At 60.9% G+C, this 54,152-nt stretch carries 55 protein-coding genes, 2 tRNA genes and 1 riboswitch; of the genes, 28 read left to right on the top strand and 29 right to left on the bottom strand.

From position 1 onward, the window contains the following. Window positions 1-77 precede the first annotated feature (77 nt). On the bottom strand, window positions 78-2,588 hold the full coding sequence (locus tag FHT28_RS27685; protein WP_047556063.1) for a ligase-associated DNA damage response DEXH box helicase: 2,511 nt from the start codon (window positions 2,586-2,588) through the stop codon (window positions 78-80). 250 nt (window positions 2,589-2,838) lie between these two features. On the opposite strand from FHT28_RS27685, the gene FHT28_RS27680 reads away from it, so the two are divergent. Further along, entirely contained in the window at window positions 2,839-3,342 is a 504-nt protein-coding gene (locus FHT28_RS27680) for an Rrf2 family transcriptional regulator (protein WP_168597959.1), read from the top strand. 29 nt (window positions 3,343-3,371) lie between these two features. Continuing rightward, window positions 3,372-3,833 (top strand): carboxymuconolactone decarboxylase family protein, encoded by a 462-nt coding sequence (locus FHT28_RS27675; protein ID WP_037203170.1) that lies wholly within the window; start codon window positions 3,372-3,374, stop codon window positions 3,831-3,833. Window positions 3,834-4,064: 231 nt separating this feature from the next. Here the strand turns inward: FHT28_RS27675 and FHT28_RS27670 are convergent, their stop codons facing one another. Further along, window positions 4,065-5,105, bottom strand: a complete 1,041-nt coding sequence (locus FHT28_RS27670; RefSeq protein ID WP_037203169.1) for a glutamine synthetase beta-grasp domain-containing protein — start codon at window positions 5,103-5,105, stop codon at window positions 4,065-4,067. A gap of 440 nt (window positions 5,106-5,545) precedes the next feature. Here FHT28_RS27670 and FHT28_RS27665 point away from each other — a divergent pair, with 440 nt between their 5' ends. Continuing rightward, the gene (locus FHT28_RS27665) at window positions 5,546-5,737 is read left to right on the top strand and encodes a DUF2735 domain-containing protein (protein WP_047641204.1); all 192 of its coding nucleotides are present in this window, start codon (window positions 5,546-5,548) and stop codon (window positions 5,735-5,737) included. A 12-nt stretch (window positions 5,738-5,749) separates the two neighbouring features. On the opposite strand, the gene FHT28_RS27660 is transcribed toward FHT28_RS27665, so the two are convergent. Both FHT28_RS27660 and FHT28_RS27655 read right to left on the bottom strand, forming a co-directional pair. Next, a complete protein-coding gene (locus tag FHT28_RS27660; RefSeq protein ID WP_047556068.1) occupies window positions 5,750-6,385 on the bottom strand; it encodes a YitT family protein in 636 nt (211 codons plus the stop codon). 106 nt (window positions 6,386-6,491) lie between these two features. After that, window positions 6,492-7,436: a methyltransferase domain-containing protein gene (locus FHT28_RS27655; protein ID WP_168597958.1), complete on the bottom strand. Its 945-nt coding sequence runs from the start codon at window positions 7,434-7,436 to the stop codon at window positions 6,492-6,494. 167 nt (window positions 7,437-7,603) lie between these two features. On the opposite strand from FHT28_RS27655, the gene FHT28_RS27650 reads away from it, so the two are divergent. From FHT28_RS27650 to FHT28_RS27640, 3 genes are read left to right on the top strand one after another with little or no spacing between them, the layout of a single operon-like run. Next, window positions 7,604-7,870 (top strand): DUF6460 domain-containing protein, encoded by a 267-nt coding sequence (locus FHT28_RS27650; protein WP_037203165.1) that lies wholly within the window; start codon window positions 7,604-7,606, stop codon window positions 7,868-7,870. 1 nt (window position 7,871) lies between these two features. Next, window positions 7,872-8,375 carry a CAP domain-containing protein gene (locus FHT28_RS27645; protein WP_037203163.1) on the top strand — a complete coding sequence of 168 codons (504 nt, stop codon included), beginning with the start codon at window positions 7,872-7,874 and terminating at the stop codon, window positions 8,373-8,375. 17 nt (window positions 8,376-8,392) lie between these two features. Further along, window positions 8,393-9,742, top strand: a complete 1,350-nt coding sequence (locus FHT28_RS27640; protein WP_168597957.1) for an MATE family efflux transporter — start codon at window positions 8,393-8,395, stop codon at window positions 9,740-9,742. Here FHT28_RS27640 and FHT28_RS27635 read toward each other — a convergent pair. Further along, window positions 9,718-10,806 (bottom strand): quinone-dependent dihydroorotate dehydrogenase, encoded by a 1,089-nt coding sequence (locus FHT28_RS27635; RefSeq protein ID WP_168597956.1) that lies wholly within the window; start codon window positions 10,804-10,806, stop codon window positions 9,718-9,720. The two genes, FHT28_RS27640 and FHT28_RS27635, sit on opposite strands and share 25 nt — an antisense overlap. Beyond that, window positions 10,803-11,159, bottom strand: coding sequence for a DUF952 domain-containing protein (locus FHT28_RS27630; protein ID WP_092575096.1), 357 nt, complete (start codon window positions 11,157-11,159; stop codon window positions 10,803-10,805). Before FHT28_RS27630 ends, FHT28_RS27635 begins: the two co-directional genes overlap by 4 nt. Before the next feature lie 109 nt (window positions 11,160-11,268). Between FHT28_RS27630 and FHT28_RS27625 the strand changes: the two genes are divergently transcribed. The 4 genes from FHT28_RS27625 (at window position 11,269) to FHT28_RS27610 (ending at window position 14,145) form a co-directional block, all read left to right on the top strand. Continuing rightward, a complete protein-coding gene (locus FHT28_RS27625) occupies window positions 11,269-11,697 on the top strand; it encodes a hypothetical protein (protein ID WP_168597955.1) in 429 nt (142 codons plus the stop codon). A 141-nt stretch (window positions 11,698-11,838) separates the two neighbouring features. Beyond that, the gene (locus FHT28_RS27620) at window positions 11,839-12,492 is read left to right on the top strand and encodes a helix-turn-helix transcriptional regulator (protein WP_047641046.1); all 654 of its coding nucleotides are present in this window, start codon (window positions 11,839-11,841) and stop codon (window positions 12,490-12,492) included. A gap of 15 nt (window positions 12,493-12,507) precedes the next feature. Then, window positions 12,508-13,653 (top strand): thermonuclease family protein, encoded by a 1,146-nt coding sequence (locus FHT28_RS27615; protein WP_168597954.1) that lies wholly within the window; start codon window positions 12,508-12,510, stop codon window positions 13,651-13,653. A gap of 78 nt (window positions 13,654-13,731) precedes the next feature. Continuing rightward, window positions 13,732-14,145 carry a tellurite resistance TerB family protein gene (locus FHT28_RS27610; protein WP_034513789.1) on the top strand — a complete coding sequence of 138 codons (414 nt, stop codon included), beginning with the start codon at window positions 13,732-13,734 and terminating at the stop codon, window positions 14,143-14,145. On the opposite strand, the gene FHT28_RS27605 is transcribed toward FHT28_RS27610, so the two are convergent. Then, a complete protein-coding gene (locus FHT28_RS27605; RefSeq protein WP_244655111.1) occupies window positions 14,146-14,955 on the bottom strand; it encodes a transporter substrate-binding domain-containing protein in 810 nt (269 codons plus the stop codon). Between the two features lie 493 nt (window positions 14,956-15,448). Here FHT28_RS27605 and FHT28_RS27600 point away from each other — a divergent pair, with 493 nt between their 5' ends. Beyond that, window positions 15,449-17,461 carry a methyl-accepting chemotaxis protein gene (locus FHT28_RS27600; protein WP_168597952.1) on the top strand — a complete coding sequence of 671 codons (2,013 nt, stop codon included), beginning with the start codon at window positions 15,449-15,451 and terminating at the stop codon, window positions 17,459-17,461. 84 nt (window positions 17,462-17,545) lie between these two features. On the opposite strand, the gene FHT28_RS27595 is transcribed toward FHT28_RS27600, so the two are convergent. Both FHT28_RS27595 and FHT28_RS27590 read right to left on the bottom strand, forming a co-directional pair. Further along, the gene (locus FHT28_RS27595) at window positions 17,546-18,133 is read right to left on the bottom strand and encodes an acyltransferase (protein WP_168597951.1); all 588 of its coding nucleotides are present in this window, start codon (window positions 18,131-18,133) and stop codon (window positions 17,546-17,548) included. Between the two features lie 118 nt (window positions 18,134-18,251). Beyond that, window positions 18,252-18,431 carry a hypothetical protein gene (locus FHT28_RS27590; RefSeq protein ID WP_047641048.1) on the bottom strand — a complete coding sequence of 60 codons (180 nt, stop codon included), beginning with the start codon at window positions 18,429-18,431 and terminating at the stop codon, window positions 18,252-18,254. On the opposite strand from FHT28_RS27590, the gene FHT28_RS27585 reads away from it, so the two are divergent. Next, window positions 18,430-18,669: a hypothetical protein gene (locus FHT28_RS27585; protein ID WP_246704968.1), complete on the top strand. Its 240-nt coding sequence runs from the start codon at window positions 18,430-18,432 to the stop codon at window positions 18,667-18,669. The two genes, FHT28_RS27590 and FHT28_RS27585, sit on opposite strands and share 2 nt — an antisense overlap. An 11-nt stretch (window positions 18,670-18,680) precedes the next feature. Here FHT28_RS27585 and FHT28_RS27580 read toward each other — a convergent pair. After that, window positions 18,681-18,754: transfer RNA gene (locus FHT28_RS27580), tRNA-Gly, on the bottom strand. Between the two features lie 58 nt (window positions 18,755-18,812). Further along, the gene (locus FHT28_RS27575; RefSeq protein WP_037203141.1) at window positions 18,813-19,907 is read right to left on the bottom strand and encodes a 2'-deoxycytidine 5'-triphosphate deaminase; all 1,095 of its coding nucleotides are present in this window, start codon (window positions 19,905-19,907) and stop codon (window positions 18,813-18,815) included. Window positions 19,908-20,079: 172 nt separating this feature from the next. Beyond that, window positions 20,080-20,158: riboswitch (SAM riboswitch) on the top strand. 43 nt (window positions 20,159-20,201) lie between these two features. Here FHT28_RS27575 and FHT28_RS27570 point away from each other — a divergent pair. Continuing rightward, window positions 20,202-21,389: an O-succinylhomoserine sulfhydrylase gene (locus tag FHT28_RS27570; protein ID WP_047641049.1), complete on the top strand. Its 1,188-nt coding sequence runs from the start codon at window positions 20,202-20,204 to the stop codon at window positions 21,387-21,389. Between the two features lie 82 nt (window positions 21,390-21,471). On the opposite strand, the gene FHT28_RS27565 is transcribed toward FHT28_RS27570, so the two are convergent. Further along, window positions 21,472-22,185: a DNA helicase gene (locus FHT28_RS27565; RefSeq protein WP_037203136.1), complete on the bottom strand. Its 714-nt coding sequence runs from the start codon at window positions 22,183-22,185 to the stop codon at window positions 21,472-21,474. A 609-nt stretch (window positions 22,186-22,794) separates the two neighbouring features. Between FHT28_RS27565 and apaG the strand changes: the two genes are divergently transcribed. After that, a complete protein-coding gene (gene apaG, locus FHT28_RS27560) occupies window positions 22,795-23,187 on the top strand; it encodes a Co2+/Mg2+ efflux protein ApaG (RefSeq protein ID WP_047641050.1) in 393 nt (130 codons plus the stop codon). Window positions 23,188-23,193: 6 nt separating this feature from the next. On the opposite strand, the gene FHT28_RS27555 is transcribed toward apaG, so the two are convergent. The 3 genes from FHT28_RS27555 to FHT28_RS27545 all read right to left on the bottom strand — a co-directional run bounded on the left by FHT28_RS27555 (window position 23,194) and on the right by FHT28_RS27545 (window position 26,421). After that, complete coding sequence (locus FHT28_RS27555) at window positions 23,194-24,183, bottom strand: Hsp33 family molecular chaperone (protein WP_047556104.1); 990 nt, start codon at window positions 24,181-24,183, stop codon at window positions 23,194-23,196. A 47-nt stretch (window positions 24,184-24,230) separates the two neighbouring features. Then, a complete protein-coding gene (argF, locus tag FHT28_RS27550; RefSeq protein ID WP_037203131.1) occupies window positions 24,231-25,148 on the bottom strand; it encodes an ornithine carbamoyltransferase in 918 nt (305 codons plus the stop codon). Between the two features lie 73 nt (window positions 25,149-25,221). Then, entirely contained in the window at window positions 25,222-26,421 is a 1,200-nt protein-coding gene (locus tag FHT28_RS27545; protein ID WP_047641052.1) for an aspartate aminotransferase family protein, read from the bottom strand. A gap of 424 nt (window positions 26,422-26,845) precedes the next feature. Between FHT28_RS27545 and FHT28_RS27540 the strand changes: the two genes are divergently transcribed. Further along, window positions 26,846-27,379 (top strand): GcrA family cell cycle regulator, encoded by a 534-nt coding sequence (locus FHT28_RS27540; protein WP_037203127.1) that lies wholly within the window; start codon window positions 26,846-26,848, stop codon window positions 27,377-27,379. 191 nt (window positions 27,380-27,570) lie between these two features. On the opposite strand, the gene phoB is transcribed toward FHT28_RS27540, so the two are convergent. The 7 genes from phoB to phoR all read right to left on the bottom strand — a co-directional run bounded on the left by phoB (window position 27,571) and on the right by phoR (window position 35,171). Further along, entirely contained in the window at window positions 27,571-28,254 is a 684-nt protein-coding gene (gene phoB / locus FHT28_RS27535; RefSeq protein ID WP_004128368.1) for a phosphate regulon transcriptional regulator PhoB, read from the bottom strand. 32 nt (window positions 28,255-28,286) lie between these two features. Beyond that, entirely contained in the window at window positions 28,287-29,000 is a 714-nt protein-coding gene (gene phoU / locus FHT28_RS27530; RefSeq protein WP_037203126.1) for a phosphate signaling complex protein PhoU, read from the bottom strand. Window positions 29,001-29,051: 51 nt separating this feature from the next. Further along, window positions 29,052-29,867, bottom strand: coding sequence for a phosphate ABC transporter ATP-binding protein PstB (gene pstB, locus FHT28_RS27525; protein WP_047641053.1), 816 nt, complete (start codon window positions 29,865-29,867; stop codon window positions 29,052-29,054). 14 nt (window positions 29,868-29,881) lie between these two features. Continuing rightward, window positions 29,882-31,216, bottom strand: coding sequence for a phosphate ABC transporter permease PstA (gene pstA / locus FHT28_RS27520; RefSeq protein WP_168597950.1), 1,335 nt, complete (start codon window positions 31,214-31,216; stop codon window positions 29,882-29,884). Next, on the bottom strand, window positions 31,213-32,694 hold the full coding sequence (gene pstC, locus FHT28_RS27515) for a phosphate ABC transporter permease subunit PstC (RefSeq protein ID WP_037203120.1): 1,482 nt from the start codon (window positions 32,692-32,694) through the stop codon (window positions 31,213-31,215). Before pstC ends, pstA begins: the two co-directional genes overlap by 4 nt. 62 nt (window positions 32,695-32,756) lie before the next feature. Next, complete coding sequence (locus FHT28_RS27510; protein WP_037203119.1) at window positions 32,757-33,791, bottom strand: substrate-binding domain-containing protein; 1,035 nt, start codon at window positions 33,789-33,791, stop codon at window positions 32,757-32,759. A gap of 186 nt (window positions 33,792-33,977) precedes the next feature. Then, window positions 33,978-35,171, bottom strand: coding sequence for a phosphate regulon sensor histidine kinase PhoR (gene phoR, locus FHT28_RS27505; RefSeq protein ID WP_037203117.1), 1,194 nt, complete (start codon window positions 35,169-35,171; stop codon window positions 33,978-33,980). Window positions 35,172-35,477: 306 nt separating this feature from the next. Here phoR and ppk2 point away from each other — a divergent pair, with 306 nt between their 5' ends. Beyond that, a complete protein-coding gene (gene ppk2 / locus FHT28_RS27500; protein WP_037203115.1) occupies window positions 35,478-36,362 on the top strand; it encodes a polyphosphate kinase 2 in 885 nt (294 codons plus the stop codon). Window positions 36,363-36,380: 18 nt separating this feature from the next. Here the strand turns inward: ppk2 and FHT28_RS27495 are convergent, their stop codons facing one another. After that, on the bottom strand, window positions 36,381-37,631 hold the full coding sequence (locus tag FHT28_RS27495; RefSeq protein WP_037203113.1) for a hypothetical protein: 1,251 nt from the start codon (window positions 37,629-37,631) through the stop codon (window positions 36,381-36,383). 315 nt (window positions 37,632-37,946) lie between these two features. Here FHT28_RS27495 and FHT28_RS27490 point away from each other — a divergent pair, with 315 nt between their 5' ends. The 3 genes from FHT28_RS27490 (at window position 37,947) to FHT28_RS27480 (ending at window position 39,788) form a co-directional block, all read left to right on the top strand. Beyond that, window positions 37,947-38,906: a nitronate monooxygenase family protein gene (locus tag FHT28_RS27490; protein WP_168597949.1), complete on the top strand. Its 960-nt coding sequence runs from the start codon at window positions 37,947-37,949 to the stop codon at window positions 38,904-38,906. Window positions 38,907-39,041: 135 nt separating this feature from the next. Beyond that, window positions 39,042-39,117: transfer RNA gene (locus tag FHT28_RS27485), tRNA-Thr, on the top strand. 188 nt (window positions 39,118-39,305) lie between these two features. Beyond that, on the top strand, window positions 39,306-39,788 hold the full coding sequence (locus tag FHT28_RS27480; protein WP_168597948.1) for a hypothetical protein: 483 nt from the start codon (window positions 39,306-39,308) through the stop codon (window positions 39,786-39,788). Window positions 39,789-39,848: 60 nt separating this feature from the next. Here FHT28_RS27480 and FHT28_RS27475 read toward each other — a convergent pair whose 3' ends face one another. Continuing rightward, on the bottom strand, window positions 39,849-40,454 hold the full coding sequence (locus FHT28_RS27475; RefSeq protein ID WP_037203110.1) for a class I SAM-dependent methyltransferase: 606 nt from the start codon (window positions 40,452-40,454) through the stop codon (window positions 39,849-39,851). A gap of 310 nt (window positions 40,455-40,764) precedes the next feature. On the opposite strand from FHT28_RS27475, the gene FHT28_RS27470 reads away from it, so the two are divergent. Together FHT28_RS27470 and FHT28_RS27465 are read left to right on the top strand one after the other, a co-directional pair. Beyond that, on the top strand, window positions 40,765-41,643 hold the full coding sequence (locus FHT28_RS27470) for a glycosyltransferase family 2 protein (protein WP_168597947.1): 879 nt from the start codon (window positions 40,765-40,767) through the stop codon (window positions 41,641-41,643). A 132-nt stretch (window positions 41,644-41,775) separates the two neighbouring features. Next, window positions 41,776-42,075, top strand: coding sequence for a putative quinol monooxygenase (locus FHT28_RS27465; protein WP_037203333.1), 300 nt, complete (start codon window positions 41,776-41,778; stop codon window positions 42,073-42,075). 78 nt (window positions 42,076-42,153) lie between these two features. Here the strand turns inward: FHT28_RS27465 and FHT28_RS27460 are convergent, their stop codons facing one another. From FHT28_RS27460 to FHT28_RS27450, 3 genes are all read right to left on the bottom strand, one after another. Further along, the gene (locus FHT28_RS27460; RefSeq protein WP_210255892.1) at window positions 42,154-42,519 is read right to left on the bottom strand and encodes a hypothetical protein; all 366 of its coding nucleotides are present in this window, start codon (window positions 42,517-42,519) and stop codon (window positions 42,154-42,156) included. A 301-nt stretch (window positions 42,520-42,820) separates the two neighbouring features. Continuing rightward, window positions 42,821-43,051 carry a hypothetical protein gene (locus FHT28_RS27455; protein WP_131511987.1) on the bottom strand — a complete coding sequence of 77 codons (231 nt, stop codon included), beginning with the start codon at window positions 43,049-43,051 and terminating at the stop codon, window positions 42,821-42,823. Between the two features lie 104 nt (window positions 43,052-43,155). After that, on the bottom strand, window positions 43,156-44,382 hold the full coding sequence (locus tag FHT28_RS27450; protein WP_168597946.1) for a LysR family transcriptional regulator: 1,227 nt from the start codon (window positions 44,380-44,382) through the stop codon (window positions 43,156-43,158). 446 nt (window positions 44,383-44,828) lie between these two features. Between FHT28_RS27450 and FHT28_RS27445 the strand changes: the two genes are divergently transcribed. The 4 genes from FHT28_RS27445 to FHT28_RS27430 all read left to right on the top strand — a co-directional run bounded on the left by FHT28_RS27445 (window position 44,829) and on the right by FHT28_RS27430 (window position 48,717). Next, window positions 44,829-45,737, top strand: coding sequence for an ABC transporter substrate-binding protein (locus tag FHT28_RS27445; RefSeq protein ID WP_037203099.1), 909 nt, complete (start codon window positions 44,829-44,831; stop codon window positions 45,735-45,737). Window positions 45,738-45,860: 123 nt separating this feature from the next. Further along, the gene (locus tag FHT28_RS27440) at window positions 45,861-47,027 is read left to right on the top strand and encodes an ABC transporter permease (protein ID WP_168597945.1); all 1,167 of its coding nucleotides are present in this window, start codon (window positions 45,861-45,863) and stop codon (window positions 47,025-47,027) included. 5 nt (window positions 47,028-47,032) lie between these two features. Beyond that, window positions 47,033-47,971 (top strand): ABC transporter ATP-binding protein, encoded by a 939-nt coding sequence (locus FHT28_RS27435; protein WP_244655110.1) that lies wholly within the window; start codon window positions 47,033-47,035, stop codon window positions 47,969-47,971. Further along, window positions 47,968-48,717 (top strand): ABC transporter permease, encoded by a 750-nt coding sequence (locus FHT28_RS27430; RefSeq protein WP_047556135.1) that lies wholly within the window; start codon window positions 47,968-47,970, stop codon window positions 48,715-48,717. The genes FHT28_RS27435 and FHT28_RS27430 overlap by 4 nt, the downstream gene beginning before the upstream one ends. Window positions 48,718-48,784: 67 nt before the next feature. On the opposite strand, the gene FHT28_RS27425 is transcribed toward FHT28_RS27430, so the two are convergent. Next, window positions 48,785-49,168 carry a YciI family protein gene (locus FHT28_RS27425; RefSeq protein WP_047556137.1) on the bottom strand — a complete coding sequence of 128 codons (384 nt, stop codon included), beginning with the start codon at window positions 49,166-49,168 and terminating at the stop codon, window positions 48,785-48,787. Window positions 49,169-49,382: 214 nt separating this feature from the next. On the opposite strand from FHT28_RS27425, the gene FHT28_RS27420 reads away from it, so the two are divergent. Then, window positions 49,383-49,778, top strand: a complete 396-nt coding sequence (locus tag FHT28_RS27420; protein ID WP_037203092.1) for a VOC family protein — start codon at window positions 49,383-49,385, stop codon at window positions 49,776-49,778. 63 nt (window positions 49,779-49,841) lie between these two features. Here FHT28_RS27420 and FHT28_RS27415 read toward each other — a convergent pair whose 3' ends face one another. Continuing rightward, the gene (locus FHT28_RS27415) at window positions 49,842-50,234 is read right to left on the bottom strand and encodes a PRC-barrel domain-containing protein (protein WP_037203090.1); all 393 of its coding nucleotides are present in this window, start codon (window positions 50,232-50,234) and stop codon (window positions 49,842-49,844) included. Window positions 50,235-50,581: 347 nt separating this feature from the next. Between FHT28_RS27415 and FHT28_RS27410 the strand changes: the two genes are divergently transcribed. Beyond that, window positions 50,582-52,279 carry a long-chain fatty acid--CoA ligase gene (locus tag FHT28_RS27410; protein WP_168597943.1) on the top strand — a complete coding sequence of 566 codons (1,698 nt, stop codon included), beginning with the start codon at window positions 50,582-50,584 and terminating at the stop codon, window positions 52,277-52,279. A gap of 174 nt (window positions 52,280-52,453) precedes the next feature. Next, window positions 52,454-54,079, top strand: coding sequence for a glucose-6-phosphate isomerase (gene pgi, locus FHT28_RS27405; protein WP_168597942.1), 1,626 nt, complete (start codon window positions 52,454-52,456; stop codon window positions 54,077-54,079). Window positions 54,080-54,152 lie beyond the last annotated feature (73 nt).

Below are 54,152 nucleotides of genomic sequence, written 5' to 3'. Positions count from 1 at the left end.
ACCCTAATACTCTACCTTTGTCGTCTGTTTCGCATGATCTCATCCAATAACCGCTTCACACTTTTTGGGATCATGCTTCATTCCATGGCCTCGCGGATCAGGTCGTCGGCAGCCTCCGCAAGCACGGCATCGTGGGCCTCGCCAGGCACCGGCACCTTGCCGATTTCCAGCATCACCGGCACGGCGAGCGGCGAGATGTGATCCAGCGCCCGGTGGGTGATATGGCCTTTGATTCGTCTCAGCATATCTCCAAGTCGGCCGATATCCAAAAGTCCCGTCGCGGCATCCTGCCGGGTCGCCTGCAGCAGGATATGATCCGGCTCGTGGCTGCGCAGCACGTCATAGATCAGGTCGGCGGATACCGTCACCTGACGGCCGGTCTTTTCCTTGCCGGGATGCCGGCGCTCGATCAAGCCGGCAATCACGGCACAATTGCGGAAGGTGCGTTTCAACAGGAAGGATTCGTCGAGCCAGGCCTCGAGATCATCGCCGAGCATGTCCTCGTCGAAGAGATCGGAGAGGCTGAGACGGCGATTGGCGATCATCATCCCCATATCCTCCAATCCCCATATGCCAAGGGAATAATCGGTGGCGACAAAGCCCATCGGCTTGGCCCCGGCCCGCTCCAGCCGGCGGGTCAAGAGCATGCCGAGCGTCTGGTGCGCCAAACGCCCCTCAAAGGGATAGGCGACCATGTAGGCGCGGCTGCCGCGTGGGAAAGTCTCGATGAGAAACTCGTCGCGCCGTGGCAGCAGCGATTTTTCCTTCTGGAGTTCCAACCAGTCACGCACCTGATCCGGCAGGCGATGCCGTCGGTCGGGATCGGCGATCATCGCCCGCACCTGATCGGCGAGATAGGTTGACAGCGGAAACTTGCCGCCGGCATAGGATGGGATTTTCGGGTCCATGGAGAAAGCCTGCGACGCCAGGCATTCGTTCTCTCGGATGCCTTCGAAGCGCAGCACCTTACCGGAGAACAGAAACGTATCCCCGGGCGAAAGCTGTTCGAGAAAATACTCCTCGACCTTGCCGAGCGGCGCTCCCCCTCGCCCGAGCGAGCCGAGCGCATTACGCTTCACCATGCGGATATTCAGCATCGCCTCTTCGACGATGGTGCCGAGGTTGAGACGGTATTGTTGGGCGACCTGCGGATTGGAAACGCGCCAGCGCCCTTCCGGCGTCTTGCGGATGCGGGCATAGCGCTCATAGGTCCGGAGCGCATAGCCGCCAGTGGCGACGAAATCGACGATGCGCTCGAAGGTTTCCCAGGAGAGATCGGCATAGGGAGCGGCGCTCTGCACCTCATCATAGAGCTCCAGCATGTCGAAGGGCTCGGCGCAGGCCATGCCGAGCACATGCTGGGCGAGAACATCGAGCGCGCCGGCGCCGATCGGCGGCGTATCCTGCGCGCCGATATAATTGGCGTCGAGGGCTGCCTGGCATTCCATGACCTCGAAGCGATTGGCCGGCACCAGGATTGCCTTGGAAGGCTCATCCATGCGGTGATTGGCGCGGCCTATACGCTGGGCGAGGCGGCTTGCGCCTTTGGGCGCACCGACATGGATGACGAGATCGACATCGCCCCAGTCTATGCCGAGATCGAGCGTCGAGGTGGCGACGACAGCGCGCAGGCGGTTGGCGGCCATGGCCGCCTCCACCTTGCGGCGCTGGCCGACATCGAGCGAGCCATGGTGCAGGGCGATCGGCAGGTTGTCGTCATTGGCGGACCACAGCTCCTGAAACAGCATTTCTGCCTGCGAGCGCGTGTTGACAAAGAGCAGCGTGGTGCGATGGGCCTTCAGCTCGCGATAGATATCGGGGATCGCATACTTCGCGGAATGGCCGGACCAGGGGATGCGCTCTTCGGTTGATAGTATCGATATGTCAGGCTTGGCGCCGCCATCGACCAGAACCAGGCCGGCATGTTGCTCCTTCCCTTGCTCTTGCGCCACCAGCCATTTCTGCAGGTCCATCGGCTGGGCGACGGTGGCCGAAAGGCCGATGGTCCGGACGCTTGGCGCGAGCCTGCGGATGCGGGCGAGACCAAGTGAGAGCATGTGACCGCGCTTGGAGGTGACCAGCGAATGCAGCTCGTCGAAGACGATATATTTCAGATCCTTGAAGAAGCGCTCGGCCTCGCGATTGGCGAGCAAAAGCGCCACCTGCTCTGGCGTCGTCAGAAGAATATCGGGCGGATTGAGTTTCTGGCGCTGCCGCTTGCCGGCAGGCGTATCGCCGGTGCGGTTTTCGACCGAAACAGGCAGACCCATTTCGGTAACGGGCTTCATCAGGTTGCGCTCGATATCGACGGCGAGCGCCTTCAGCGGCGAGATGTAGAGCGTATGGATGCCGGTGAAGGCCGAGCCGGGCGGGACTTTGCCGCGGCGGGTGAGATCGGTGAGCGACGGCAGGAAGCCCGCCAGCGTCTTGCCCGCGCCCGTCGGTGCGATCAATAGCGTGCTTTCGCCGGCCTCGGCGCGAGCTAACAGTTCGAGCTGATGGGCACGCGGCTGCCAGCCCTTTTCCGCAAACCAGCGGATGAAGGGGGCAGGCAGGGCAAGAGGGTGCTCCGGGTCGATCTGGTCCACGCGGGCAAATGTAATGGATATGCGGCGGATGAGAAGCGGGGATGTTTGACTTCGCATCGTTGGTTTTGGAGTTCGTAGAAAGTGTGCACCCCCCTCTCTCATTGTCGTGACATCTCCCCCACAAGGGGGGTGTCGGGCGCGCAGCATATCGACAGCCACCTTTCAGGCTACATACCGCCCCAATTAAAAAAACAATTGACTCCGAGAATAATCGCGGATAAAAAATATCCATGATTAGAGAGGCAGAGACATGAAACTCGGAGACGGCGTCGAACAATCCATCCATTGCGTCAGCATGCTGGCTGGATTGTCGGATGGAGGTGTGCTTTCGGCCGCTGCCCTTGCCGAATTTCATGGCGTCTCGGTCAGCTACCTTCTGAAGCATCTGCAGGCGCTTTCGGGCGCGGGCATTCTCGATACGGTTCCAGGGCCGAAAGGCGGCTATCGGCTGGCGCGCAAGCCCGAGGCGATCAGCCTGCTTGATATCGTGCTGGCCGCCGAGGGTCCGGCGCCCGCCTTCCGCTGCGCGGAAATCCGCCAGCGCGGCCCGAGCCCATTGCCGGGGCGCTATTTCGCCAAGCCCTGCGGCATCAACGCCGCCATGCTTGCGGCTGAACGCGCCTATCGGGCCGAACTGGCCAAAACCAGCATCGCCGACGTGCTGACCGACCTCAGCCAAACGGACACGGACGGCGGCATAAACGCGAGGGGCTGCGCCTTTCTCGCGATCCATGAACGTAAGACCAAAAGCTGAACCAAGAACTTGCACCCAAGGAGAAGACCATGCATCCCCGTTTCAATTTCGCCAAAGCCTCGCCCGACTCCTACAAGGCCATCGTCGCACTGGAAAACTTCGTCCAGAGCTCGGGTCTGGAGCGCCGCTTCATCCACCTGATCAAGCTTCGCGCCTCGCAGATCAATGGCTGCGCCTATTGCGTCGACATGCATGTGAAAGAAGCCCGGCACGACGGACTTAGCGAACAATGGATCAACCTGATGTGCGTCTGGTGGGAATCGCCTGTTTATGACGACCGCGAACGCGCCCTGCTTCGCTGGGTCGACTCCGTCACCAAGATTGCACAGACGGGCATACCGGATGCCGACTACGAACCGCTGAAACAGCATTTCAGCGAAGAGGAGATCGTCAAGATCACCGTGGCGATCGGCGCGATCAATATCTGGAACCGGCTCGCCGTCGGCTTCCGCGCGCTGCATCCGGTCGATGCGGCAAACAAGGCGGCCTAAGTTTCCTTTTCCTAAACATGCTGTGCGTCTCCGCTCGCCACTGGACGCCGTCATCCTCGGGTCAAGCCCGAGGATGACGGAGTTTGGGTTAGCAGCCGGCGCACATGAGAATCCGGGCGATAAACGCCATTTGATAAGCTCAGAACTGGCCCAAAAAAACGAATGACGCGGGACCGAAGTCCCGCGTCATTCATTCACTTTCCTATGCTCAGCAAGCCAAGCTTGGAAGCTTTAGGCGGCAGCCGAAGCGAAGCCTTCAGTCGAGACTTCCGAGATGGTCTTCAGAACCTGCGAAGCGATCTGGTAGGGGTCGCCTTGCGAGTTCGGGCGACGATCTTCGAGGTAGCCCTTGTAATCGTTCTTGATGAAGGAGTGCGGAACGCGGATCGAGGCGCCGCGGTCAGCAACGCCGTAGCTGAACTTGTTCCACGGAGCCGTTTCGTGCTTACCGGTCAGACGCTTGTCGTTGTCCGGGCCGTAGACGGCAATGTGAGCGTCGAGGTTCTTGTCGAACTGAGCCATCAGCGCTTCGAAATAAGCCTTGCCGCCGACTTCGCGCATGAACTTGGTCGAGAAGTTGCAGTGCATGCCCGAGCCGTTCCAGTCGGTGTCGCCGAGCGGCTTGCAATGGAACTCGATGTCGATGCCGTACTTTTCCGTCAGGCGCTGCAGCAGGTAGCGGGCCATCCAGATCTGGTCGGCGGCCTTCTTGGAGCCCTTGCCGAAAATCTGGAATTCCCACTGGCCCTTGGCCACTTCGGCGTTGATGCCTTCATGGTTGATGCCGGCTTCCAGGCAAAGATCGAGATGCTCTTCGACGATTTCGCGAGCAACGTCGCCGACATTGCTGTAGCCGACGCCGGTGTAGTACGGGCCCTGCGGAGCCGGGTAGCCGGCTTCCGGGAAGCCGAGCGGACGGCCGTCCTTATAGAAGAAGTATTCCTGCTCGAAGCCGAACCATGCGTCTTCATCGTCAAGGATGGTCGCGCGGCTGTTGGAAGCGTGCGGCGTAACGCCGTCCGGCATCATGACTTCGCACATGACGAGGGCGCCGTTGGTGCGGGCCGGGTCGGGATAGAGGGCGACGGGCTTGAGCACGCAATCGGAGCTGCGGCCTTCGGCCTGCATCGTCGACGAACCGTCGAAGCCCCAAAGCGGAAGCTGCTCAAGCGTCGGAAATGCGTCGAATTCCTTGATCTGCGTTTTACCGCGCAGGTTCGGTACCGGGGTGTACCCGTCGAGCCAGATATACTCGAGCTTAAATTTCGTCATTACGCACCTCATAACAGTTAATCAGGCGAAGTAGAAAAAATTGCCGGCACGCCCGCCGAAAAATCCTTCACTACAAACGGCTGCCACATGACATGCATTTGACATGCCAGATTACGCGGCTGTTCGACTCGAGCGACGAGGATTTCGCAATTCGCACGCTTTTGCGCGGGGATTTATGAGCATTAAATGCCCAAATCTTTTCAAATCGTAAGCCGCTCGACGGCAGGTGCTGCCAACTTGTCGCACCCTCGCCGATTCGGGCCGGCCTGAAAAATCGGCCGGTTCAGACAGGGGCGCCGATCTGACGACATCTAAATTGCCTATAATTTCAACGTTTAGCATTTTTTTTGAGCAAAATGCTGAAATCTGCGTTTGGCTCTGCTATATAGGAGTTGTCTCTTCAAGCACGCCCGCTTGAACACCAAAAGGAGAGACAAAGAATGGTAATCCGTGTTCAACACGAAACGGCAAAGATTTATCAGTTTCCCGTCAAGGCCCGCCCTACCGCGGTGGGCCAGCGCGCTAAGCTAAACCTCACCCCGGACATCGGCACGAGCATCGCGACGGCTGCATTCGACAGCTGGTATCACGAAGCTGCGATCGTCGAGTCCGACGAGACCCGCAAACAGTAAATCACTGGCCGTCTAGAAGGCGATATAGCGATCCGAGCGGTGATTGATCGCGAGGAAGAGGTTGAGGGCGATTGCGCCCAACACCGAGCAGATGACCACGAATGGCGAGGTCACTGCAAAAGCGACCGCGAGAACGCAAAGGTCGACCGCAAGCTGCACTAGCCCCGCACGTATGCCGAAACGCTCCTGCAAATAGATCCCCAATATGCCGACACCGCCCAGGCTGGCGCGGTGACGGTAGAGTGCGAGCAGTCCAAAGCCGAGCAGGACGCCGCCGAGAAGTGCCGACCAGAGGGCATTGACATGGGCCACCTCGAACAGGCGCGGCTGAATATTGGTCAGCAGCGAGGTCAGCGCAATGGCGATGAAGGTCTTCACCGTGAAGGCGGGACCGAGCTGCTTCAGCGACAGATAGAAGAACGGCAGATTGACCACGAAGAAGGCCAGGCCGAAATTCACGCCGATCGCATAATGCAGCAGGAAGGCGACGCCGGCGGTGCTGCCCGTCAACAGCCCGGCGCTCGAAAGGCAGAAAAGCCCGAGCGACGAAACCAGACTGCCGGAAACTATGCCTTGAATATCCTCGACCAGGGAATGCCGGGTCGCGGACGTGTTCCAGACGCCAAAGGCGCTCTTCAGGTTTGCCATGTGCTTTCCCCTTTGTTTTCAGGGAATTTGCTGAAAGCCCGCACCACAATCAAGAGCAAATATGTAAGGAATGCTGACCTATTTAAAATTCGCAAGAATCGATCGGTCAGGCGGATTTGCGCGTAATGAACAGAATGCCGTGGACCGGTTTTCCGGCATCCATGCGAATGATGCTGCGCGCGAGATCCTGTACCGCAAAGCCATGGTCGGCCAACACCTCCCTCACATAGGCTTCCGAATGGGCGAAACGCAGAGAGTGGCGTAGCACATAGCCCTCAGGATGCTCCGCATCCTCGACCGAAAAGGCGAAGACGGCATTGTCGGCCGCCAGCATGCGCGTGATCGCCATGATGCCATGCAGATCGCCCAGATACATCAAGACATCGGCGGCGGTGATGAGATCCGCCCGTCCCGGCGCCAGCCCGGCATCGAAAACGCCCGACAGAAGCGGCTCCAGCGACAGATCGGCCTGGCCGAGATGGTCGTAGACGCCCTTCTCCGCTGCCTTGGCGAGCATGCCCTTCGACAGATCGAAGCCTTCGAGCCGATCGACGCGCCCGCGGATCTCCGGCCCGAACAGGCCGGTGCCGCAGCCGAGATCGACGGCGAGTTGGAAATGCGTTGATATATCGGCCGTGCCGGCGATCAGGGCCGCAAGCTTGCCCGGAACGCTATAGCCAAGCTTCCCCACCAGCGAAGTCTCGAACCGATCGGCGTAATCGTCGAACAGCCGCTCGACGTAAAGGCTCGGGGGCCGATCCGGCACCGCCACTGCTCCCAGAACCGCAAGCTTAAGGCGCGCGCCGAAGACGTCGCCGGCATCCAGCGCCAGCACCTCGTTCAATGCAGCGATCGCGCCCGGCACATCGCCGGCCTTTTCGCGATAGGTCGCGAGGGTGAACCAGCCCGCGGCCCAGTGCGGCACAAGCTCCAGCGCCTGTTCCATCAATTCGCCGGCGCTCGCTGGCTCGCCGCCCTCGGCAAGCATTTTCGCGTAGTCGGCACGACGGTCGGCAATGACATCGCCGGAGGAAAGCTGGCTCGGCAGCATGGGTTCGATCCTGTTTGACGCTCGGCTTTGGACGCGGCCACAAAAAAACTCAAGTCCTATTTCAGGCAGACGCGTGTTTGAGATGGATGCCAGGCAAAAGCGCTTGCGCGCAGCAGCCCGCGGCCCTATCTCAAAACCGACCGACTGCCCATTATGGAGACGTCAGCATGTCCGATCAGGTGAACAGATTCCTCGGCGACTCGCCGGGCCGCACAGTGGTGAAGCTCGTTGTCGTGTCGCTCGTCGTCGGCTTCGTGATGAAGTTCTTCGGCTGGCGGCCGCTCGATTTCCTCAACGGCCTGCGCCGCTTCGTCGTCGATCTCTGGCACAGCGGCTTTGCTGCGCTCGGTGAATTCGGTGATTATCTGGTTATTGGCGCATCCATTGTCATCCCGCTCTTCATCATTCTCCGATTGTTTAATTATAACCGCTGACATGAATTCCCAGACATTGCCTTATACGCGCCGCGATACGCTGCGCCTCGCCGCCCTTGCGCTCGCTGCCTCCGTTGCGAGCTGCGCCACGCCGCCTGCCCGCCTTTCCAACACGCCGGCCAGCGACCAGACCGCCTCCGCCCTACCGCTCGTCAACGCGCTGCGCGCCAAGAACGGGCTGCCGCCGCTGAAGATCGACACCGCCGCCAGCACCGCCGCCGTCTATCAGGCGCGACGCATGGCGGATGCCGGCAAGATGGAACATCTGATCGGCATCGGCGACGATTTCGGCAAGCGGGTCAAGGCGAGCGGCGTCAAGTTGCCGGCCGCCGAAAACATCGCCGAGGGCCAGCGCGACGTGAACGCCGCTGTCACGGCCTGGATCAATTCGCCGAAGCATTTGCACAACATGCTCGGCAAATATGACGGTATCGGCGTCGCTCTTGCCTATGCCCCCTCTTCCGGCAGCAAGCCCTATTGGTCCATGGTGCTCTCCACGGATTGAGGAGGCGCGAAGCAGATATGAATGTTCAGGACGCGAGCGGAAGGGTTCTGCCCTTCGATGTCACACATCGGCTCGTGCTGTCGATCGCGCTTCCGATGACCCTAGGCTTCATGACGACGCCGCTGCTCGGTCTTGCCGACACCGCCGTCGTCGGCCATCTCGGCCAGCCGGATGCGCTTGCGGGACTTGCGATCGGCGCGGTGCTCTTCGATCTCATCTTCGCAAGTTTCAACTTTCTGCGCGCCTCCACGACCGGGCTTACCGCACAGGCCTATGGCCGCCGTGACCGGCACGAACAGCAGGCGGTCTTCTGGCGTGCCCTGATCTCGGCACTCGGCTGCGGCTTCCTGATCGTCGTACTGTCGCCCGTCCTGCTCTGGCTCGGCATCAAGCTGATGGGGCCGCAAGGTGCCATTGCCGATGCAACACGCACTTACTTCTCCATCCGCATGCTCTCCGGCCCGGCGGCACTTGCCAATTACGCGCTGCTCGGCTTCGTGCTCGGTCGCGGCCAGGGCCGCATCGGGCTGCTGCTGCAGACCGTCATCAACGGCGTCAACATCGCGCTCGCCATCCTTCTCGGCCTCTGGCTCGGTTGGGGGGTTGCCGGCGTCGCCTGGGGCACGCTGATCGGTGAGGCGACCGGCACGCTGCTGGGGCTCGCCATCGTGATACGCAGCTTTGCCGCCGAAGAGAGGCCGGCGCGCGCCGAATTGCTGTCGCGCTCCAAGCTCACGCAGCTCTTCGCGCTCAACCGCGACATCCTCATCCGGACCTTCGTGCTGATCGGCGCATTCACGCTGATGACGCGCATCGGCAACAGCTTCGGCGCGGTGATGCTGGCCGCCAATGCGGTGCTGATGAACTTCTTCCTGCTGTCCGGCTATTATCTCGACGGACTGGCGAACGCCGCAGAGCAGATTACCGGCCGCTCAATCGGCGCCAACTATCGGCCTGCCTTCGAGCGCGGATTGAAGCTGACCGGGCTTTGGTCCTTCGGGCTGGCGCTTGCCGCTGCCGTGTTCTTCTTCACCGTCGGCCCGGCGCTGATCCGCCTGCTGACGACTTCGCAGGAGGTTCGCGCCGCTGCCGAAACCTATCTGCCCTGGGCAGCCGTCACGGGCCTGACAGGCGCTCTCGCCTTCCTGATGGACGGCGTCTTCATCGGCGCCACCTGGTCGCGCGACATGCGCAACCGGATGCTGATGTCCTTCGGCGGCTACCTTATAGCGCTTGCGATCCTCGTCCCGACGCTCGGCAATCACGGCCTGTGGATGGCCATGAACGCCTTCCTGCTGTTCCGCGGCATCTTCCTGGCCATGGGCCTGAAGAAGCGGGCCGATCAGACGTTCCGGTTCGCCCAGTAGTCCAGCCTGATGTCGCGCAGGTCGCGGATCGAGCCCGCACGCTCGCGGTCGAGCAGCTTCGACAGGCCGGCGACGATCTGGCCGGGCAAGCCCGGCCCTTCATAGACCATGCAGGAATAAAGCTGCACCAGATCGGCGCCTGCCTTGATCTTCTCCAGCGCCGTCTCGGCCGACGAGACGCCGCCGACCCCGATGATCGGGAGAGCGCTGCCGACACGGCGGCGCATCTTCGCCAGCACAATGGTCGACTTCTCGAAGACCGGCTTGCCGGAGAGGCCACCCGCCTCTTTCGCCTGTCGCTGATCCTTCAACCCATCGCGCGAAAGCGTGGTGTTGGAGACGATCAGGCCGTCCAAAGCGTGGGCCAAGGTTTCGGCCGCGATGTCGTCCATGCCCTCCTCGGTCAGATCAGGCGCGATCTTCAGGAAGACGGGGATGCGCTTGCCGGCCTTCGCTGCCTCCTCGTCGCGGGCGGCAAGCACGGCCGACAGCAGCGCCGACAGGCTTTCGCGCCCCTGCAGATCGCGCAGGCCCGGCGTGTTGGGCGAAGAAATGTTGGCGGTGAAATAGCGCGCCACGGAATAGAAGCGGCGGATGCCGGTGACGTAGTCGGCGATGCGGTCGACGCTGTCCTTGTTGGCACCGATATTGACGCCGATGATGCCCTTGCCGCGAACAGCCTGCAGCCGGCGGAGAGCCGCTTCATGACCTTCATTGTTGAAGCCGAGGCGGTTGATGACGCCCTCGTCCTCGACGAGACGGAAGATGCGCGGGCGCGGATTGCCGGGCTGCGCCTTCGGCGTCACCGTGCCGATTTCGGTAAAGCCGAAACCGAGCTTCAACAGGGCTTCCGGCACCTCGGCGTTCTTGTCGAAGCCGGCCGCCATGCCGATGGGATTGGCGAAGTCGAGCCCGGCGACGGTCTGGCGCAGGCGCGGATCGGCGCTGACGCGGCAAACCGGCACGAGGCCGGACTTCAGCGCCGCAATCGACATGCCATGCGCCGTTTCCGGATCGAGGAGGAAGAGGCCGCGCCGGCCGAAATCACGAAAGGCTCCGATCATTCGGCCATCTCCGGAAAGACATGCGCACCATCGGAACCGATCGGCAGCGGCTTTTCCCAGAGCACCGCCGAAAGCGGCAGCGGCGCGTAGAGATGCGGGAAGAGATCGCCACCACGCGAGGGCTCGAACACCAGCTTCTCGCCAAGCACATCGCCGTCGATCGCCACCAGCAGCAGCCCTGCCTGGCCGGCGAAATAGAGCTCCGCGGTTTTCACCGCCTGCCTGGCCGTGGACAGATGAATGAAGCCGTCGGTCAGATCGATCGCCGCGCCATTAAAAACACCGGTTTGTCTGGCCTGCTGCCAGAGCGCGTCCGGCACGATCTTGTAAACAACTGGCATCGCGGTCATCATCCCTATGTGAACATTTGCTCTAATAGGGCTTTGCACGAAAACCGCCGTCGATGTCCACGGGGAAACGTGCGCGAAGATGCACAGTTAAGCAGAAAATCCGGAGGATGACATGACGAAGGAAATGAGAATCGGCATCGCGGCCCTGCTTCTGCCCGCCGCTGTTCTTCTGACTGCACCCGCACTCGCGGCCGAGCCGGACGCAACGCGCTTCCAGCTGGAGCGAAGCGGCGATCATTTCGTCCGCCTCGATCGGCAGACCGGCGCGATGTCCATCTGCCAGGATCAGAACGGCAACCTCGTCTGCCGCATGGCCGCCGACGAGCGCGCCGCCTATGACGACGAGCTCGACCGTCTCTCCGACCGCGTGACCAAGCTTGAAAAGACCGTTGCCTCCAACAACGGATCAAGCCTTCCGAGCGACGCCGATGTCGATCGCACGCTCGGCATCATGCAGAAATTCATGCGCGGCTTCATGGGCATGGCGAAGGAATTCCAGAACGAGCAGCCGGACACCAAGCCGCAGCCACAGAAGACCTGAGGCCCGGGATAGCTGGGCGATGAAAGCACAGGGATAAAGGACCGTATTCCTATCTCGCCCTTTACTCGCCAAAATGCCTCGGTTAACCTTTTTGCAATGAGTTGAGCGCCGGGCCATCCGGCGCGCGGATGCTGAGCGGCGATGCTGTCACATGAGCAGATATGGGGTGCGATAGACAGGCTCGCCGAGCGATATGCCTTGACGCCCTCCGGTCTGGCACGCCGCGCCGGGCTCGATGCTACGTCCTTCAACAAGTCGAAGCGGTTGAGCCAGGACGGGCGCCTGCGCTGGCCATCGACGGAATCGATCGCCAAGGTGCTGGATGCGACAGGCGCGAGCCTCGAGCAATTTCTGGGTTTCCTGCGGAGTGGCGAGATGTCCGCCCAGGGAATTTCACCAGCCGGCAGCTCCATTCCGCTTATCGGTTTTGCCCAGGCAGGCGCCGGCGGTTTCTTCGATGACGGCGGCTTCCCGGCGGGCCAGGGCTGGGATATGGTGGAATTTCCCGCCGCGACCGGGCATGAGGCCGGCGTCTATGCGCTGGAGATACAGGGTGAAAGCATGCTGCCGCTTTACCGCGACGGCGACATTCTGATCGTCGAACCAGGGGCTCAGATCCGGCGAAACGACCGTGTCGTGGTCAAGACCCGCGAAGGCGAAGTCATGGCCAAGGTCTTGCTGCGGCAGAGTGCACGCTCGATCGAGTTGATGTCGCTCAACCCCGAGCACCCCAACCGCAGCTTCGATCTGGCGGATGTGGAATGGATCGCCCGGATCATATGGGCAAGCCAATAGGAAAGTTTTCTCGGTATGCGTCGTAATATTTTGCTTGGAGGTGTGGCGGGCGCGGTGGTCGGTTCGTGGTTGACGCTGATCGTGGTCCAGCTGGGAGAGCATGGCTTTTCTCTGCCCCACCGAGGCGCTAGCGGCGCGGTGACGGAAAATCGGCCGGCGACAGCGCCGGCGGAAACCGCCAAGGCCGATCTCACGCCTGCGAAGAATAATGAGGCGCCAAAGCCCATCGATACAGCTAAGCAGGACGATACGACCTCCAATAAAACGCAGCCGGAAGATCAGACCGGGGCGCCGCCCGCCAAGCCGGCCGTGGAGATAGCGCCTGGCAGCGATGTGAGTAAGGCTGAGGAAAACAACGCAGTCACTGCTCAGCCGGCAGTGGCGCAAGAGAGCAAGGCCCTTCCCGCCACAGCGCAGTCGACCAATGTTTCGGCAAAGCCGAATGAGGCGCCGCCGGCACGGTTCTTGAAAAACACGGACACGCCCTCGGACCAGACTTCAGGGCCAACCGAAGTCGCGGCGGACAAGGCCAGCGCCGCATCGACATCGCCGGAACCTGCGCCTGCCGACCAGGCTAAAGTAGATCCGACGCCGGACAACCGGATGCCGGCCGATCAGATCGACAGGCAGGCGGCTGCATCCGAACATCAGACCCTTCCGCCCCGGCCTCAGTCGGAGCAGGCTTCGCTCGGTGATGCGCAGAAACCTGAGGAGCAGATAAAGCCCATCGAGCTTGTCCGACCCTTCGCAGATCAGGCTGGTGTGCTGACCATTGCGGGCAGGAGCGTGCAGCTCACCGGCATCATCCCGACCGATGTCGATCGGATGTGCACCGGCCCGAGCGGCAAAAGCTGGCCTTGCGGACTGGCTGCCCGCACCGCATTCCGCATGTATTTGCGCGGACGCACCATCGACTGCGACCTGCCGAGCGCGACCTGGCAGGGCACGGTGAAAGGTGCCTGCCGCTATGTTCGCGTCGATCTCAGCGCCTGGCTCGTGCGTTTCGGCTGGGCCGAGCCGGAACCCGGATCGCCGCTGGCGCCGCTTGTCGACGAAGCAAAGCAGAAGCAGCGCGGCATCTATGGGGACGACCCACGAAAGACTGGAAAATCAACCCTTGGACCTGCTTTGCCCAAGGAAGATCCGCTCAATCCAATCTGACGCCTTGCTTCCGCCACCAGCTTTTGCCATGAGACGCGCGACTTTTCAGTCTGCCAAATTCGAAGGACTTCGCCTGTCATGAACAAGCCGCTTTCCGCTCACGAGGCCCTCATCTACGTCATGGTACTGGCCTCGGCCGTCGATCGAACGATGAACGACCGGGAACTCAGCCGAATTGGAGAACTCATCCACGCCCTGCCGGTTTTCAAGGGTTTTGACGACGAGACGCTGATCTCGGTCTCCCGCGATTGCGCCAAGCTTCTGGCGAACAATGAGGGGCTCGATATCGTACTTGAAACCGTGCGCGACACCTTGCCGGCCCGGCTCTACGACACGGCGTATGCACTCGCCGTGGAAGTCGCGTCGGCCGATCTGTCGGTCAAGGCGGAGGAATTGCGCCTTCTCAGCCTGCTTCGCGACCGCCTGGGCCTCGACAAGCTCACCTGCGCGGCCATCGAGCGCAGCGCGATTGCCCGCTACCGCAAGGCCTGATCAATAGAGCCCGTAAGGGAAATAACGCAGATAGATTTCCTGCAGCCTGCCATCGCGGGACAGAGTGGCGAGGGAATGATTGATCGCCGCCGTCAGATCGGCGTCCTGCTGACGCAGCATGATGGTCATGCCTTCGCCGAGGAACTGCTGGGAGAGATAGGGACCGTCGAAAAGGGCGCAGCATTTTTCCGCCGCCGGCGACGATACCCAGAAGGACAGCTGCAAGCCGTCGGCAAAGGCGGCATCGATCTTGCCGTCCTTGACGGCCGCCAGAAGAGCCGCCTTGTCGTCAAACGGCACCGGCTTGATCGCCGGGAAGAAAGCCGCCATCATAGCCTCGTGCATCGTCCCCTTGACCACGCCGACGGGGTGTCCGGCAAGCGATGCGGCTGTCGTGCCGCTGATCGGAGCCTTGAGGTTGCGGACGAAGCGAGCCGGCAACGTCAGGAAGGGGCGTGAAAAGGCGAAGGTCTTGCGCAGCTCCGGGGTCACGGCGACGCCGGCAATCACCGCATCGCCCTGCGAAGCCGCGAGCGCCCCCTGCAATTCGTTGAACGGTAACGCCTGGATCTGGCATTTGTCCGATATGCCGAGTTCGTCGCAGATCTTGCGGGCGAGCTCGACATGAAAGCCTGCGAGCTTGCCGTTCTGATCGACGAAATTGAAGGGCGGGAAATCGATCGAGGTCAGAAACCTCAATCTCACCAAAGAAGACAGATCAGGCTTCGGCAGTCGCTCGCGCGCATCGAACAGGATCGGCAGGCTCGGCGGCTTGGCTTCCTGGGCGGCAAGCGGCAAGGCGCACGACATGGCGATCAGCGCCGCGCGCGCCAGAAGCTTCGTTGCGGAGGTTGGCGACGAAAGGCAAACACGAATGGTGATGATCCAGCCTCCGGTCGTGTGTATCGATCCCTGATTCACCAACCGATGTAGCAGAGTCATGCCGCAGGGGGAATATCGCGCCAAGGAATGATGGCGGCAGCGTCCGCAAGATGAATGGCGGACGCCTGCCGCACCGGTCGGTTGCGAGATTTTGAACAAGCACAAAATTGCCGTGGGAATTCGGCCACATAAGTGCCCTCGTTAGCGGTCGATTAAGCTCTATTGATTGTACTCGCGGCATCGACGACGTCGGCCCGGCAGCCGATCGCATGATGCAAGTCGTCCGAGCCTTCTTCGCAAGGTATCCCGCAAATTCGGCTTCGTCCGCGCATATCAGGCGGCGCAATCCTCACCGTCCTTCCAAGACGAGCGGACCCTTGCGCATTCTCCTCGATAAGGCGCGGCACCCAAATGGACCATCATGTTCAGGAACCTGAAAATCAAAACCAAGATGCTTGCCGTGATCCTTTTTCTCGGCCTCGTCTCATTCGCCGGCCTGCTGTATATCGCCGGCGAGTCCCGCAAGGCGGACCAGGCCTACAACGCCTTCCTCGATCGGGAAGCCATTGCGGCGACGGAAGGCGCGCGCTCGAATTCGGCCGCACTGGCTGGGGTATTGCAGGCAAGCCTGATGCTGAATTTCGATCCCGGCAGCGATGCCTTCAAGACGGCGGCGACGGCGAGCAGCAGCTATTTCAGCGAGGCGAAGGATAGGCTGAAGCATGCCGAGAGCCTTGTCCCCGCCCGGAAGCAGCCCATCGACGCGATCCTCGCCGGACTGGATGACTTGCAAACGCTCACGAACAAGGCGATCGAGCAGCGCAAGAATGGCGACGCCAAAGGCGCCGAGGCGGGCATGGCCGTGGTCAACGACGAACTGCTCAAGCTGATGGCGCAGATGCAAGCCAATGGCGATGCGCTGGCAAACCGAATGAACAACGGCGGCGATGCCTTGTCGGCGGAGGTCAACAGCGCCATCGATTATACGCTCGGCGCCCTCGGTGCCGTGACACTTCTCTCCCTGATCTTCGGCATGTATGTCGCGCAGAAAAGCATTGCTGCGCCGCTGATGCGTCTGCATCACCGCATGACGACGCTCGCCGGCGGCGATACGGCAAGCGAAATCGAAGGCCACGACCGTCGCGACGAGATCGGCCAGATGGCATCCGCCGTCGTCGTGTTCCGCGACCACGCGATAGAACGCGCGCGGCTCGCGGCGCAGGCCGAAGCCGACCGGACGCTCAGCGACAGCGAACGCGCTCAACGCGAGGTTCGGCAGGCTGCCGAGGCAGCGCATCTGCAGCAGGCCGTTCAAGCGGTCGGCGATGGCTTGAAGCGTCTTGCGGAAGGCGATCTCGTGACGCGCATCGACACCCAATTCGTCGAACATCTCGATCAGCTCCGGCAGGACTTCAACAACGCGCTCCTCAAGCTCGACGGGGCAATGCATGCGGTCGGCTCCAATGCCCGCGCCATCAACGCCGGCGCCAACGAAGTCCGTGGCGCGGCCGACGAGCTTTCAAGGCGCACGGAACAACAAGCGGCATCCGTCGAGGAAACCGCCGCCGCGCTGGAACAGATCACCACGACGGTCAAGGACGCCGCCAGGCGTATGCAGGAAGCAAGTCAACTCGTCGTCCATACGCGCGCAGGCGCGGAGCGGTCCGGCGAGGTCGTTCGCAATGCCGTAGAAGCCATGCAGCAGATCGAAAAATCCTCCGGTGAGATCAGCAACATCATCGGCGTCATCGACGAGATCGCCTTCCAGACCAATCTGCTGGCGCTGAACGCCGGCGTCGAAGCCGCCCGCGCCGGCGAGGCCGGCAAGGGCTTTGCCGTGGTCGCCCAGGAAGTGCGCGAGCTGGCCCAGCGGTCCGCCAATGCCGCCAAGGAGATCAAGACGCTCATCGCCACCTCCGAAACGCATGTCCGGACGGGCGTCGGCCTGGTCAACGAAACCGGCAAGGCACTCGACGCCATCGTCTCGGACGTGCAGGAAATCAACCGGCATGTACACGCGATCGCCGAAGCCTCGCGCGAGCAGTCGGCCGGCCTGCAGGAGATCAATACCGCCGTCAACGCCATGGATCACGGCACCCAGCAGAACGCCGCCATGGTGGAGGAAAGCACGGCTGCGAGCCACAGTCTGGCGACCGAGGCCGCCTCTCTGGCGGCACTCATCGGCCAGTTCCGCACGAGCGGCGGCGAGGCTGCACATGTACGTGCGGCGCCTGCCGCAACCAATGCGCCGCGGCCCACTGTGCGACCCCTGCCACGACCTGCGCCAGCTCCCGTCATCCGGGCTGTCGACGGCGTGAAGGCACGTCCGACCCCCTCGCCGGCGCGCGCGCTCGGCCAGAAATTGCTGAGTGCGTTCAGTGGCAATCAGCCACCGGCCACGACGAGCAAGGACGCGGACTGGACGGAATTCTGAGAACGCCGCGATCCTAAACCATTTGGCGAATAGACTGCAGGCGGCACGTCTTAACGAATGCCGCCTGTTTTGACACGTCAATGCCTATCGGTTTGTCAATCTCTTCGAAGAAGGAAGCTGCTCGATATTTTCGGCAGTGGAGTTGTCTTTCTGTCCGCGCCATTTCAGCAATCTGGCGGGCGCACCGACATAGATGCCGTATGGCTCGGTCTTCCCCTTGACGACGGCATTCGCGCCGATGACGCATCCCCTAGCGATATGGGAGCCGCCCAGGATCTTCGCTCCCGCGCCGATCCAGACATCATCCTCGATGACGACAGGCTTCCTCGTGAGACCCTGCTGGCGGATGGGCTGGGTGAGATCATCGAAATTGTGATCGAAGGATACGACCATGGCATGGGCGGCGATCCGCACATCGTTGCCGATCGAAATCCCGCCACTGCCCAACAGAATTGTGTACTCGTTGAAGGAGACGTGATTGCCGATATCGATGTTGCCTTTTTGCGCATCGATGACGACGCCCTTGCGGAAATGCCCCTTTGCGCCGATGCGAACACTGCCGCGCTTCCAGATGATCGTCGTTCCCAGCGGAATTTTCGTGCTGCGCGATATCGTGAGCACGCCACGCACAAAGATCGCCTTCAATCTGTAGAACCATACAATGCCGCGCATAAGGACGCTCCTTTCAAGGGGCACTCCTTTTGCCATTCTTGTCTGGCACCCACCTGAATGAGCCAGCATATGGCGACGCGGAGGCGAGGCGGCAAGTGTTGCCGTTTTCTTGCATCCTTCACCTACGCTCCGCAAGGCCTGTGATCAAGGCAACCGCGCCAAAGCCTGCGGCCGCTGCACAGACGGCAACCCAGCCACCAAAATCCCATGCGGTGCCGGCAAGCGCCGAGCCCAGCGCGCCGCCGAGAAAGAAGATGCCGACGAAGAGGCCATTGATGCGTCGAGCTGGCGAAGCCATGAGCGCCGATTTGCACATGTCGCTGGTATCACGCGGTCTCGGTATCGGCGTCCTGACACCGGCGGCGCTATCGGAAAGCCGCTGGCGCGATGCCGTCGAGGTCATCGAGGCGCCGGATTTCAGCTCGAAAGTCGTCAACTGGCTGGTGCATCGCCCGCCGGCAGGACCCCTCGCCCGCCCGATCGCAACCTTCGGCGAAGCGCTGAAGGTTGCGCTGAAAACAAGAGGCCGTTTTTGACAAGGGCAAGTTGGAGCGGGTGAAGGGAATCGAACCCTCGTATTCAGCTTGGGAAGCTGCTGCTCTACCATTGAGCTACACCCGCCTGACACCCTGAGATGTCCAACAGTTGGCGGTCTCTGTCAAGGCCAGTCGCCAGCCCCTCAGAGCCGAAAGTGCTTCGACAGCTTCAGGCCCTGCGCCTGATAGTTCGAGCCGAGGCCGGAGCCGTAGAGGCTGCTCGGCTGTTCCAGCATGTGTTCGTAGATCAGGCGCCCGACGATCTGGCCGTCCTCGAGGATGAAAGGCACCTCGTGACTGCGCACTTCGAGCACGGCGCGGCTGCCGCGGCCGCCGGACGGCGCGTGGCCGAAGCCCGGATCGAAGAAGCCGGCATAGTGGACGCGGAATTCGCCGACCAGCGGATCGAAGGGCGTCATCTCGGCGGCATAATGCGGCGGCACATGCACGGCCTCGCGAGAGACGAGAATATAGAATTCGTCCGGGTCGAGGATCAGTTCGGTGCGGCCGCGGCTATAGAGTGGCTCCCAGAAATCGAAGATATCGTGCTGGGCCTTCTTGTCGACATCGACAACGGCGGTGTGATGCTTGCCGCGGTAGCCGATCAGGCCCTCCTTGTCGCCGGCAAGATCGATCGACAGCGCGATGCCGCCGCCGGTGATGTTCGGCTTCTTGCTGGCCACCAGCGTTTCGGTCTCGTGCAGGGCCAGCAGTTCCGGCTCGGTGAGCACGGCCTGGCCGACGCGAAAACGGATCTGCGACAGGCGCGAGCCGCGGCGCACGACGATCGGGAAGGTGCGCGGGCTGATTTCCAGATAGAGCGGGCCGGAATAGCCGGCCGGGATCTTGTCGAACTCCTGCGCCCGGTCGGTGATGACGCGGGTGAAGATATCGAGGCGGCCGGTCGAACTTTTCGGATTGGCCGACGCAGACATGTCAGCCGGCAGATCGAGGCGCTCCATCAGCGGCACGATATAGACGCAGCCGGTTTCCAGCACAGCGCCTTCGGAAAGATCGATGACATGCAGCTTCAGCCGGTCGAGCTTGTCGGCGACGAGATGCGACGGGCCGGGCATGAAGCTGGCGCGGACGCGGAAAGCATGCGCGCTGAGCCGAAGATCGAGGCTCGCCGGCTGGATCTGATCGGCGTCCAGTTCCCGTTCGCTCGTCAGCCGCCCCGCGTCAAAAAGCGCCGCAATGGCGCGATCGGCTAGAATTCCAGTATTGCGAGCCATCATGCCTCATCCCCGGCACACAATCCTGCAAACCATAGCGCGATCTGAAGGGTCATGTGCAAATTCCAAGTGTTACCGTGATCCTTTGCGCAGCCTACGGGCGCCAGGCACAGTAATTTGTCGCAGACAAAACCAAACTCAGGGAATTGACGCAAGCGATCAACGGCAGTATTGCAACTTATCCCGTGGTGATTTGGCCGGTCGGCTTGCAGCCACGTTAAATAAGTGGCTAAAAAGACCGGGTTGAAACCGGTCTGCAATTGCGGCCGGTTTTTTTGTTTTGAAAGTGGTGATGGCATGAGCAAGACTTGGCGCCCCGCAACCCAGCTCGTTCACAGCGGAACGCTCCGTTCGCAATTCGGCGAAACATCCGAAGCAATCTATCTGACCCAGGGCTTCGTCTACGACACCTCGGAAGCGGCGGAAGCACGCTTCAAGGGCGAGACGGATGGGTTCATCTACGCCCGCTACGGCAGCCCGACCAACGACATGTTCGAAAAGCGCATGTGCGCGCTGGAAGGCGCGGAAGATGCCCGCGCCACGGCCTCGGGCATGGCCGCCGTCACCGCCGCCATTCTCTGCCAGTTGAAGGCCGGCGACCATATCGTTGCCGCTCGCGCGCTCTTCGGCTCCTGCCGCTGGGTCGTCGAAACGCTGGCGCCGAAATACGGCATCGAATGCACGCTGGTCGACGGACGTTTCGTCGAAAACTGGGAAAAGGCCATCCGTCCCACGACCAAGGTCTTCTTCCTGGAAAGCCCGACCAATCCGACATTGGAAGTGGTCGACATTGCCGCCGTCGCCAAACTCGCCAACCAGATCGGCGCCAAGGTCGTGGTCGACAACGTCTTCGCCACCCCGCTCTTCCAGAAGCCGCTGGAGCTCGGCGCCCATATCGTCGTCTACTCCGCCACCAAGCATATCGACGGCCAGGGCCGCTCGCTCGGCGGCGTCATCCTTTCCGACAAGCAGTGGATCGACGAGAACCTGCAGGATTATTTCCGCCACACCGGCCCGGCCATGTCGCCGTTCACCGCCTGGACGCTGCTGAAGGGCATCGAGACACTGCCGCTGCGCGTCGCGCAGCAGACGGCGAATGCCGCCAAGGTGGCCGATTTCCTTGCCGGGCACCCCGGCAAGGTCGCCCGCGTGATCTATCCCGGCCGCAAGGATCACCCGCAGGCCGATATCATCGCAAAGCAGATGACCGGCGGCTCGACGCTGGTGGCCTTCGAGCTGAAGGGCGGCAAGGAAGCGGCCTTCAAGCTGCAGAACGCACTGGAAATCGTGCGGATTTCCAACAATCTCGGCGACAGCAAGAGCCTGATCACTCATCCGGCCACCACGACGCACAAGAACCTCACCGACGAGGCGCGCGCCGAACTCGGCATTTCGCCGGGCACCGTGCGCTTCTCCGCCGGTATCGAAGACAGCGAGGATCTGGTCGAGGATTTCGCCCGCGCTCTGGAACAGGTCTCCGCCTGATATCAATCGACAAGCCGCCCGGAGATTTTCCGGGCGGCCCGACCTGCCCTGAGCAGGCCATGATGCAAGCAGACGGCCAGCGTCAGCTCGCCGCCTTGTATTGAACCTTGCCGGCATGCAAGAAGAACAGCTTGTCGAAAAGCGCGAGATCCAGCGGGTTCGGCAGACGAACGTCATCGAGATCGGGCAATGGCTTCAGCGCCGGATCGTATGAACGGTCGATTTGCGAGATGAACACGACGATCACGCCCTTGTCGCGCGCGAAGGCCTTCAATGCCCGGACCTGGGTCATCAATTCTGGCTTCTCCCGCTTCTGATCGAGTATCTGCAGATAGTCGACCACCGCCAATGTGCCGCGCGGCACTGAGGCCAATTTGCGAGTGATGTAATCGGCACTTATGGCATCGGAACTGTCGAGCTCGAACAGTTCCCTGAACTCGGCCTGATCCACGCCGATGATCCGAAAGCGATCCAGGACGACCTTCTCCGTATCCTCCAGCGTGAAGAAGGCGCTGCGATTGCCAGCCTTCATGGCTCCGACGGCGAGCTTGAGGCTCATCAATGTCTTGCCCTGGCCGGGCCGCGCGCCGACCAGCACCAGATCGCCCGGACTCAAGAGCGAGAACAAATCGTCGGCGGGTACGGCCGCTTGCGTCTTGGCCGCAAGCAAGCTCCAGCCTTGAAATCCTTCGCGGGCCGCTACGCGATCCAGCGCGGCATGCAAAGGAATATTCTGTTGACGCGACAGCAGCCGCGCCTTGCGCTTCAAATGATAAACAGGGGCGGAAAGCCTCATTGTAAACCTCCTATTGCGAGCAATGACCGCAACCCCTCCTTATGCCCGGCGCTCAAACAGTCGGTTTGATGATCGACAGCCCCGCATGAAGTATACTTTCCCGGATGGAGGGGGGAGGCACGGGCCATGCCAGAATCAGATGATAGCCGAAATCCCCTCGCCGGGAAATCGCAGAGAAGCGCTTCTCGGGGAACACAAGACCGGTTTGGGAATTATATGATCTAGAGATTTGGATTGAGGCGTGGCGGACATGACAATCGAGTCTCAAGTCAACCTGCAATTTCCGTAAGCGTTTCCGCCCATGGAGGGTATTCGGGCAGCAGTATGCGGGATAACAGTGAAAGAGAAGCGGCCTGTGATACTTTTGGCTGCGGCCTATTAACCTTCGATATTAGCCGTAATAGCTAAAAACCGGGATGCTCCGGCCGATCACGCGGGTTTTCACCGATCCGTTCCTTGACGGAATAGGTTGCTTGTAGGATACCGCTAGAGATCCTGCATTTGCGGGACGGTGGAAAGCGGATAATATGCCGCAGACTTAAAGATACTGAGGCTTTTCCAGCGTTTGTCCGACGCTTGATGCTCCAGCGCAGTGGTAAGGTATCAGGCATGTATCGCGCCCTAACACGCGACATAGAAGTGGTCGTGGAGCCGTTTTATCTGGAGGAGCAATCCGATCCGGATGACGATCGCTATGTCTGGGGGTATCGCATCATCATCTCCAACCACTCGAAAGTTTCCGTTCGGCTGGTGACGCGCTATTGGCATATCACCGACATGAACGGAATAGTCGACGAAGTGACCGGCCCCGGCGTCGTCGGCGAACAGCCGCATCTGCGGCCTGGCGACACCTATGAATATTCCTCAGGATGCCCGCTGGACACACCCTCGGGAATGATGTTCGGCCACTACCAGATGGAGACGGATGACGGGGAACTTTTCCATGTCAAGATCCCCGCCTTCTCCCTCGATACGCCCAACCTGATGCGCACGCTGAACTGAGCCCGATCAGGCCACATTTATCTCGGCTGCCTCGAAGCGGTACGTGGTCGAGCAGAATTCGCAGGTGACGGCGATTTCGCCGTTCTCCTGGCTGGCCTCGATCTCCTCGGCCGAGAACCCCTGCAACACGCCCTTCAGCTTGTCGCGCGAACAGGAACAGCGGTCGAAAACCGCCTTTGGTTCGTAGACGCGCACGCCGCGCTCATGGAAGAGGCGGAACAGCAGGCGCTCGGTGCCGACAAGCGGATCCGTCAATTCATCGGCATCGATGGTCTCCACCAGGCTGCGTGCTTCCGCCCAGGCATCGTCCTCGACATGATCACGCATGCCGCTATCGCCATCGCCGCCATGGAGATCCGGCTGGCGCATGCGCTCCGGCGCTTCCGGCAGAAACTGCGCGATCAGGCCGCCCGCCCGCCAGCGATGCCGCGGCTTGCCGTTCTCGTCACGATCGAAAAGTTCTGCGGCGCCCAGGCGAACCCGAGTCGGTATCTGCTCCGACTGGCGGAAATAAGTGCCGGCAATCTCCTCGAGCGAGGCGCCGTCGAGAGCGACGATGCCTTGATAGGGTTGGCTGTAGCGACCCTGATCGATAGTGAAGGCGAGCACGCCCTTGCCGAGCAGCTGTTCCGGCTCGGTTTCACCGGCGGCGATCGCCTTTGCCAGAGCCTCTTCATCGAAACGAGCGTAGGCGCGGACATTTTCCGGCGTCGAGAAATCGGCAACCAGGAGGTCGACGGGACCGTCGCTCTTGGTCTGCACGGTGAACTTGCCCTCGAACTTCAGCGAGGTTCCGAGCAGGACGGTCAGGACGATGGCCTCGGCCAAAAGCCGGGCGACCGGGGTCGGATAGTTGTGCCGGGCAAGAATTGCGTCCAGCAACGAACCAAGCTGTACGGCACGACCGCGCACATCGAGCCCTTCCACCTGGAAGGGAACCACGTGATCGTCACCGGCAAAATCAAACTGACCCAGCGAGGCTGCATTTTCGGCCATTGCTCTACTCCTACTGCGCCCGCGCCCTCAGACGCGGTTTCATATCCTCAGATTGCGCCCAGGCACCAAGCAAGAATCGACTTTTGCGCATGCAGGCGGTTTTCCGCCTCATCGAAAACAACGGATTGCGGACCATCGATCACTTCATCAGTCACTTCCTCCCCGCGATGGGCGGGCAGGCAATGCATGAACAACGCGTCCTTGCCGGCCTGTGCCATCAAAGCCGCGTTGACCTGATAGGGCTGGAAGACGTTGTGACCGCGGGCCCGGTGTTCCTGATTCATGGAAACCCAGGTATCGGTTACCACGCAATCGACACCGGCGACCGCACGGTCGGCATCATGCGAGAGCATGATTTCGGCGCCCTGGTTGCGGGCCCAGTTCAAATAGTGATCCTTGGGCTCGGAACCAAGAGGTACCGCCATGTTCATGCGATAGCCGAACCGCGCCGCGCCTTCGATCAACGAATGCAGCACGTTGTTGCCGTCGCCCGTCCAGGCAATGGTCTTGCCCTTGACCGGGCCGCGATGCTCCTCGAAGGTCATGATGTCGGCCATGATCTGGCAGGGATGCGTATCGTCGGTCAGCGCGTTGATGACCGGAACGGTCGCATGCTCCGCCAGTTCCAGCAGGCGCGAATGATCGGTCGTGCGGATCATGATCGCATCGACATAGCGCGACAGCACCTTCGCCGTATCGCCGATCGTCTCGGCGCGGCCGAGCTGCATTTCGGTTCCGGACAGGAAAAGTGTCTCGCCACCGAGCTGGCGCATGCCGACGTCGAAGGAGACGCGGGTCCGTGTGGAAGGCTTCTCGAAGATCATCGCCAGCATCTTGCCGGCAAGCGGCTTGTCGGCGGTACCCGCCTTCAACGCCCTTTTTCGCACGATCGCGTCATCGATGATGTGGCGCAGATCGGCGGCCGCTACGGCCGAGAGATCGAGAAAGTGTTTCGGAGAAGCCATGTCCTCACCTGTACTCCAGAAAAAACAATAACGCCCGCATAGGGCAAGAACGCCCCGACTGCGGGCGTCGAACTTAGGCTGATTTCTTGACGCGGGCGGCGCGTACACGCTCGGCCGCACGCTCGATGCGAGCAAGACCTTCGCGCGCTTCCTCGGCGGTCACGACCAGCGGCGGCAGCAGGCGAATGACATTGTTGCCGGCCGGAACACCCAGCAGATGCTCGGCGCGGATCGCCTGCAGCAGATCCGCTTGCGGGATGGCTGCCTTGATGCCGAGCATGAGACCTTCGCCGCGGATGTCCTCGATGATATCCGGGAAGCGATCCTTGAGCGAGGCAAGGCCCTGGCGGAAGACCAGCGCCATATCACGCACATGCTCCAGGAAGCCATCGGCCAGCACGATATCGAGCACCGCATTGCCGACCGCCATGGCAAGCGGATTGCCGCCATAGGTCGACCCGTGCGTGCCGGCCTTCATGCCGGAGGCTGCCTCTGCCGTTGCAAGGCATGCGCCGAGCGGGAAACCACCGCCGATACCCTTGGCCACCGCCATGATATCGGGCTTGATGCCGGCCCATTCATGGGCGAAAAGCTTGCCCGTGCGGCCGACGCCGCACTGTACTTCATCGAGCACCAGGAGCAGACCGTGCTCGTCGCAGATATCGCGGAGACCGCGCAGGAATTCGTTGGTCGCCGGGCGGATACCGCCCTCGCCCTGCACCGGCTCGATCAGGATCGCAGCCGTCGCATCGGTGATTGCGGCACGAACCGCATCAAGATCGCCGAAAGCCACCTGGTCAAAGCCGGGGGCCTTCGGGCCGAAGCCTTCGATATACTTTTCCTGGCCACCGGCAGCGATCGTCGCGATGGTACGACCGTGGAAAGCACCTTCGAAGGTGATGATATGGAACTTCTCGGGATGCCCGTTGGCAAACTGATAGCGCCGCGCCGTCTTGATGGCGCATTCCAGCGCTTCGGCGCCCGAATTGGTAAAGAACACCTTGTCAGCGAATGTGGCTTCCGTCAGCCGCTTCGAGAGCTTCTCCTGACCGGGCACTTCGTAGAGGTTGGACAGGTGCCATACCTTGTCAGCCTGCGCCTTCAGCTCGGCCACGAGATGGGGATGCGCATGACCGAGCGAATTGACTGCCACACCGGCCGCGAAATCGAGGTAGCGTTCGCCATTTTCCGTGATCAGCCAGACGCCCTCGCCTCGCTCGAACCGCAGCGGAGCGCGCATATAGGTGTCATAAAGCGCCGCTGTCTCGGCCATGGCGTATCTCCTCGATCACAACCCTAAGGACCAATCGCTTCCTTTCCATGAAACGGGTCCGAAAAAATCAAAAATGCCGCCTTGCGGCGGCGTGGGCACTATTGATGTTTTGCACCGCGATGTCAACAAAACTGGCGATTTAGCAGGTGCGAGAGAGCGGCCGCGGCCGAACGGGATGCGTTGGCCGGATCATATTGCATAAATGCCACGCCAGGACAGCAAGTTGGGGAAAACCTCGAAATCGATTCCTCAAGATTCCCGCGACTCTTGTCACGGAGTCAGCCTCACACTAGGTTAAAAACCAATTGCTAGACTGCATGCGGCGGAACTAGTCACCACAATTTTAGAGCGTTTCGCGCCTCGATCCTATGCGGGGCAATGGTGAAGGATTCTGCCATCGGAAACGCGACAGCGGAGACAGGGCATGAATTGGACAGACGAACGCGTCGAGAAGCTTAAAAAGCTATGGTCCGAAGGGTTGAGCGCCAGCCAGATCGCGGCGCAGTTGGGCGGTGTCAGCCGTAACGCCGTCATCGGCAAGGTGCACCGCTTGAGCCTGCCGGGCCGAGCGAAGGCGGGCGGCACGGCGACCGCTGCCCGAACGCCGAAGCGCGGCGCCTCGGCGCCCCGCGCATCGAATTATACATCGCGCGTCGCAACCCGCACGGTTACCCGCCAGCAGGGCGCGACCATGCTCAAGGAAGAGATTGAGGTCGATGCGGTCAACGAGATCCAATATCGTCCGGCTGCCAACGTCGTCGTTCCGATCTCTCGGCGCCTCGTCCTGACCGAGCTGACGGAACGCACCTGCAAATGGCCCGTCGGTGACCCGCTGAAGGACGATTTCCACTTCTGCGGCAACGAGAGCCCGGATGCATCGCCCTATTGCGGCTACCATCAGCGCCTGGCCTACCAGCCGGTGCATGAACGGCGTCGGCCAGCTCAACCGCGCGGCTGAGATGCCCCATAGAACAATTCCGGGAAAAGTGCGAAGCGGTTTTCCGTCCGGAATTGCGTAAAAACAATAGCATAGAGCGGTCACGCGAGTCCGTGAAACGCGTAACCGCTCCAGATAAGATAAACGAAACGGGCCGAAAGGCCCGTTTTCTGTTTCCGCCGCTATGTCGACGCCTGAACGGGCGTACCCGCTCAAGCTTCCATGGAGTAACCCGCACCGCGAACGGTGCGGATGACATCCTGCATATTGGAGAAATTGAGCGCCTTGCGCAGGCGGCCGACATGCACGTCGACGGTACGTTCGTCGACATAGATATCGTGTCCCCATACGCCGTCGAGCAGCTGCGAACGCGAGAAGACCCGGCCCGGCGAGGACATCAGGAACTCCAGCAGGCGGAATTCCGTCGGTCCCAGCCGCACTTCGCGGCTCTTGCGGTGAACGCGATGGGTCTCGCGATCCAGCTCGATATCGCCGCAACGCAGTACCGTGGAGAGAACCTCCGGGCGGGCGCGCCGCAGCATCGCCTTGACGCGGGCCATCAGCTCCGGCGTCGAGAACGGCTTGACGACGTAATCGTCCGCGCCGGTGGAAAGACCGCGCACGCGCTCGCTTTCCTCGCCGCGGGCCGTCAGCATGATGATCGGCAGGCGCTCCGTCTCCGGCCGCATACGCAGCCGGCGGCAGAGCTCGATGCCGGATACACCGGGGAGCATCCAGTCAAGGATCAGAAGATCGGGGATGCGCTCCTGGAGACGCAATTCGGCTTCATCGCCTCTGAGGATCGTATCGACCTCGAAGCCCTCAGCCTCGAGATTGTAGCGCAGCAGAACGCTGAGCGCTTCCTCGTCTTCTACAACAGCAACTCTCGGAACCATGCGCCTCTGGTCTCCTTTTCTTCGCTTCCAGATTATTCCGTCACCGCGCCAACGGTGTTGGCGGTATCATCCTTCGGGCGCTCGCCTTCTGGCTGGGCGCCGGTCGCCATGTAATAGATCGTCTCGGCGATGTTGGTGGCATGGTCGCCGATGCGCTCGATGTTCTTGGCGCAGAAGAGAAGATGCGTGCAGGTGGTGATGTTGCGCGGATCTTCCATCATGTAGGTCAGCATCTCGCGGAAGAGCGAGGTGTACATCGCGTCGATTTCCTCGTCGCGCTCTCGGATCGACACAGCCTTGTCCGGCGAACGGGTGGCATAGACGTCAAGCACTTCCTTGAGCTGGCTGAGCGCCAGTTCGGAGAGATGCTCGATGCCGCGGGCAAGCCGCCGCGGAACGCCTGTGCCCTGCACGGCGATGACGCGCTTGGCGGTGTTCTTGCCGAGGTCGCCGACACGCTCCAGATCGGAAGCGATGCGGATCGAGCCCATGATCTCGCGCAGGTCGGCGGCCATCGGCTGCCGGCGGGCGATGGTGACGATCGCCTTGTCGCCGACTTCCCGTTCCGCATGATCGAGAATGACGTCGTCGGAAATGACCTTCTGCGCAAGACTGGTATCGCTTTGGACCAGTGCGCGAACGCTGTCGCTGACCATTTGCTCGGCCAGACCGCCCATTTCCGCAATGCGGCGCGTCAGGAACTTCAGGTCTTCGTCATAGGCAGAGAGAATGTGAGTGGAGACCATTTTTCTATCCTCAAGGTGAACTGTGTGAAAGGAGCCGCGCGCACGGCATCATCAACCAAAACGGCCCATGATGTAATCCTGCGTGCGGAAATCGTCGGGATTGGTGAACATTTTATCGGTATCGTTCTCCTCAACCAGATGGCCGAGATGAAACATTGCGGTGCGTTGCGAAACGCGGGCTGCCTGCTGCATGGAATGCGTCACGATGACGATGGTGAAGTTTTCCCGCAGCTCATGGATCAGATCCTCGACCTTTGCGGTTGCGATGGGGTCGAGCGCCGAACATGGCTCGTCCATCAGGATGACCTCTGGACTGACGGCGACCGCGCGAGCGATGCACAGACGCTGCTGTTGGCCGCCGGACAGGCTCGTGCCGGCATCATAGAGCCGATCCTTGACCTCGCCCCAGAGACCGGCTTTCTGCAGGCTGGTCTCGACGATATGCTCGAGATCGGCTTTCGAGCTGTGCAGGCCATGGATGCGTGGTCCGTAGGCGACGTTCTCGTAGATCGACTTCGGAAACGGGTTGGGCTTCTGGAAGACCATGCCGACGCGCGCGCGCAGCTCCACGACATCGATGCTGTTGTCATAAACATCCTGATCGTCGAGCGTGATCTTGCCGGTGATGCGGCAGGTCTCGATCGTGTCGTTCATGCGGTTGAGGCAACGCAGGAAAGTGGACTTGCCGCAGCCGGAAGGACCGATCAGCGCCGTGACCGTATTGGCGCGAATGTTCAGGTTGACATCGAAGAGCGCGCGCTTGTCGCCGTAAAAGACCGAGACGTCCTGGCCGATCATCTTATAGGGGATCGTCATCATCTTCTTGGCTAATGCTCTTTCGCCCGCGGCTTCCGTCATCATGTTCATTTGGTCGCCCTCCCCTACCAGCGCCGTTCGAAGCGGCGCCGCAGCAGGATCGCGCCGATATTCATCGCAACGAGGAAGAAGAGCAGCACGATAATCGCTCCGGAGGTCCTCTCGACGAAGGCCCGCTCCGCTTCGCTCGCCCACATGTAGATCTGCACCGGCAGCGCCGTCGAAGGATCGAGCGGCGAGGCCGGATAGTTGGCGACGAAGGCGACCATGCCGATCAGAAGCAGCGGCGCCGTCTCGCCGAGCGCATGCGCCAGCCCGAGGATGGTGCCCGTGAGGATGCCCGGCATGGCGAGCGGGAGCACATGATGGAAGACCATCTGCATGCGCGACGCGCCGAGGCCGAGTGCCGCGCTGCGGATCGATGGTGGTACCGCCCGCAGTGCCGAGCGCGTGGCGATGATGATCATCGGCAGCGTCATCAGGCTGAGCACCAGCCCGCCGACCAGCGAGGCAGAGCGCGGCAGCCCCATCATGTTGATGAACACCGAAAGGCCGAGCAGGCCGTAGACGATGGAGGGCACCGCCGCGAGATTGTTGATGTTGACCTCGATCAGATCCGTCAGCCGGTTTTTTGGCGCGAATTCCTCCAGATAGATCGAAGCGGCGACACCGACGGGCAAGGCGAGCGCGAGGACGGTCAGCATCAGATAGAGCGAGCCGATCAGCGCGACGCCGAGGCCCGCTGCCTCGGGGCGGCTCGAGTTGCCCGAGAGGAAGAGACCGCTGTTGAAAGCTTCGTGCAGCGCGCCGCTGGCTGTCAGCTGCTTCATCCAGCCGAGCTGCCGATCGGAAACCTTGCGATCCTTCTCGTCGGCCGCCAGGTCGATCTGCCCCTTGTTGGCGGAGTCGATATTGGCGCTCGCAAGGAACGTCACATTCCCAGTCGTTCCGATGATCGAGGGATCGGCCATGATCTTGTTGCGCAGTGCAATCCGCGCACTGTCCGACACCATTGTCGTGGCCTCGCGCACGAGTACGCGATCGGAAGGATCGATGCCCAAGGCCTTCACCAGCGCATCGCGCATGAGGACCGGGTAGTTGGCTGATATCAGCACCTTCGGATCGCTGGCGCGCTTGCCGGTGGGGTCGATGACTTTCTCGGTGAACTCGATCGGTAGGGTTATCGAGGTCTGCACGAAGGCGGTATAACCGTTGCGGACCACGGTCGAGACAAGCGTGAGAAGGAAGACCAGGCCGAAGACTACGGCGGCGATGCCATAGGCCCGAAAGCGGCGCTCGGCGGCATAGCGCTGCTTGATGCCGATATCGCGCCGCGCCGGGGCGCCCGGCGTAAGCCCGCGCGGAATATTCTGTGACGGGGAGGATACGATGTCGCTCATTCGTATTGCTCCCTGTAGCGGCGGACGATGTAGAGCGCGTAGACGTTCAGGCAGAGCGTCAGGCAGAACAGCGTTATGCCGAGCGCGAAGGCGACCAGCGTCTGCGGCGAGGTGAACTCCAGATCGCCGGTCAACTGGTTGACGATTTTCACGGTAACCGTCGTCATGGGTTCGAAGGGATCGAACTGCATGCGAGCTGCGACACCGGCGGCCAGTACGACGATCATCGTTTCGCCGATTGCCCGCGAGGCGGTCATCAGCAGCGCGCCGACGATGCCCGGAAGTGCCGCCGGCAGCAAAACGCGCTTGACCGTTTCCGAGCGGGTGGCGCCAAGACCGAGCGAGCCATCGCGCAGCGACCGCGGCACGGCCATGATGATGTCGTCTGACAGCGAGGAGACATAGGGAATGAGCATGACGCCCATGACGAAGCCCGCCGTCAGGACGCTCTGCGCCTCGATGAAACTTGTATAGCTTCCCGTTAGCAGGCCATCGATCTCCGCCGAGATGTCTCTCAGGAACGGCCCGACCGTGACGAGGGCAAAGAAGCCGTAGACGATCGTGGGAATGCCGGCCAGCACTTCGAGCAGGGGCTTGGCGATCGAGCGCACGCGGGCCGAAGCATATTCGGCCATGTAGATGGCGGCGAACAAGCCGATCGGCACCGCGAACAACATGGCGACGAGACCGATATAGATCGTGCCGGCCAGCAAGGGTATCAAGCCGAAAGTTCCGGATGTCTGTGAGCCGGCACCGGTGAAGCGCGGATCCCAGACAGTGCCGAAGAAGAACTCATGGGCAGGTACCATGCTGAAGAAACGCGCCGCCTCCGAAAGCATCGAAAAGGCGATCCCGACCGTCGTCAGCACCGCAATGGAGGAGGCGACGATCAGGGCGCCGAGGATGACCTGCTCGACACGGTTGCGGGCGCGAAAACGCGGGGCGATGGCACGCAAGCCATGAACCGCGCAAAGCAACGACAGAAGGATCGCCGATGCAGACATCACCATCCGGCTGACTTCGCGCATGCCGTTATATTTATTGGCTGCATCGATCATGTAACCCGTTGGGCGGACCGCGAGTGGCACGCCCTTCTGCGCCAGAAGCAACTGGAGATCGGCTGCGCCGCCGTCAACCGCGGCGAGTTCCTGGCCATCGAGCAGGCGCATGCCGTGGGCAATGCTGCGCACCATGCCATAGCTGAGGTTAAGCTCCGCCTGCGGAAGGGTTCTCACCTCTTCCGGAAAGGACTTGACCACCAGGCGATCGATAATAATCGGGCTGACGATCAGCCAGACACAGACGAGCGCCAGGGCCGGCAGCACCGCCCAGATCGCAGCATAGGCGCCATGATAGCCGAGCCGGGAGTGCATCGAGGAAGACCTGCCGCCTGATATCGCAGTCGCCCTCGCGCGCCCGAGCACGAAGGCAAGGGCACCAATGACCGACAGACACAACAACAGCAGCGATATGCTCATTCCCACTCCCCGGCGAACACCGGCGCGGATCAAACCCGCACCGGTGCATAGTCTCTATGCACTTACATGATCTTCCCGCCGGCGAAGTCCTTGCGGATCTGGTCGCGCTCGCCATCCGGAGCGGGCACGAGGCCGTATTCCGCCAGCGGGCCGTCCGGTCCGATCATCTGATCGCTCGTGAAGAAATCGACATATTCCTTGAGGCCCGGAATGACGCCGAGATGCGCCTTCTTGACGTAGAAGAACAATGGACGCGACACCGGATAGGTGCCATCGGCGATCGTCTGGCCCGACGGCACGATGCCGCTGACGGTGGCGACCTTCAGCTTGTCGGCATTGTTCTGGTAGAAATACAGGCCGAAAACGCCGACGCCGTGCTTGTTGGCATTGATGCGGGCGAGCGTCTCGGGATAGTCGCCGTCGATATCGACTGCGACGCCATCCTTGCGTACAGCGACGCATTTCTTGGTTTGCTGGCCGGCATCGGAAACGGCTGCCTTGATCACGTCGACCGCTCCGGAAGCCTTGCAGCCGGCGGCAAGCACCCGCTCCTCGAAGACTTCCCGCGTCCCGTGCTTCTCGCCCGGAATATAGGCTGATATCTCGAAATCCGGCAGCGACGGCTTGATCTCCGACCACTTCTTGTAGGGATTCGGAACCAGCTTGCCATCAACGACCACTTCGGCGGCAAGTGCCTTATAGAGATCGACGGGCTCGAACTTGATGTCCGGATTGCTCTTGTCGAAAGCGAAAACTATGCCGTCGTAGCCGATCTTGATCTGCTGGATATCAGCGACGCCGGCAGCCTTGCAGGCTTCGATTTCACTGTCCTTGATCGGGCGCGATGAATTGGCGATGTCGATGGAATCCGTTCCGACGCCCTTGCAGAATTCCTTTAGGCCGGCCCCGGAGCCACCCGACTCGACCACGGGCGTCTTGAAATTGGTAAAGGTCTCGCCGAAGCTTTCGGCAACGATCTTGGCATACGGGAATACCGTAGATGAGCCGGCGATCTGAATCTGATCGCGAGCCGTCGCGGCACCAGCAAAGGCAGCCGATGCAACCAGCGCAAGAATAGACAATTTCAAAGCATTCATAATGAATCCCCCTGACGAGCTCTGAAGAGCGCTGTAACGGATGCCACATCCGCCTGGTTCAGCATCACTTTCTTAGCGGCCAAAGCACCGCCCTTTTATGTCAGGCGAGTGAAACAATTATGACAGGTCATCTCTTTGAAATTAATGGAATAAATCACGCCAAAAATGGGCGATTTATGGGGGTTCTTAGAAACGGACGGTAAAGTCCGTTCCCTTCCCGACTTCCGACTTGACGATCAATCTGGCGCGGTGCCGGGTCAGAATGTGCTTGACGATGGCAAGCCCGAGGCCGGTTCCCTTTTTGGAGCGGCTGTCCTCGACATTGACGCGATAGAAGCGCTCGGTCAGGCGCGGTACATGTTCTGCGGGAATTCCCGGCCCGCTGTCGGACACGACGACCTCAACCGCCTGGCCCGGCTCGTTCAGCAAGGTAACCTCCACCGCCTTGCCTTCCTGGCCGTATTTGCAGGCATTCTCCATGAGATTTTCGAAGACCTGCACCAGCTCGTCGCGGTCGCCCAGCACCTCCACCTTGCCCGCCGGCATATGCAGATTGATCGTCACGTCAAGATCGCCGGCAAGCGGTAGCAGCGAGTCGCGCACATGACCGAGCAGCGGCACGAGATCGACCTTCTGATCCGGGGCGATGTGCGATTTCAGCTCCAGCCTGGATAGCGACAGGAGATCATCGACCAGCCGGCTCATGCGCGTCGTCTGGTCGAGCATGATGCCGAGGAAGCGCTGCTGTGCCTTCGGATCCGCTTTGGCCGGCCCCTGGATGGTTTCGATGAACCCCCGCAGCGACGCAAGCGGCGTGCGCAGTTCATGGCTGGCATTGGCAACGAAATCGGAGCGCATGCGATCGATGTGACGCAGTTCCGATATGTCGCGAAACGACAGCAGGAAGAAGCCGGTCTCGACATCGGCCTCCGGCAGCTCGACCGGCGCGATGCGCACGATATAGACGCGCTCCGACGGCAGGCGCTCGGAATGCTCGATCTGGTTCGGCGTGTTGGTGGCTATGGTCTCGCGCACCATGTCGAGCAGGCCGGGGGAGCGCAGCTTCGAGGAGATATGCGCCCCCGCGGGGAAGGCGCCGAAGGCCTTTTCGACGGCTGCGTTCTGCACCAGTACGGATGCCTCGCGATCGATGATCAGCACCGGGATGTCGAGTGCAGCCAATCCGGCAAAAACCATGCGCAGCAGAACTTCCGGATCGATCGGCTGAGGTTCCTCCCGCGACGGCACGACGATCCGCTCCACCAGCGGAGGCCGGATCAGCGCGACGATCATGACGATGGCCCAGATCCAAAAGACAGCGCCGGTATTGATGCCCTCGATGAGCGCAAGTACGGCGATCAGCGTCGCCAGGATCAGCATAGCGCTCTCCTGCCGCAACCGCAGCGCCAGTCTCCTGACAAATGACCATTCGTCTTCCAATTGCGCCCGTCCCTTTGTCTGTCGTTACGGAATGCTGGATTCCGCCTCTTAACCGGGATTCATGACAGAAGTATTCGGCTCTATCCACAGAAGGCGATAACTCACAACAATAAATGTAGCCGGCAAAGAAGGAAAGCCGCAAAGGGCTTGAAACCATTGGATAAAAGTCCCAGTTTGCCCAGCGAGCCTTTTGTCGTGCCCAAGCGACATGTTTTACAGAGCGTAAAGAGCCGAGGAGCCTGACATATGGGAGAGGAACAAGCGAAGAGCCGTGCTGTGGAGCTGGATATCCGCGGCAGCAAGCGCATATTCGATGTCGATGATCCCGTGCTGCCGGGCTGGATCAACGACGAAGCGCTGACTTCGGGTGGCTACCCTTACAAAAAGAAGCTCAAGGAAGAGGAATATCAGCAAGAGCTGGAGATGCTGCAGATCGAGCTCATCAAGGTGCAGTTCTGGCTGCAGGCGACAGGCAAGCGGGTGATGGCGCTGTTCGAGGGACGCGATGCCGCGGGCAAGGGAGGCTCGATCGCCGCAACCTCGGCGCATATGAACCCTCGCCTGGCACGCGTCGTGGCGCTCACCAAACCGACGGACCGCGAGGCCGGGCAATGGTACTTCCAGCGCTATGTCGCCCAATTCCCAACGGCGGGCGAATTCGTTCTCTTCGACCGCTCATGGTACAACCGCGCCGGTGTCGAACCGGTCATGGGCTTCTGCACCCCGAAGCAGTACGAGCAGTTCCTGAAGCAGGCGCCGCAGATGGAAAAGCTCATCGTCCAGGATGGCATCTCCTTCTTCAAATTCTATCTGGATATCGGCAGAGAGATGCAATTGAAGCGTTTCCACGACCGATGCCACGATCCCCGCGCCGTCTGGAAGCTTTCCTCCATGGATATAGCCGCCCTGCCGAAATGGAAGGACTACGGCGAAAAGCGCGACCGGATGCTGAAGGATACGCATACCGATTACGCGCCATGGACGGTCATCCGCGCCAACGACAAGCGTCGCGCTCGTCTGAACCTCATCCGTCACATCCTGCTGACGCTCGACTATGACAACAAGGACAAAAAGGCCATTGGCGAAATCGACGAAAAGATCCTCGGCATAGGTCCAGACGTTCTCAAATAGGGGAACGGCGGCCCGGGCCTATTGTCCGGGCAGCACGCGGATGGCGTAGACGTTGATGCCGCGGGCCTTGCCGTCGACGTCGCTGTTGATGATCAGGCGGCCGGGGCTCGTCGGCGCCAGCGAGCGATCGTAGCGGACCTGAAACAGCGCATCCGTCTTCTGGCGGCTGACCGTAAAGCGATGCCGTCCACAGCTGCCGAGCGAGCCAAAGTCGCATTCGACGGTAATCTGCGTCGGCGTGTCCGAGGTGGACTGTAACGTCAGCGCGATCGTCGACGGCTTGCCCGCCATCTGCTGCAGCACATTGATAGGCACCTGGACCGAGGCCGCGCCATCTGCGCCGCTGCTGAGAGAGGTCAGCCGCACGGCCGGCCCCTCGTTTTCCGAAATATTCTCAGCCTTAGCCTGCGCGCCGGCGGTGACCTTCGACGCGTCCGTCGGCTTCAGTATCGCGACCCACTCTTCGGAAAAGCTGTTCTGCGGGTCGATGGTCGCCAGCCCCGGATTGGCAGGGCCGCTGCTATCCCCGTCGCCCGACGTATCTTCGTCGCCGTTGCCGCCGCTGAAATCCTGCGAATCGACATGCGCCGGCGGATTGCGGACACTCGTGTCTCTCTGCGCCGCCGACATGAACACGCCCGAAGTCTTGATCCACCAGGCTCCGACACCAAGGAAGGCGAGCAGAATGCAGAACACCAGCAGGCGCGAGAAGAACTTGCGCGGCTTGCGGCGAACCGCAGCGCGCTCCGGCTTGAAATTCATTGTTCGCGCCGCTGCCGGTGCGGCTGCGGTCGCCGGCCTTATGGCGCTATCGGCGCCGAGATGGTCGGCCGGCCCTGCGCGCATATCACCGAAATCGCTCTCCGGTGCTGCGGGCTCGACTGTTTCGGGTTCGACCGGAGCGGAAGCGTGGACGGAAAGCGAGGGGTTGCGGGTTTCACCGCGCACGCTCATGACCGGTTCATGCTGTTGTGCCGGCTGCCCGGCCGCCGGTCGTGGCACCGCCGGGGAAACATGCGGGACATCGAGCTGCGGCGAAACCGATATTTCCTCCGCCGGGCGGACGCGCTCCTCGGCCTCGATCTGCCGGATCGTCGCTTCCAGCCGCTGACGCTGGGCGGAGACGACATTGATATCGGTAATATCCTGCTTGCGGAGGCCGGCTTCCAAAGCCTGCCGCGCCGACTGATAGATGCGAGCCCGGATTTCCGGATTGGCGCGATCGGACCGCTCCAACGCGCTTCTGATAGCCGTTTCTAATCCGCTCACATCAGGTCCTTTACTCTCACTCGCAACATACCTGCATACTCTACCGACAAGACGGCCATATTCTTTATCATTCGTTAACCGGATTCGGTAACGCCCCGCCCGGCAATACGCAAGCCTTCGACCAAGGCCACGCGCACTCGGGCGGGGATAAACGTCAAAGACGACGCAATTGCGATGGCGAAAAGGCCGATCCGGCAGGGCCGACTTTCGCGGGGGTCGCACCTGAACGCTGTCCGGCATCTCCGCACTTCCCACCGATTGGGACATCTGCTATTTCTTTGACGTTTTCGTAAACGTCAAAAACGGATGATGTTCATGGCCCTCCCCTCCATCCTGACCGAGCGGCTGCGGCTGCCGGTCGTGGCCTCACCCCTCTTCATCATCTCGCATCCGGCGCTGACGCTGGCGCAATGCAAGGCCGGCGTGGTCGGATCCTTCCCGGCCCTGAACGCGCGCCCGGAAAGCCAGCTCGATGAATGGCTGGCGATGATCACCGAGGATCTTGCCGCACATAATGCCGCAAATCCCGAACGGCCGGCAGCTCCATTTGCGGTCAATCAGATCGTCCATACGTCAAACAAGCGGCTGGAACACGATCTGATGCTTTGCATGAAATACAAGGTGCCGATCGTCATCTCCTCGCTCGGCGCCGTGCCTGAGGTGAATGCGGCCGTGCACTCCTATGGCGGCATCGTGCTGCATGATATCATCAACAACCGCCACGCCAACTCGGCTATCCGCAAGGGCGCGGACGGGCTGATCGCGGTCGCCGCGGGTGCCGGCGGCCATGCCGGCCAACTCTCGCCCTTTGCGCTCGTCCAGGAAATCCGCGAATGGTTCGACGGGCCGCTGCTGCTCGCCGGCGCCATCGCCACCGGCGGCGCCATTCTTGCAGCCCGGGCCGCTGGCGCCGATATGGCCTATATCGGCTCGCCCTTCATCGCGACGGAGGAAGCCCGCGCTGCCAACGCCTACAAGCAGGCGATCGTCGACGGCGCCGCCGCCGATATCGTCTATTCCAACTATTTCACCGGCGTGTACGGCAACTACCTGAAACCTTCCATACTTGCCGCCGGGATGGATCCGGACAAGCTGCCCGAAGCCGACCCTTCGAAGATGGATTTCGAGGCGGCCACGACCGGCGTCAAGGCCTGGAAGGACATCTGGGGCTCCGGCCAGGGCATCGGCGCAGTCAAGGCCATCGAGCCCGTTGCGGCGCTGGTGGACCGGCTGGAGACGGAATATCGTCAGGCGCGTGCACGGCTGGCGCTTTGAACGGGCAAGGAGCGGCCTGTTTTTTCACAGGCTTTTCGCTTTTTTGCGAAATGGCGATTTGGACGCTTGAAATCTGGCCGTATAGACTGTATCAGCGCCATGCAAATCGCGGGGCCGAACCAAAGCCCCTTGAATGCCGCTTTAGCTCAGGTGGTAGAGCACATCATTCGTAATGATGGGGTCGCAGGTTCGAGTCCTGCAAGCGGCACCATTTTTCCAGGCACTACTCTTTCCACACATTGCTACAGCCGTTCTCAGGTGTCTGTTTCCCCTATTTCGTGGCCGCGATATCGCGATTCGAAGCGGCCAATTTAGGGACCGAAGATAGTCAAGAACAAGATGGGCTGCACTCGACTTATCGAACGTGCAAGCTAATGATGGCTGCCATCGGAGGCCTCTATGAATCTCATGAACGCAATCGCCGCCGCCGCTTATCTGGCAGCCACCGGCATGGCATTAGCAGCTCCCGCGGAGAAGCCAATGCATCTGCTCTGCAAGGGCGACGGTATTGATAACGTATATGTTCACCTAAATTCCAAAAAGCAGTTCGGCCACGTCCTTAGTTGCGTCAGCGGCCCATTCATCGCCGACATGATGCCGTGCGCGCCCAATGGCGGATACGGTTTGTCATCTCCCACCGGATCAGCGGATCTCGTCGGCGTCGTCATGCGCTCGCAGGACTATCAACGCCACCTTGGCGGTGTCACCGGATTCACCCGGCAAGGAGACGACGTGACCTTCACGGGAGGTTTTATGGGCTCGAACGGCCTGCAAACATCTTGGACTTTGAAGCTCGATCCGGAAGGCAATGCCGTCGTTCGTGATAAGGAAGGCTCGATACCTTATAAGTGCAAGCCTTACACACCCGATGCTTCCAAGTAAGCCTCTTCGGAATCATCGCCTGCGGCTACAATCGGTTCCGCAAGCCGAGATCAGACGCACTCAGAGCCGTTTCAGCGAAAACGAAAAGTGCCCCTGGGATTCTACGGTCAGGTATTCGAACTGCCAATGGAAATCCTTGCAGAACTTGGTGCAGGCTTCGACCACGCCATAGGGGATAGCGTCGACGACGTTGCCGGTGCAGAAGTCGTGACCGGCAATGCGCCCATCCTGCTTCACCTTGAAGTGGCAGATCGACAGCTCTTCCCATGTCGTCTCGAAACTATGATTGGTATCGATATAGACCCAGTCGAAGAAGCTGTTCGGAAACTCCGCCAGCCTTACCGTCGAATAGCCTTGCACGATATGCAGGCGGCCGTTTTCCAGCGCCCCTCTGAATGTCGTCCTGATCTGCTCCAGACCGTCCTGGTAGCGGGGCGTATCCCATGCATCGATGAGGTAGAGCTCCCGTGGCGCGTTCTTTTCAAGGATTTCCCCGGTGAAGTCGCCGAAGGCCGCGCCGATCTCCGCGCAGATGCCTCCGTGCGGCAACCGGTGAAGAAGCTCGCCACGATCGGGCAGCAGCCGGGCATTTTCCGTATGGTGCAGGCTGAGTTGCGTATGCGGCATGCCGCCCTTGTAGTGAAATCTTGAATCGCGCGTGTTCATGCTGGCGGATACCTTCGACGTTGACTTCGGCCAAGACCGCAGAGACGGCCCGCTTTGAAAACCATGGATGCGAAAATTCTTGGCATTCATGGCTTGCGTCAGGCATTCGGGGCCGCCATCCGCTTCGGCCATGATCGGCGCGCCGGTCATCTCGCGGGCTTTCGCAGGACCTCGGCGGCAATCCCTCGTTTGCGGATCATGGCACGGGAAATCGCTTTGCAAGCGATGCGTTGAATCCGCGTAATAAATACAACCAAAGATTCAGATTTTGATGTTTTTGTGCGTTCTGGATGACATTGGGGGATGCACCATGAAGATTGCTGTGGGTGTTGCGACATGCGGTCGCAAAGCGATTTTGGCATGCATGATCGACAGGCTTGCCGCGCAGACGCGCAGGCCGGATCACCTTTTCCTCTGCCCGGCCACAGACGAAGATATCGACATGGAACGATTGCAATCGGCGCCGTTTCCCGTGAGCATCGTCTCATCTCAACGGGGAAGCTGCCCGCAGCGCAACGCGATCATCGATGCCGCCGCCGGCATGGATGCACTTATCTTCTTTGACGACGATTTCTTTCCCGCGGCAAACTATCTTGCCGAAACGGAAGCGCTGTTCGAGGCCGACAAGGAGATTGTCGTGGCGACCGGAGAGGTCATCCGCGACGGCATCCTCGGACCGGGCCTGACGGCGGAAGAAGCGGACCGGGCCATCGAGGAGGACGCGACCCCTGATCCTGTTCCATCGATCGAAGCCGCTCACAATGCCTATGGCTGCAATATGATCTTCCGCTTGCAGCCGATCCTGGCCAATCGTGTCTATTTCGATGAAGCCTTGCCGCTTTATGCCTGGCAGGAGGACGTCGATCTGTGCCGGAGGCTGCGTCCATACGGCAAGATCGTCAGGTTCAATCGGCTGCGCGGCGTCCATCTCGGGGTCAAAATGGGGCGCACATCGGGCACGCGTCTCGGATATTCCCAGGTCGCCAATCCGCTTTACCTTGTGAAAAAACGCTCCGTGTCGTTGCAATGGGCGCTCAAGCTGATGGGCGGCAACGTTGCCTCGAATATCGTCGGCGCAGTCAATCCACCAGCCTATATCGACCGGCGCGGTCGCCTGCAGGGCAATATCATTGCATTCGGGCATCTGCTTAGCGGATCGCTCGATCCAAAAAATATCAACCGCATGTGAGGCTTTCGGGCTGAGCCGAACAGTCAAGCGTTCGAGCGTCGTCTTTTTGTGATAATGGTCGAAACCGGTCGCGGAATCGGCGGCATCCGGTATTTTTCACCGGCATCATCCAATTGTTTCAAGGACATCATCATGATCCACGTTCTCGCCATCCTCACCGCCCTGCCCGGCAAGCGGGCCGAAGTGCTCCAAGCCTTCCAGGCGAACGTTCCGGCCGTTCACGCCGAAAATGGCTGCATCGAATACACGGCGGTCGTCGATGTCGACGGGGCCGATCCGGCATTCGGGCCTGATACATTCGTCGTCGTCGAGAAATGGGCGAGCATGGACGCATTGAAAGCCCACGCCGCCGCAGCGCATATGGCTGCCTATGGCGAGAAGGTGAAGCATCTTATGGCTGCCCGTGCCGTTCATGTTCTGAATCCGGCATGAGCTTATGACGCCGGACAGCAGGTAATCCGTCGGGAAAACGGCGCCGGAAGGTGCCGTTTTGCATATCAGCCGGCATGTTCAGTTATGCGAGAAATGCGGCTGGTTGCGCCATCTATGCCAGCCACCGCCGCCATGCCATCCGTGATGGTATCCTCGGTCACCATACCAACCAGAATGGTATCCCCGACCACCATACCAGCCATGACTATAGCCAGGCCAGCCGAACAAGCCAAAGGAGTAATAGGGCTGGTAATAATCATCATAATAATAGGGGCGGTAATAGGAATAAGGCCGATAGTAATAGGGTCGATAGTGGTGGTGGTAGTGACGATAGATGATCACCGTATGATGATGATGCCAGCGGTGATGTTGGCGTGCATCGACATGGGTTGCGGGTAGAATGACTACGCCGAGCGCGATGAGCGCTGTTGCCAGAATTTTCATTTCCAGCCTCCTTGGAAGCCGGACGCTGACGCGGCTAGAATCATCCGCGCTTGTCCAGACCAGCAAATAAAACGCGGTTGCGCTCCGATTGTTCCAAAACGCCCGGAGATGGCGGGTATTTTCGAGAGGTTCCGGCCTCACCGTGCCCGGCAAGCGGGCCGGACACGCTCGTCGTCAAGAAAGTGGGCAAAAACATGGGCCTGCGCCGGTCACGCTCTGGAACCTGCCAAGGTCGGACATCGGTAGCCTCAATAAGAAACGGCGCCTTCCGGCGCCGTTTATACATGTCAGTTGCTTATCGTCAGTCGTGCGAGAAATGCGGCTGGTTGTGGTGCCGCCTATCCCAGCGATGATGATGGTATGGCCGGTCGTTACGCCAGCCGTGGTGGCGATTCCAACCATGGTCAGGCTGGTGATGTTGAACGACCATAGGGCGATGATGATGCCAGCGATGATAATCTTGAGCCTCAGCATAAGTTGCGGGCAAAGCGACAATGCCCAGCGCGACGAGCGCTGTTGCCAGAATTTTCATTTTTATTCTCCTTGGGTGCCGAACGAGATCCGGGGGGCTTATAATATCCGTACGTCCGGACTAACGTAACCTACCCAAACGCAAAGGTGGTGCAATGGTTCCACCTATCCCCGGGATGCCGGATATTTTCCGGGTGCTTCCACGTCAGCCACCAGTTCGCGAACAGCCTGGTGGATCAGGCGGCATGCCTCGATCGACGCTTTGCGGCCATTGTGGGCGAGATGATAAGACAATGGCAGGATCTGCTCGGGGTCGACGATCCTGACCTTGTCGGTGATCGGAAGCGCGCTGACGCGGCCAAGGAACGAGACGTAACCGTGATTGGCCACGAGATCGACGATGACAGGCAGGGAATCGGCCGAGGTGATGTCGCGGCCACGGAAGCGGCGCCGGTCGCGGCTATCGTAGCCGAAGGCCGTCGCGGCATTGCCGATGCCGGTACGCGAACTCGGCACGCAGAGCGGGTGATTTTCCACCAGCGCGGCCACCGTCTGCTCCTTGCTGTCAAGCGGCGCGATCGCCACCATATCGGTCGCGACAAGTTCCATGTGCTCGAAAGCATCGAGGCCGAAGACGGAATCGACGATGGCGACATCGATGCGGCCGAACCGCAGCGCCTCGCGCAGGTCGTCCGCGGTCATCAGCATCAGCGACAGCATGTTGCGGTTGCCGCCGATATTCCAGCGCGACACGAGGCTTGCAAGCGAGCGAGCGACCCAGCTTTCAGAGCCTGTCGGGATGATCGACCCGATGCGAACGGCACGCGCGGTCCGCTGAAACCGCTCATCCGCCGCGGCCTTCATCTCGTCCCAGGCCTGGGCGATGCCGGCGAGGATGGCATGGACTTCCTGGCCGGCATCGGTCAGCACCGAACCCTGCGCCTGCCGCTCGAACAGGCGGCAGCCGAACAGCTCCTCCAGATTGGCGATCTGCAGCGAAAGCTGCGGCTGTCCCAGCCGCAGGCGTCGCGCGGCGCGGTTGATGCTGCCCTGATCGGCGACTTCGAGGAAGCGCTCGATGGTGGCGATCTTCAGCGGCAGGCGCGCCGCCCATTGCGCATAATCATCAGGCGCGGGCGCCTCCTTCACCCGGGCGGAAAGCTGGCGGATACCGACAAGGATAGGCTGGAGCCCCTTCTGGACCTTCGAGCTGGCAAGCAGGGTTGCGAGCTCACCGGATGCCCGCTCGACGAGCTTCATGGCAAGCTCCGTTTCCAGACGGCGGAGCGCACTGGAAACGGTCGAGGGAGAAAAAGACAGCCGACGCGCGGTCTCCCTGACGGAGCCGACCGAGAACACCATGTCGGCTATGAACAATGCGCCGAGATACAAACCCTTCTTCCTTCCGCGCCAAGCGAGCGTCCTGCTGCGGCAGCGGGACCGGCTTTGATAGCCCGACGATATGATGTGTTCTTGAAAAAAGATATCCCTAAGCACAGGGGCGGCCGCTATCGTTTCTTCGTCGCCTAACCGATCCAGCCACAGAAATGAGATCGGAACAGCGTCAAACGGGTAAGGGGAACAAAAACAAACGCACTTGCCCCCGAAAAAAGAAATCCAATTTCGCGCGAATGTCGAGTACGCTCGTCATAATCGCGCGACTGCAGCGGGAAACCGAAGCGACATCGTTTTTTCTCGATGAGCGCTATTTGCCCGAAGCAGTCAGAAATTCGCTTGTGGGTTGTCGGCTCACACGAACGCTTGTGTGTCCGGACAGTGGCCTTGAGGCGGCGCGGGCCTGCAAAACAAAGGTTTAACGGGGTACAAAGGGAAACATCATGTTCAAGAATCTTGCACTTGCCGCCACGCTGACGGCGTTGCTCGCCAGTGGTGCCAGCGCCGCCGACGTCGTCGTCTCCTCGAAGATCGACACCGAAGGCACCCTGCTCGGTAACATCATCCTCGCCACGCTCAATGCCAACGGCATCAAGGCGCAGGACCGCATCGCGCTCGGCACGACGCCGGTCGTGCGCAAGGCGATCACCGCAGGCGAGATCGACATCTATGCCGAATATACCGGCAATGCCGGCTTCTTCTTCAACAAGGCCGACGATGCGGCCTGGAAGAACCTGCAGCAGGGCTACGACCTCGCCAAGAAGCTGGATTATGACGCCAACAAGATCGTCTGGCTGACGCCCTCGCCCGCCAACAACACCTGGGCGATCGCCGTTCGCAGCGATGTCGCCGGCCCGGCCAAGCTGAAGACCATGTCCGATTTCGGCAAGTGGGTTGCCGGCGGCGGTCCCGTGAAGATCGCGGCGTCCTCCGAGTTCGTCAATTCGCCGGCGGCCTTGCCGGCATTCCAGACGACCTACGCCTTCCAGCTCAAGCCCGACCAGGAAGTCGTGCTCTCCGGCGGCGACACGGCGGCGACGATCAAGGCGGCAGCCGACCAGACCAACGGCGTCAACACGGCCATGGTTTATGGCACCGACGGCGCCATCGAAGCGGCCGAACTGACGGTTCTCGAAGACGACAAGAGCGTGCAGCCGGTCTATGCCCCGACGCCGATCATCCGCGAGGCCGTGCTCAAGGCCAATCCGAAGATCGAAGAGGTTCTGGCTCCAGTCTTCAAGGGCCTGACCGCCGACGTGCTGCGCAAGCTGAACGGCCGCATCCAGGTGGATGGCGAGCCGGCCAAGGCTGTCGCCGAATCCTACCTCAAGGACAATGGCTTCCTGAAATAAGGCTTCGCCGCTGATCTCGCGGCTCCGTTTTCGATAGAGTGGAGCCGCGGGACATTAAAATGGGCATGGTCTTGTCCGAAACCGCCTCATTTTTTGGGCTCATGCGCTGACGGAGCTTGCCTTATGGAAGATGCGCTAGCGGTCCGCAGAGTGGACCGTCTCGGAGTGGTGCTGGTGGCGGGCGGCGCGCTGGCGGCGGCCTTGATGCCGTTCATCATCGTCAAGGCAAACCGCATCGCCGCCGGCAAGCCGCAGTTGCTCACGCAGCTTCTTGGCCAGCCGGCCACAATGATCCTGCTTGCCCTTCTCGTGGCCGCCGCCCTTGCCGTGCTGTTCCTGCGCAATCAATTTCTTCGCCTCGGCATCGGCACCCTTGCGATCGCCATGCTCATCGTCACGCTCGGGCTTGTTTCGACGGCGGCAACGCCGACTGGAAGCACGGTGGCGCGCATTACGCCCGGCGGCTCCTTCTGGGTGTTGCTGGCCGTTGTGGGGTTGATGATTTCGGATGCGCTGGTGAAGCTTCGGCTGACGCCCTGGCTTAGGGTCGCCGCGCTGGCGCTCTATGCCGCCCTGCTCGTCGCCGTTCTGCGCTCCGGCCTGCTCGATAATCTGTCGATCATGAAGGAATATGGCAATAACGCCGACAAATTCTGGCGCGAGGCGCTCGGCCACATGTTTTTGTCCCTCGGTTCCGTCGCCATCGCCATCGTGCTCGCCCTGCCGCTCGGCATCTTCTGCTTTTGGCAGCCGCGCCTGCGCGCCGTGGTCTTGCGGGCGCTGAGCCTGGTGCAGACCATTCCAAGCCTGGCGCTGTTCGGCATTCTGATGCTGCCGCTCGGCTATATCGCCGCCCATGTTCCCTTCGCCGCCGCGATCGGCATCCAGGGCATCGGCGTGGCGCCGGCGCTGGTGGCACTGGTGATCTATTCCTTGTTGCCGATCGTCGCCAACACCGTCGTCGGCCTTGCCGGCGTCGATCCCTCCGTGCGCGATTCCGCCGCCGGCATGGGTTTGACGCGAAGGCAGATCCTGACGGGCATCGACCTGCCGCTCGCCTTTCCGGTCATCCTCACCGGCATCCGCATCGTGCTGGTACAGGCGATCGGCCTCGTCACGGTCGCGGCCCTAATCGGCGGCGGCGGTTTCGGCCTCTTCATCTTCCAGGGCATCGGCCAGACGGCCAATGATCTGGTGTTGCTCGGCGCCGTGCCGACAGTCATTCTCGCCTTCTCATCGGCCGTCATCCTCGATGCGGTCATCGACAGCATCCGGGGACAACGCGCATGACCGCCATGATCGAGCTTAAGGGCGTGACCAAACGCTACGGCGCCGCCACCGTGGTCGATGATGTCAGCATGAGCATGGAGAAGGGCACGATCACCGTCATCGTCGGCACGTCGGGCTCCGGTAAATCGACTCTGATGCGGATGATCAACCGGCTGGTGCCGATATCCGAGGGCCGCATCTCTGTTGGCGGCGAGGATATTATGAGTGTGCCGGCGACCGAGCTTCGCCGCCGTATCGGCTATGCCATCCAGGGCCACGGGCTGTTTCCCCACCGCACCGTTGCGCAGAATATCGCGACCGTCCCCGAGCTGCTTGGTTGGGACAAGACGCGCATCGAGGGGCGTGTCGAAGAACTCCTCAATCTCTTCCGTCTCGATCCCGGCACCTTTGCCGCCAAATATCCGAGCCAGCTTTCCGGCGGCCAGCAGCAGCGCGTCGGCGTCGCCCGCGCGCTTGCCGCCGAGCCGGAATTGCTGCTGATGGACGAGCCCTTCGGCGCGCTCGATCCTGTCATTCGCGGCAAGGCGCAGGACGATCTGCTTGATATCCAGAAGCAGTTCGGCACAACGGTCGTTCTCGTGACCCATGACATGGACGAGGCCTTCCATCTCGGTGACAAGATCGCCGTGATGAGCGGCGGCAAACTGCTCCAATGTTCGGAGCCCGAGAAGATCCTGACCGAGCCGGCCGATCCCTTCGTGCAGCAATTGACCGGCACGTCGGACCGCGCGCTGAAGCTGATGTCGTTGCTGCCGTTGAAAGAGAGCATGCAGCCTCTCAGGCCCGGTCTCGGCTACAGCCTGCCGCAAACGCTTAATCTGCGTGACGCGCTGGCCGAACTGATCTGGCAGGGTGCCGACGAGGCTTCGGTCGAGGACGAGAGAAAGGTGCCGGTCGGTTCGATCTCGATCCAGCATCTGATAGAGCTGGGCCGCAAAGCATGAAACTTCTCGCCGCCAATCTCTTTCGCCTGCTGGCGCTGGCACTGCTGCTGGTGTTGCTGTTCCGTCCGGAATGGCTGACGCCGATCCTGGCGCCGCTGACGAAATTCGGCGCCTCACCGATCTATACGCAGAACAGTCTTCCGAGCCTTGCCCTCAGCCATCTCGAGCTGATCGTCGTCTCGATCGGCGCGAGCGGTATCCTGGCGGTGCTTGGCGGCATCTTCGTCACGCGGCCGATCGGGGCCGACTTCCTGCCGCTTTCGCGGGCGATCGCCAATGCCGGCCAGACCTTTCCCCCCGTCGCGGTGCTGGCGCTCGCCATTTCCACCACCGGCTTCGGCGCGGTCCCGACATTGATCGCGCTTTTCCTCTATGCGCTGTTGCCGATCTTCGAGAACACCGTCGCCGGATTGCAGCAGGTGCCGGCCTCCGTGCTCGATGCCGCCGACGGCATGGGCATGAATGGCTGGCAGCGGCTGTTCCGCGTCGAGCTGCCGCTTGCTCTGCCGCTGATCATCGAAGGACTGAAGATCGCGACCGTCATCAATATCGGCACGGCAACCATCGGCTCCACCGTCGCCGCCAAGGGCCTCGGCGAGGTCATCATCGCCGGGCTGATCAACGACAACACCGCCTTCATCCTGCAAGGCGGCCTGATCGTCGGCCTGATGGCGGTGCTGATCTATGATGGCATGGAGATGATCGAACATTCGATAACCCGCAAGATCGGCCTGCAGCCCCACTGAAGCCCCTAGGTGTCGCCTCGTCGGATCGAAAGCAGCGGCCCCACGATCAACGATACCTCAATGCCTGCTAGTTTTCCTCGCTCGGGGCCAATGACGCTCCGGGCACATAGAGGGAGATCGGCCTGATTTCATAGACGGCGGTCGGGTTGACGCGACGCAGGTCGCGCGCCATTTCAACGGCTGCCTCCAGTGTTGGAAAATCGACGACATAGAAGCCGAGCAGCTGCTCTTTGGTTTCTGCAAACGGTCCATCGATGACCATGCCTGCGCCCTTGCCCCGCAAGGTCACGGCGCGCTGCGTCTGGCCAAGGCGGGCTGCCGGCCCGAGCGACTTCTCCTTGACGAGACGATCATTGATCTGGAGCAACTCGGCCATGAGCGCTGCATCCTCTTCCTCGCTCCAGGATTCCACTACGCCCTCTTCGTGATAGGCCAGGATAGCGTAGTACATAGGTCCCCCCTTCGAACATCAGTTAGCTTTGGCCGATCGAGCCGTTGGCCTGAATGCTCGGAGTGTAAGCAGGCTGATCGAAATTCAAAAGCCCCGGAGCCGCCTTAATCTCAATAGTTGAATGTTGGTATGGCACCACCCAAGCGCACTTGTCTTGTCCGGCGACCGATGGCATTGGCTTGGGAAGATGCTCAGATGATATACGGAGGCGCCGATGGCCAAGATGATTCACACGATGATCCGTGTCCTCGACGAGGCGCGTTCGGTTGAATTCTACAACAAGGCTTTCGGGCTTGAGATCGCCGACCGCGTCGCCTTCCCGACCTTCACGCTGATCTATCTCAGCAATGCCGAGACCGGCTTCGAGCTGGAATTGACAGTCAACCAGGGCCGCAGCGAGCCTTACGTGCTCGGTGAAGCCTATGGTCACCTGGCCGTCTCGGTCGATGAGTTGAAAGACGAACACGCACGGCTGGCCGCCCTCGGGCTCAATCCCGGCAAGATCGTCGAACTCAATCGCGATGGGAAACTTTTCGCCCTGCTGTTTTTCGTCACCGACCCCGACGGCTACAAGATCGAGGTCGTGCAAAGACACGGGCGGTTTCAATAGAGCCGCACAAGCCAAAGCCCCGCGGCACCGGCGGGGCTTATGAAACCGGATCTGGCGGCGCGCTTACATCCAATAGGGCGGCACGCCAAAATAATCGTGGCTCTTGTGGCCATGATCCTTATGGTCGTGTTCGTCTTTGCTGGCGAAGCGGCGCGCTTTCTCAATGTCATTCTTGGTCATGCTGACACGATAACCGTCTATACGAGCATCATAGCGCAGCTTTTCCCAAGGCAATCGGTAGTGATCCTGACCGATGCCGAAAAAGCCGCCGAAGCTCAGAATGACGAAAGCAATGCGTCCATCACTTTTTTCAAGCATCAGCCGCTCAATATGACCAATCTGCCTACCATCCGAACCGAATACCTTCGATCCTTCGACGCGGTCGCAAGCGACCAGCATCGACATGTCCTTGACGTAGAGGTCACGGCCAGAGATTTCGGCACTCTCTTTATGCATATGCGCACCTCCTTTTGGATACGCGTCACATAAACTTTGGAGCGCCCCATCTGCTCAATAAGGGCAAGACGATGCTCCTATGGGTATGCGCCCACGGCCCATTAACGCTCCGTTACCGCAAAAGTTCCAGCATTTTTTTCAAAACTGTAAAAAAACGTGAGCGCACGACAATTATTGACGTTTACGTCAAGGTTATTATAGCTTTCATCGCGCTCGAATGATTTAGTTGCGAGCGAAAGCTGCGACGATATGAAAAGCGGGAGACTTTTCCGTCGCGCGGTGACACTTTACATAACCGCCGCGCAAGCGGCGGGGCGTGGTGATGATGCGTAGAGGAGGAAGTGCGCATGAATTCAGTCTCCGCTCCTTCGGATAGACCGCAAGTCAAAAAAATATGGCTTGCTTCCTATCCGGACATAGTACCGGCCGAACTGCCGCCGCTGGAGCATACATCACTCGTCGCACTGCTGGAGGAAAGCTGCGCGCGCTACGCCGACCGGCTCGCCTTCACCAGCATGGGCAAATCGATCACCTATCGCGACCTCGATACGCAAACGCGCAAGATCGCCGCCTGGCTGCAAAGCCTCGGCCTTCAGAAGGGCGATCGTGTCGCCGTCATGATGCCGAACGTGCTGCAAAATCCGGTCACCACCTACGGCATACTTCGCGCCGGCCTCGTCGTCGTCAACGTCAATCCGCTCTATATGCCGCGTGAACTCGAGCACCAGCTGCGCGATTGCGGCGCGAAGGCGATCTTCGTCCTCGAGAATTTCGCCCATACGGTGGAGCAGGTCCTGGCGCATACGGATGTGCGCCATGTCGTCGTCACCGCCCTCGGCGACATGCTAGGCGTGAAGGGCCATATCGTCAATTTCATCGTCCGCAAGGTGAAGAAGCTGGTACCGGCCTGGTCCATCCCCGGCCATCGCAATTTCAAGGCCGTGATCGCCGAAGGGGCGCGCCTGCCGCTGAAGCCTTCCGAACTCTCCGGCAGCGACATCGCGTTTCTGCAATATACCGGCGGCACGACCGGCGTTGCCAAGGGTGCGATACTGACGCATACCAATCTGCTCGCCAACCAGCTGCAATTGCTGCTCTGGCTGCAGTCCGCCTATATCAACAAGCCGCGGCCCGAGCAGCTGACCTTCGTCTGCGCGCTGCCGCTCTATCACATCTTCGCATTGACGGTGAACTCGCTGATGGGCATGTCGATCGGCGGCCATAACGTGCTGATTGCCAATCCGCGCGATATACCGGGCTTCATCAAGGAGCTTGGCAAATACAAGTTCGACATGTTCCCCGGCCTGAACACGTTGTTCAACGCCCTGATGAACAATCCCGAGTTCATCAAGCTCGACCTGTCGCAGACTGCGACGCTGGCTGGTGGCATGGCGGTGCAGCGGCCTGTGGCCGAACGTTGGCAGAAGATGACGGGCGCCTGGATCACCGAAGGTTACGGTCTTTCCGAGACGTCGCCGGTCGCGAGCGCCAACCGCTTCGACAGCTCCGAATTCTCCGGAACGATCGGCCTGCCTATATCAGGCACCGATTTCGATATTCGCGACGAGAACGGCAATTCGCTGCCGCTCGGCGAGGTCGGTGAAATCTGCATCCGTGGACCGCAGGTCATGGCCGGCTATTGGAAGCAGCCGGCCGAAACTGCGCGGGTGATGACATCGGACGGTTTCTTCCGCAGCGGCGACATGGGCTTCATGGACGAGCGCGGCTATACGAAGATCGTGGACCGCAAGAAGGACATGATCCTGGTCTCGGGCTTCAACGTCTATCCGAACGAGATCGAGGAGGTCGCCGCCATGCATCCGGGCGTTCTCGAGGCGGCAGCGATCGGCGTTCCGGACCCGCATTCCGGCGAAGCGGTGAAGCTCTTCATCGTCAAGAAGGATCCGGCACTGACCGAGGCCGATATCAAGGCGCATTGCGCCGCCAACCTCACCAACTACAAGCGCCCGCGCTTCGTCGAATTCCGTGCGGAGCTGCCCAAATCGAATGTCGGCAAGATCCTGCGCAAGGAGTTGCGCGGCTGACATAATTCCATGCCATTCAGGAGGCTGCTCGTCCCAATCCGCGAGCGGCCTTTTTTCGTTTTGGACGATACGTGAACTTGATTTACGCCCTACATAGGGAATAGTTTCCGCGACCAAACTCAAAGCGCCCGGCCCCGTCTGACGGCAAGCGGCGCGAACCGCAAGGAGCCTCCCATGAACGCCCTCGTCGATCAATTGAAGAGCACCGCATCGGCAACGAAGGCCACGGATATCCGCGCCGCCTTTGCCGCCGATCCCAAACGCTACTCCCGCTTCAACGCTTCGTTCGACGATCTGCTGATGGACTATTCCAAGACCGCGGTGAACGACGATATCCTCGTCCTTCTCGAAAAGCTCGCGGCTGAAGGCGGCATTGCGGCCAAGCGCGAAGAGATGTTCTCGGGCGTTGCCATCAACTTCACCGAAAACCGCGCCGTGCTGCACACAGCGCTTCGCAACCGCTCCAATACGCCTGTGCTGGTCGACGGCAAGGATGTCATGCCTGATGTCAACGCCGTGCTGGCGGCCATGGGCAAGTTTGCCGACGGCATCCGCTCCGGCGCGCTGAAGGGCTCGACCGGCAAGGCGATCACCGACGTCATCAATATCGGCATCGGCGGCTCCGATCTCGGCCCGGTCATGGCGACGCTGGCACTGGCGCCTTTCCATGACGGTCCGCGCTCGCACTTCGTCTCGAACATCGACAGCGCGCACATCGCCGACATTCTGAAGCTCGTTAAGCCGGAAACGACGCTGTTCATCGTTGCCTCGAAGACCTTCACCACGATCGAAACGATGACGAACGCCCAGACGGCGCGCAAGTTCATCGCCGATGCGCTCGGCGAAGCCGCCGTGCAGCACCACTTCGCCGCCGTTTCGACGGCGCTCGACAAGGTCGCCGCCTTCGGCATCGACAGCGAGCGCGTCTTCGGCTTCTGGGATTGGGTCGGCGGCCGCTACTCGATCTGGTCGGCCATCGGCCTGCCGCTGATGATCGCCGTCGGCCCCGAAAACTTCGGCAAGTTCCTCGACGGCGCGCATGCGATGGACAACCATTTCCGCAAGGCGCCGTTCAAGGAAAACCTGCCGATGCTGCTCGGCCTCATCGGCTTCTACCATCGCAACGTGCTCGGCTATCCGACGCGCGCCATCCTGCCCTATGACCAGCGCCTGTCGCGCTTCCCGGCCTACCTCCAGCAGCTCGACATGGAATCGAACGGCAAGGGCGTCACCATCGACGGCACGCCGGTCGAAGGCAATTCCGGCCCGGTCGTCTGGGGCGAGCCCGGCACCAACGGCCAGCACGCCTTCTACCAGCTGATCCACCAGGGCACGAGCGTCATCCCGGCCGAATTCATGATCGCCGCCAACGGTTTCGAGCCGGAGCTGCGCCACCAGCATCAGCTGCTGATGGCCAATTGCCTGGCGCAGTCGGAAGCATTGATGAAGGGCCGCACCTTCGAGGAGGCCAAGGCGCAGCTCACCTCCAAGGGCATGGACGACAAGAAGGCCGATTTCATCGCGCCGCACCGCGTCTTCACCGGCAACCGCCCATCGATCACCTTCGTCTACGACAAGCTGACGCCATTCGCCCTTGGCCGCCTGATCGCGCTCTACGAACACCGCGTCTTCGTCGAAGGCGTGCTGTTCCGCATCAACTCCTTCGACCAGTGGGGCGTCGAGCTCGGCAAGGAACTGGCAACCGGTCTGCTGCCTGTCATCGAAGGCAAGGAAAGCGCTGCCGGCCACGATTCCTCGACACAGGGGCTGGTGGCCGCGCTAGAGCGTTTCAGGTTTTGACGGAAGCGTATCCAGCGTTGACGAAGTAGTTGTTGCATTCGTTGGGCTCGATTGTTTTGACGAGATGTCCGAT

It is taken from the genome of Rhizobium sp. SG570 (assembly GCF_012275345.1).
Lineage (GTDB): Bacteria > Pseudomonadota > Alphaproteobacteria > Rhizobiales > Rhizobiaceae > Rhizobium > Rhizobium lusitanum.
Note: the sequence above shows the minus strand (reverse complement) of the source record. Positions and strands in the feature narration are given on the sequence as shown.

What these genes read in the sequence shown, in the direction of transcription:
- phoB (WP_004128368.1), bottom strand. Translation starts at nt 28,254, where the DNA reads ATGGTTCCGAGAGTTGCTGTTGTAGAAGACGAGGAAGCGCTCAGCGTT.
- FHT28_RS27430 (WP_047556135.1), top strand. Translation starts at nt 47,968, where the DNA reads ATGAAACTTCTCGCCGCCAATCTCTTTCGCCTGCTGGCGCTGGCACTG.
- FHT28_RS27610 (WP_034513789.1), top strand. Translation starts at nt 13,732, where the DNA reads ATGAACAAGCCGCTTTCCGCTCACGAGGCCCTCATCTACGTCATGGTA.
- FHT28_RS27410 (WP_168597943.1), top strand. Translation starts at nt 50,582, where the DNA reads ATGAATTCAGTCTCCGCTCCTTCGGATAGACCGCAAGTCAAAAAAATA.
- FHT28_RS27585 (WP_246704968.1), top strand. Translation starts at nt 18,430, where the DNA reads ATGAGCGCCGATTTGCACATGTCGCTGGTATCACGCGGTCTCGGTATC.
- FHT28_RS27590 (WP_047641048.1), bottom strand. Translation starts at nt 18,431, where the DNA reads ATGGCTTCGCCAGCTCGACGCATCAATGGCCTCTTCGTCGGCATCTTC.
- FHT28_RS27575 (WP_037203141.1), bottom strand. Translation starts at nt 19,907, where the DNA reads ATGATGGCTCGCAATACTGGAATTCTAGCCGATCGCGCCATTGCGGCG.
- pgi (WP_168597942.1), top strand. Translation starts at nt 52,454, where the DNA reads ATGAACGCCCTCGTCGATCAATTGAAGAGCACCGCATCGGCAACGAAG.
- FHT28_RS27470 (WP_168597947.1), top strand. Translation starts at nt 40,765, where the DNA reads ATGAAGATTGCTGTGGGTGTTGCGACATGCGGTCGCAAAGCGATTTTG.
- FHT28_RS27475 (WP_037203110.1), bottom strand. Translation starts at nt 40,454, where the DNA reads ATGAACACGCGCGATTCAAGATTTCACTACAAGGGCGGCATGCCGCAT.
- ppk2 (WP_037203115.1), top strand. Translation starts at nt 35,478, where the DNA reads ATGGGAGAGGAACAAGCGAAGAGCCGTGCTGTGGAGCTGGATATCCGC.
- FHT28_RS27435 (WP_244655110.1), top strand. Translation starts at nt 47,033, where the DNA reads ATGATCGAGCTTAAGGGCGTGACCAAACGCTACGGCGCCGCCACCGTG.
- argF (WP_037203131.1), bottom strand. Translation starts at nt 25,148, where the DNA reads ATGGCTTCTCCGAAACACTTTCTCGATCTCTCGGCCGTAGCGGCCGCC.
- apaG (WP_047641050.1), top strand. Translation starts at nt 22,795, where the DNA reads ATGTATCGCGCCCTAACACGCGACATAGAAGTGGTCGTGGAGCCGTTT.
- FHT28_RS27665 (WP_047641204.1), top strand. Translation starts at nt 5,546, where the DNA reads ATGGTAATCCGTGTTCAACACGAAACGGCAAAGATTTATCAGTTTCCC.
- FHT28_RS27415 (WP_037203090.1), bottom strand. Translation starts at nt 50,234, where the DNA reads ATGCATAAAGAGAGTGCCGAAATCTCTGGCCGTGACCTCTACGTCAAG.
- FHT28_RS27480 (WP_168597948.1), top strand. Translation starts at nt 39,306, where the DNA reads ATGAATCTCATGAACGCAATCGCCGCCGCCGCTTATCTGGCAGCCACC.
- FHT28_RS27640 (WP_168597957.1), top strand. Translation starts at nt 8,393, where the DNA reads ATGAATGTTCAGGACGCGAGCGGAAGGGTTCTGCCCTTCGATGTCACA.
- FHT28_RS27440 (WP_168597945.1), top strand. Translation starts at nt 45,861, where the DNA reads ATGGAAGATGCGCTAGCGGTCCGCAGAGTGGACCGTCTCGGAGTGGTG.
- FHT28_RS27680 (WP_168597959.1), top strand. Translation starts at nt 2,839, where the DNA reads ATGAAACTCGGAGACGGCGTCGAACAATCCATCCATTGCGTCAGCATG.
- pstB (WP_047641053.1), bottom strand. Translation starts at nt 29,867, where the DNA reads ATGAACATGATGACGGAAGCCGCGGGCGAAAGAGCATTAGCCAAGAAG.
- FHT28_RS27540 (WP_037203127.1), top strand. Translation starts at nt 26,846, where the DNA reads ATGAATTGGACAGACGAACGCGTCGAGAAGCTTAAAAAGCTATGGTCC.
- FHT28_RS27595 (WP_168597951.1), bottom strand. Translation starts at nt 18,133, where the DNA reads ATGCGCGGCATTGTATGGTTCTACAGATTGAAGGCGATCTTTGTGCGT.
- FHT28_RS27605 (WP_244655111.1), bottom strand. Translation starts at nt 14,955, where the DNA reads ATGTCGTGCGCCTTGCCGCTTGCCGCCCAGGAAGCCAAGCCGCCGAGC.
- FHT28_RS27615 (WP_168597954.1), top strand. Translation starts at nt 12,508, where the DNA reads ATGCGTCGTAATATTTTGCTTGGAGGTGTGGCGGGCGCGGTGGTCGGT.
- FHT28_RS27565 (WP_037203136.1), bottom strand. Translation starts at nt 22,185, where the DNA reads ATGAGGCTTTCCGCCCCTGTTTATCATTTGAAGCGCAAGGCGCGGCTG.
- FHT28_RS27650 (WP_037203165.1), top strand. Translation starts at nt 7,604, where the DNA reads ATGTCCGATCAGGTGAACAGATTCCTCGGCGACTCGCCGGGCCGCACA.
- FHT28_RS27630 (WP_092575096.1), bottom strand. Translation starts at nt 11,159, where the DNA reads ATGATGACCGCGATGCCAGTTGTTTACAAGATCGTGCCGGACGCGCTC.
- FHT28_RS27675 (WP_037203170.1), top strand. Translation starts at nt 3,372, where the DNA reads ATGCATCCCCGTTTCAATTTCGCCAAAGCCTCGCCCGACTCCTACAAG.
- FHT28_RS27620 (WP_047641046.1), top strand. Translation starts at nt 11,839, where the DNA reads ATGCTGTCACATGAGCAGATATGGGGTGCGATAGACAGGCTCGCCGAG.
- FHT28_RS27490 (WP_168597949.1), top strand. Translation starts at nt 37,947, where the DNA reads ATGGCCCTCCCCTCCATCCTGACCGAGCGGCTGCGGCTGCCGGTCGTG.
- FHT28_RS27660 (WP_047556068.1), bottom strand. Translation starts at nt 6,385, where the DNA reads ATGGCAAACCTGAAGAGCGCCTTTGGCGTCTGGAACACGTCCGCGACC.
- FHT28_RS27625 (WP_168597955.1), top strand. Translation starts at nt 11,269, where the DNA reads ATGACGAAGGAAATGAGAATCGGCATCGCGGCCCTGCTTCTGCCCGCC.
- FHT28_RS27445 (WP_037203099.1), top strand. Translation starts at nt 44,829, where the DNA reads ATGTTCAAGAATCTTGCACTTGCCGCCACGCTGACGGCGTTGCTCGCC.
- pstA (WP_168597950.1), bottom strand. Translation starts at nt 31,216, where the DNA reads ATGAGCGACATCGTATCCTCCCCGTCACAGAATATTCCGCGCGGGCTT.
- FHT28_RS27420 (WP_037203092.1), top strand. Translation starts at nt 49,383, where the DNA reads ATGGCCAAGATGATTCACACGATGATCCGTGTCCTCGACGAGGCGCGT.
- FHT28_RS27455 (WP_131511987.1), bottom strand. Translation starts at nt 43,051, where the DNA reads ATGAAAATTCTGGCAACAGCGCTCGTCGCGCTGGGCATTGTCGCTTTG.
- phoU (WP_037203126.1), bottom strand. Translation starts at nt 29,000, where the DNA reads ATGGTCTCCACTCACATTCTCTCTGCCTATGACGAAGACCTGAAGTTC.
- FHT28_RS27635 (WP_168597956.1), bottom strand. Translation starts at nt 10,806, where the DNA reads ATGATCGGAGCCTTTCGTGATTTCGGCCGGCGCGGCCTCTTCCTCCTC.
- FHT28_RS27425 (WP_047556137.1), bottom strand. Translation starts at nt 49,168, where the DNA reads ATGTACTACGCTATCCTGGCCTATCACGAAGAGGGCGTAGTGGAATCC.
- FHT28_RS27545 (WP_047641052.1), bottom strand. Translation starts at nt 26,421, where the DNA reads ATGGCCGAGACAGCGGCGCTTTATGACACCTATATGCGCGCTCCGCTG.
- FHT28_RS27600 (WP_168597952.1), top strand. Translation starts at nt 15,449, where the DNA reads ATGTTCAGGAACCTGAAAATCAAAACCAAGATGCTTGCCGTGATCCTT.
- FHT28_RS27465 (WP_037203333.1), top strand. Translation starts at nt 41,776, where the DNA reads ATGATCCACGTTCTCGCCATCCTCACCGCCCTGCCCGGCAAGCGGGCC.
- FHT28_RS27460 (WP_210255892.1), bottom strand. Translation starts at nt 42,519, where the DNA reads ATGAAAATTCTGGCAACAGCGCTCATCGCGCTCGGCGTAGTCATTCTA.
- FHT28_RS27670 (WP_037203169.1), bottom strand. Translation starts at nt 5,105, where the DNA reads ATGACGAAATTTAAGCTCGAGTATATCTGGCTCGACGGGTACACCCCG.
- pstC (WP_037203120.1), bottom strand. Translation starts at nt 32,694, where the DNA reads ATGAGCATATCGCTGCTGTTGTTGTGTCTGTCGGTCATTGGTGCCCTT.
- FHT28_RS27510 (WP_037203119.1), bottom strand. Translation starts at nt 33,791, where the DNA reads ATGAATGCTTTGAAATTGTCTATTCTTGCGCTGGTTGCATCGGCTGCC.
- FHT28_RS27570 (WP_047641049.1), top strand. Translation starts at nt 20,202, where the DNA reads ATGAGCAAGACTTGGCGCCCCGCAACCCAGCTCGTTCACAGCGGAACG.
- FHT28_RS27555 (WP_047556104.1), bottom strand. Translation starts at nt 24,183, where the DNA reads ATGGCCGAAAATGCAGCCTCGCTGGGTCAGTTTGATTTTGCCGGTGAC.
- FHT28_RS27655 (WP_168597958.1), bottom strand. Translation starts at nt 7,436, where the DNA reads ATGCTGCCGAGCCAGCTTTCCTCCGGCGATGTCATTGCCGACCGTCGT.
- phoR (WP_037203117.1), bottom strand. Translation starts at nt 35,171, where the DNA reads ATGCTGATCCTGGCGACGCTGATCGCCGTACTTGCGCTCATCGAGGGC.
- FHT28_RS27645 (WP_037203163.1), top strand. Translation starts at nt 7,872, where the DNA reads ATGAATTCCCAGACATTGCCTTATACGCGCCGCGATACGCTGCGCCTC.